This window comes from Arthrobacter sp. R1-13 (assembly GCF_054161475.1).
On record NZ_CP096420.1, the window covers coordinates 1,482,720 to 1,538,775 of the forward strand.

Annotated in this window: 55 protein-coding genes (2 of these 55 only partly in view); 35 read left to right on the top strand and 20 right to left on the bottom strand. The window is 62.7% G+C overall.

Annotated features, from left to right (window positions below; all coding sequences use genetic code 11):
- From pyrH to M1D88_RS06755, 4 genes are all read left to right on the top strand, one after another.
- Positions 1–153 carry the 3' portion of a UMP kinase gene (gene pyrH / locus M1D88_RS06740; protein WP_458113779.1) on the top strand. The gene continues 585 nt to the left of window position 1, outside the view, so the window shows 153 of its 738 coding nt (coding positions 586–738); its start codon lies beyond the left edge, outside the window; the stop codon is at positions 151–153.
- 115 nt (positions 154–268) lie between these two features.
- Positions 269–826, top strand: a complete 558-nt coding sequence (gene frr / locus M1D88_RS06745) for a ribosome recycling factor (protein ID WP_247044156.1) — start codon at positions 269–271, stop codon at positions 824–826.
- On the top strand, positions 826–1,746 hold the full coding sequence (locus tag M1D88_RS06750) for a phosphatidate cytidylyltransferase (protein ID WP_458113780.1): 921 nt from the start codon (positions 826–828) through the stop codon (positions 1,744–1,746). Before frr ends, M1D88_RS06750 begins: the two co-directional genes overlap by 1 nt.
- A gap of 91 nt (positions 1,747–1,837) precedes the next feature.
- The gene (locus M1D88_RS06755) at positions 1,838–2,410 is read left to right on the top strand and encodes a DivIVA domain-containing protein (protein ID WP_458114454.1); all 573 of its coding nucleotides are present in this window, start codon (positions 1,838–1,840) and stop codon (positions 2,408–2,410) included.
- Here the strand turns inward: M1D88_RS06755 and M1D88_RS06760 are convergent.
- The 4 genes from M1D88_RS06760 to M1D88_RS06775 form a co-directional block, all read right to left on the bottom strand.
- Positions 2,407–3,918 (bottom strand): sodium/solute symporter, encoded by a 1,512-nt coding sequence (locus M1D88_RS06760; RefSeq protein WP_458113781.1) that lies wholly within the window; start codon positions 3,916–3,918, stop codon positions 2,407–2,409. The two genes, M1D88_RS06755 and M1D88_RS06760, sit on opposite strands and share 4 nt — an antisense overlap.
- A 4-nt stretch (positions 3,919–3,922) precedes the next feature.
- Entirely contained in the window at positions 3,923–4,276 is a 354-nt protein-coding gene (locus M1D88_RS06765; protein ID WP_458113782.1) for a hypothetical protein, read from the bottom strand.
- A complete protein-coding gene (locus tag M1D88_RS06770; RefSeq protein WP_458113783.1) occupies positions 4,273–4,992 on the bottom strand; it encodes a LytR/AlgR family response regulator transcription factor in 720 nt (239 codons plus the stop codon). The genes M1D88_RS06765 and M1D88_RS06770 overlap by 4 nt, the downstream gene beginning before the upstream one ends.
- A gap of 91 nt (positions 4,993–5,083) precedes the next feature.
- Complete coding sequence (locus M1D88_RS06775; protein ID WP_458114455.1) at positions 5,084–6,334, bottom strand: sensor histidine kinase; 1,251 nt, start codon at positions 6,332–6,334, stop codon at positions 5,084–5,086.
- A gap of 165 nt (positions 6,335–6,499) precedes the next feature.
- On the opposite strand from M1D88_RS06775, the gene M1D88_RS06780 reads away from it, so the two are divergent.
- Together M1D88_RS06780 and M1D88_RS06785 are read left to right on the top strand one after the other, a co-directional pair.
- The gene (locus tag M1D88_RS06780; RefSeq protein ID WP_458114456.1) at positions 6,500–6,880 is read left to right on the top strand and encodes a DUF485 domain-containing protein; all 381 of its coding nucleotides are present in this window, start codon (positions 6,500–6,502) and stop codon (positions 6,878–6,880) included.
- Positions 6,877–8,493, top strand: a complete 1,617-nt coding sequence (locus M1D88_RS06785) for a solute symporter family protein (protein WP_458113784.1) — start codon at positions 6,877–6,879, stop codon at positions 8,491–8,493. The genes M1D88_RS06780 and M1D88_RS06785 overlap by 4 nt, the downstream gene beginning before the upstream one ends.
- Positions 8,494–8,599: 106 nt before the next feature.
- On the opposite strand, the gene M1D88_RS06790 is transcribed toward M1D88_RS06785, so the two are convergent.
- Together M1D88_RS06790 and M1D88_RS06795 are read right to left on the bottom strand one after the other, a co-directional pair.
- Positions 8,600–8,980, bottom strand: coding sequence for a hypothetical protein (locus M1D88_RS06790; protein WP_458113785.1), 381 nt, complete (start codon positions 8,978–8,980; stop codon positions 8,600–8,602).
- 497 nt (positions 8,981–9,477) lie between these two features.
- Positions 9,478–9,954, bottom strand: a complete 477-nt coding sequence (locus tag M1D88_RS06795; RefSeq protein ID WP_458113786.1) for an Lrp/AsnC family transcriptional regulator — start codon at positions 9,952–9,954, stop codon at positions 9,478–9,480.
- Between the two features lie 196 nt (positions 9,955–10,150).
- Here M1D88_RS06795 and pdhA point away from each other — a divergent pair, with 196 nt between their 5' ends.
- The 3 genes from pdhA to M1D88_RS06810 are packed head-to-tail and all read left to right on the top strand — an operon-like array spanning position 10,151 to position 13,799.
- Positions 10,151–11,329 carry a pyruvate dehydrogenase (acetyl-transferring) E1 component subunit alpha gene (gene pdhA / locus M1D88_RS06800; RefSeq protein WP_458114457.1) on the top strand — a complete coding sequence of 393 codons (1,179 nt, stop codon included), beginning with the start codon at positions 10,151–10,153 and terminating at the stop codon, positions 11,327–11,329.
- Entirely contained in the window at positions 11,329–12,339 is a 1,011-nt protein-coding gene (locus tag M1D88_RS06805; RefSeq protein ID WP_458113787.1) for an alpha-ketoacid dehydrogenase subunit beta, read from the top strand. Before pdhA ends, M1D88_RS06805 begins: the two co-directional genes overlap by 1 nt.
- Positions 12,340–12,347: 8 nt before the next feature.
- Positions 12,348–13,799, top strand: coding sequence for a dihydrolipoamide acetyltransferase family protein (locus M1D88_RS06810; protein ID WP_458113788.1), 1,452 nt, complete (start codon positions 12,348–12,350; stop codon positions 13,797–13,799).
- On the opposite strand, the gene M1D88_RS06815 is transcribed toward M1D88_RS06810, so the two are convergent.
- Entirely contained in the window at positions 13,789–14,493 is a 705-nt protein-coding gene (locus M1D88_RS06815) for an SACE_7040 family transcriptional regulator (protein WP_458114458.1), read from the bottom strand. The genes M1D88_RS06810 and M1D88_RS06815 overlap by 11 nt on opposite strands.
- A gap of 175 nt (positions 14,494–14,668) precedes the next feature.
- Between M1D88_RS06815 and M1D88_RS06820 the strand changes: the two genes are divergently transcribed.
- The 8 genes from M1D88_RS06820 to M1D88_RS06855 are packed head-to-tail and all read left to right on the top strand — an operon-like array spanning position 14,669 to position 23,325.
- The gene (locus M1D88_RS06820) at positions 14,669–16,276 is read left to right on the top strand and encodes a carboxyl transferase domain-containing protein (RefSeq protein ID WP_458113789.1); all 1,608 of its coding nucleotides are present in this window, start codon (positions 14,669–14,671) and stop codon (positions 16,274–16,276) included.
- Between the two features lie 3 nt (positions 16,277–16,279).
- A complete protein-coding gene (locus M1D88_RS06825) occupies positions 16,280–18,553 on the top strand; it encodes an ATP-binding protein (protein WP_458113790.1) in 2,274 nt (757 codons plus the stop codon).
- A 17-nt stretch (positions 18,554–18,570) separates the two neighbouring features.
- Positions 18,571–19,743, top strand: a complete 1,173-nt coding sequence (locus M1D88_RS06830; RefSeq protein WP_458113791.1) for an acyl-CoA dehydrogenase family protein — start codon at positions 18,571–18,573, stop codon at positions 19,741–19,743.
- An 11-nt stretch (positions 19,744–19,754) separates the two neighbouring features.
- Positions 19,755–20,540 (top strand): CoA transferase subunit A, encoded by a 786-nt coding sequence (locus M1D88_RS06835; RefSeq protein ID WP_458113792.1) that lies wholly within the window; start codon positions 19,755–19,757, stop codon positions 20,538–20,540.
- Positions 20,541–20,542: 2 nt separating this feature from the next.
- On the top strand, positions 20,543–21,277 hold the full coding sequence (locus M1D88_RS06840; protein WP_458113793.1) for a CoA transferase subunit B: 735 nt from the start codon (positions 20,543–20,545) through the stop codon (positions 21,275–21,277).
- Positions 21,274–21,822 (top strand): MaoC family dehydratase, encoded by a 549-nt coding sequence (locus M1D88_RS06845; RefSeq protein ID WP_458113794.1) that lies wholly within the window; start codon positions 21,274–21,276, stop codon positions 21,820–21,822. The genes M1D88_RS06840 and M1D88_RS06845 overlap by 4 nt, the downstream gene beginning before the upstream one ends.
- Before the next feature lie 4 nt (positions 21,823–21,826).
- The gene (locus tag M1D88_RS06850; protein ID WP_458113795.1) at positions 21,827–22,678 is read left to right on the top strand and encodes an HpcH/HpaI aldolase/citrate lyase family protein; all 852 of its coding nucleotides are present in this window, start codon (positions 21,827–21,829) and stop codon (positions 22,676–22,678) included.
- Positions 22,679–22,725: 47 nt separating this feature from the next.
- Positions 22,726–23,325, top strand: coding sequence for a serine hydrolase (locus M1D88_RS06855; RefSeq protein ID WP_458113796.1), 600 nt, complete (start codon positions 22,726–22,728; stop codon positions 23,323–23,325).
- Between the two features lie 2 nt (positions 23,326–23,327).
- Here M1D88_RS06855 and M1D88_RS06860 read toward each other — a convergent pair whose 3' ends face one another.
- The 5 genes from M1D88_RS06860 to M1D88_RS06880 form a co-directional block, all read right to left on the bottom strand.
- Positions 23,328–24,287, bottom strand: a complete 960-nt coding sequence (locus M1D88_RS06860) for a D-2-hydroxyacid dehydrogenase family protein (RefSeq protein ID WP_458113797.1) — start codon at positions 24,285–24,287, stop codon at positions 23,328–23,330.
- Positions 24,288–24,485: 198 nt separating this feature from the next.
- Positions 24,486–24,887, bottom strand: a complete 402-nt coding sequence (locus M1D88_RS06865) for a universal stress protein (RefSeq protein ID WP_458113798.1) — start codon at positions 24,885–24,887, stop codon at positions 24,486–24,488.
- Positions 24,888–24,952: 65 nt separating this feature from the next.
- The gene (locus M1D88_RS06870; RefSeq protein WP_458113799.1) at positions 24,953–26,578 is read right to left on the bottom strand and encodes a tripartite tricarboxylate transporter permease; all 1,626 of its coding nucleotides are present in this window, start codon (positions 26,576–26,578) and stop codon (positions 24,953–24,955) included.
- Positions 26,579–27,091, bottom strand: a complete 513-nt coding sequence (locus M1D88_RS06875) for a tripartite tricarboxylate transporter TctB family protein (protein ID WP_309107714.1) — start codon at positions 27,089–27,091, stop codon at positions 26,579–26,581. It lies immediately after the preceding gene.
- Positions 27,088–28,098, bottom strand: coding sequence for a Bug family tripartite tricarboxylate transporter substrate binding protein (locus tag M1D88_RS06880; RefSeq protein ID WP_309107713.1), 1,011 nt, complete (start codon positions 28,096–28,098; stop codon positions 27,088–27,090). The genes M1D88_RS06875 and M1D88_RS06880 overlap by 4 nt, the downstream gene beginning before the upstream one ends.
- A gap of 265 nt (positions 28,099–28,363) precedes the next feature.
- Between M1D88_RS06880 and M1D88_RS06885 the strand changes: the two genes are divergently transcribed.
- Together M1D88_RS06885 and M1D88_RS06890 are read left to right on the top strand one after the other, a co-directional pair.
- Positions 28,364–29,941 (top strand): sensor histidine kinase, encoded by a 1,578-nt coding sequence (locus M1D88_RS06885; RefSeq protein ID WP_458113800.1) that lies wholly within the window; start codon positions 28,364–28,366, stop codon positions 29,939–29,941.
- Complete coding sequence (locus tag M1D88_RS06890) at positions 29,938–30,609, top strand: response regulator (RefSeq protein WP_458113801.1); 672 nt, start codon at positions 29,938–29,940, stop codon at positions 30,607–30,609. The genes M1D88_RS06885 and M1D88_RS06890 overlap by 4 nt, the downstream gene beginning before the upstream one ends.
- 14 nt (positions 30,610–30,623) lie before the next feature.
- Here M1D88_RS06890 and M1D88_RS06895 read toward each other — a convergent pair whose 3' ends face one another.
- Complete coding sequence (locus tag M1D88_RS06895) at positions 30,624–32,126, bottom strand: lipase maturation factor family protein (protein WP_458113802.1); 1,503 nt, start codon at positions 32,124–32,126, stop codon at positions 30,624–30,626.
- Between the two features lie 72 nt (positions 32,127–32,198).
- Here M1D88_RS06895 and dxr point away from each other — a divergent pair, with 72 nt between their 5' ends.
- The 7 genes from dxr (at position 32,199) to M1D88_RS06930 (ending at position 38,510) form a co-directional block, all read left to right on the top strand.
- The gene (gene dxr, locus M1D88_RS06900; RefSeq protein WP_458113803.1) at positions 32,199–33,416 is read left to right on the top strand and encodes a 1-deoxy-D-xylulose-5-phosphate reductoisomerase; all 1,218 of its coding nucleotides are present in this window, start codon (positions 32,199–32,201) and stop codon (positions 33,414–33,416) included.
- A 16-nt stretch (positions 33,417–33,432) separates the two neighbouring features.
- The gene (locus M1D88_RS06905; protein WP_458113804.1) at positions 33,433–34,761 is read left to right on the top strand and encodes a M50 family metallopeptidase; all 1,329 of its coding nucleotides are present in this window, start codon (positions 33,433–33,435) and stop codon (positions 34,759–34,761) included.
- A gap of 96 nt (positions 34,762–34,857) precedes the next feature.
- Positions 34,858–35,574, top strand: coding sequence for a MarR family transcriptional regulator (locus M1D88_RS06910; RefSeq protein ID WP_458113805.1), 717 nt, complete (start codon positions 34,858–34,860; stop codon positions 35,572–35,574).
- Positions 35,556–36,107, top strand: a complete 552-nt coding sequence (locus M1D88_RS06915) for a hypothetical protein (protein ID WP_458113806.1) — start codon at positions 35,556–35,558, stop codon at positions 36,105–36,107. The genes M1D88_RS06910 and M1D88_RS06915 overlap by 19 nt, the downstream gene beginning before the upstream one ends.
- A 47-nt stretch (positions 36,108–36,154) precedes the next feature.
- Complete coding sequence (locus M1D88_RS06920; RefSeq protein ID WP_458113807.1) at positions 36,155–36,448, top strand: YciI family protein; 294 nt, start codon at positions 36,155–36,157, stop codon at positions 36,446–36,448.
- 45 nt (positions 36,449–36,493) lie between these two features.
- On the top strand, positions 36,494–37,660 hold the full coding sequence (gene ispG, locus M1D88_RS06925; RefSeq protein ID WP_458113808.1) for a flavodoxin-dependent (E)-4-hydroxy-3-methylbut-2-enyl-diphosphate synthase: 1,167 nt from the start codon (positions 36,494–36,496) through the stop codon (positions 37,658–37,660).
- Positions 37,623–38,510 carry a GNAT family N-acetyltransferase gene (locus M1D88_RS06930; protein ID WP_458114459.1) on the top strand — a complete coding sequence of 296 codons (888 nt, stop codon included), beginning with the start codon at positions 37,623–37,625 and terminating at the stop codon, positions 38,508–38,510. Before ispG ends, M1D88_RS06930 begins: the two co-directional genes overlap by 38 nt.
- 63 nt (positions 38,511–38,573) lie before the next feature.
- On the opposite strand, the gene M1D88_RS06935 is transcribed toward M1D88_RS06930, so the two are convergent.
- Genes M1D88_RS06935 through M1D88_RS06945 form a run of 3 tightly spaced genes read right to left on the bottom strand, consistent with a single transcriptional unit; the run spans position 38,574 to position 40,758 of the window.
- A complete protein-coding gene (locus M1D88_RS06935; RefSeq protein ID WP_458113809.1) occupies positions 38,574–39,248 on the bottom strand; it encodes a TetR/AcrR family transcriptional regulator in 675 nt (224 codons plus the stop codon).
- Complete coding sequence (locus tag M1D88_RS06940; protein ID WP_458114460.1) at positions 39,245–39,988, bottom strand: ABC transporter permease; 744 nt, start codon at positions 39,986–39,988, stop codon at positions 39,245–39,247. Before M1D88_RS06940 ends, M1D88_RS06935 begins: the two co-directional genes overlap by 4 nt.
- 11 nt (positions 39,989–39,999) lie before the next feature.
- Positions 40,000–40,758, bottom strand: coding sequence for an ABC transporter ATP-binding protein (locus M1D88_RS06945; protein ID WP_458113810.1), 759 nt, complete (start codon positions 40,756–40,758; stop codon positions 40,000–40,002).
- Positions 40,759–41,290: 532 nt separating this feature from the next.
- Between M1D88_RS06945 and M1D88_RS06950 the strand changes: the two genes are divergently transcribed.
- Genes M1D88_RS06950 through M1D88_RS06960 form a run of 3 tightly spaced genes read left to right on the top strand, consistent with a single transcriptional unit; the run spans position 41,291 to position 45,360 of the window.
- Positions 41,291–43,105 (top strand): proline--tRNA ligase, encoded by a 1,815-nt coding sequence (locus M1D88_RS06950; RefSeq protein WP_458113811.1) that lies wholly within the window; start codon positions 41,291–41,293, stop codon positions 43,103–43,105.
- Positions 43,106–43,118: 13 nt separating this feature from the next.
- Positions 43,119–43,913 (top strand): sulfite exporter TauE/SafE family protein, encoded by a 795-nt coding sequence (locus M1D88_RS06955; RefSeq protein WP_458114461.1) that lies wholly within the window; start codon positions 43,119–43,121, stop codon positions 43,911–43,913.
- Between the two features lie 58 nt (positions 43,914–43,971).
- The gene (locus M1D88_RS06960) at positions 43,972–45,360 is read left to right on the top strand and encodes a pyridoxal phosphate-dependent decarboxylase family protein (RefSeq protein ID WP_458113812.1); all 1,389 of its coding nucleotides are present in this window, start codon (positions 43,972–43,974) and stop codon (positions 45,358–45,360) included.
- Here the strand turns inward: M1D88_RS06960 and M1D88_RS06965 are convergent.
- From M1D88_RS06965 to M1D88_RS06975, 3 genes are read right to left on the bottom strand one after another with little or no spacing between them, the layout of a single operon-like run.
- On the bottom strand, positions 45,357–46,433 hold the full coding sequence (locus tag M1D88_RS06965) for an aminoglycoside phosphotransferase family protein (protein WP_458113813.1): 1,077 nt from the start codon (positions 46,431–46,433) through the stop codon (positions 45,357–45,359). The genes M1D88_RS06960 and M1D88_RS06965 overlap by 4 nt on opposite strands.
- A gap of 40 nt (positions 46,434–46,473) precedes the next feature.
- Positions 46,474–47,202 carry a VIT1/CCC1 transporter family protein gene (locus M1D88_RS06970; protein ID WP_458113814.1) on the bottom strand — a complete coding sequence of 243 codons (729 nt, stop codon included), beginning with the start codon at positions 47,200–47,202 and terminating at the stop codon, positions 46,474–46,476.
- 53 nt (positions 47,203–47,255) lie between these two features.
- Positions 47,256–48,539, bottom strand: a complete 1,284-nt coding sequence (locus M1D88_RS06975; protein ID WP_458113815.1) for a ferritin-like domain-containing protein — start codon at positions 48,537–48,539, stop codon at positions 47,256–47,258.
- 87 nt (positions 48,540–48,626) lie between these two features.
- On the opposite strand from M1D88_RS06975, the gene rimP reads away from it, so the two are divergent.
- The 5 genes from rimP to rbfA all read left to right on the top strand — a co-directional run bounded on the left by rimP (position 48,627) and on the right by rbfA (position 54,518).
- On the top strand, positions 48,627–49,244 hold the full coding sequence (gene rimP / locus M1D88_RS06980; protein ID WP_458113816.1) for a ribosome maturation factor RimP: 618 nt from the start codon (positions 48,627–48,629) through the stop codon (positions 49,242–49,244).
- Complete coding sequence (gene nusA, locus M1D88_RS06985; RefSeq protein ID WP_458113817.1) at positions 49,244–50,224, top strand: transcription termination factor NusA; 981 nt, start codon at positions 49,244–49,246, stop codon at positions 50,222–50,224. Before rimP ends, nusA begins: the two co-directional genes overlap by 1 nt.
- Positions 50,225–50,465: 241 nt before the next feature.
- Complete coding sequence (locus tag M1D88_RS06990) at positions 50,466–50,807, top strand: YlxR family protein (RefSeq protein ID WP_458113818.1); 342 nt, start codon at positions 50,466–50,468, stop codon at positions 50,805–50,807.
- A 152-nt stretch (positions 50,808–50,959) separates the two neighbouring features.
- Positions 50,960–53,905 (top strand): translation initiation factor IF-2, encoded by a 2,946-nt coding sequence (gene infB, locus M1D88_RS06995; RefSeq protein WP_458113819.1) that lies wholly within the window; start codon positions 50,960–50,962, stop codon positions 53,903–53,905.
- Positions 53,906–54,005: 100 nt separating this feature from the next.
- Positions 54,006–54,518 (top strand): 30S ribosome-binding factor RbfA, encoded by a 513-nt coding sequence (gene rbfA, locus M1D88_RS07000; RefSeq protein WP_247044072.1) that lies wholly within the window; start codon positions 54,006–54,008, stop codon positions 54,516–54,518.
- 109 nt (positions 54,519–54,627) lie between these two features.
- On the opposite strand, the gene M1D88_RS07005 is transcribed toward rbfA, so the two are convergent.
- Positions 54,628–55,743 carry a ScyD/ScyE family protein gene (locus M1D88_RS07005; RefSeq protein ID WP_458113820.1) on the bottom strand — a complete coding sequence of 372 codons (1,116 nt, stop codon included), beginning with the start codon at positions 55,741–55,743 and terminating at the stop codon, positions 54,628–54,630.
- A gap of 251 nt (positions 55,744–55,994) precedes the next feature.
- On the opposite strand from M1D88_RS07005, the gene M1D88_RS07010 reads away from it, so the two are divergent.
- Positions 55,995–56,056, top strand: the start of a protein-coding gene (locus tag M1D88_RS07010; protein WP_458113821.1) for a nucleoside deaminase. It continues 379 nt past the right edge of the window; only the first 62 of its 441 coding nucleotides appear in the window; it begins with the start codon at positions 55,995–55,997; its stop codon lies beyond the right edge, outside the window.

A 56,056-nucleotide genomic window follows, 5' to 3' on the forward strand; every position in this document is an offset into this window, starting at 1 on the left:
GCCCTCCGCCGGGATATACGCGTAATGGACCAGACAGCCATGACCATGTGCAAGGACAATGACCTGTCCATGGTGGTCTTCGGCATGGAGGGCGAGGGCAACGTGACCCGTGCCATCCGTGGCGAGGAACTGGGCACCCTGGTCACGCCCTAGCAACGGCTAGGATGTTTTTAGGCCGGGTCCCGCAGGCGGGACGAACAGGCAGACGGAACCACAACCGTGCAACTCGCAGTCAAGCCGGAGTGCACTAATTTTCTGAGGAGAGATCGTGATCGAAGAAACCTTGCTCGAAGCCGGGGACAAGATGGACAAGGCAGTCGAAGTAGCCAAGGAAGATTTCGCCTCGATCCGCACGGGCCGCGCCACTCCGGGCCTCTACAACAAAGTCATCGTTGAGTACTACGGCACGCCCACGCCGCTGCAGCAGCTTGCCTCCTTCGCCGTTCCGGACGCCCGGACCATTCTGGTCACGCCCTATGACAAAACTGCGCTGCGGGACATCGAGCGCGCCCTGAGCGATTCCGAAGTTGGCGCCAACCCCTCCAACGACGGCAACGTCATCCGCATCACCATTCCTGAACTGACACAGGAACGGCGCAAGGAATACGTCAAGATCGTCAAGGGCAAGGGTGAGGACGCCAAGGTGTCCATCCGCAACATCCGCCGTAAGGCCAAGGAGACTCTCGACAAGCTGGTCAAGGACGGCGAAGCTGGCGAAGACGAAGGAAGCCGCGGCGAGAAGGAACTCGATTCCATGACCAAGGCACACGTGGACAGCATCGACGAGCTGCTCAAGCGCAAGGAAGCCGAGCTGCTCGAGGTCTGATGAGTCAGGCACAGCAGGGCTCGGGGGCTCAGCCCCGGGTGCGTCGGATGCAGCGGCCCAACCCGACCCCCAAGGCGGGACGCAACCTTCCGGCCGCTATCGCCGTCGGGCTTGCCATGCTTTTTGCGGTACTCGGCGGGCTGCTGTTCCTGCCGCTTGGCTTTGTGGTGGTCACCACCACATTTGCCGCGATGGGAGCCTGGGAGATTTTCCGGGCCCTCGAAGTGTCGGGAACCAGGATCCCCATCGTCCCCGTGATGACCGGTACCGTGGCCATGCCCATCTCGGCCTATTTCGGCGGACTGGAAAGCCTGCTGTTCGCGATGCTGCTCAGCAGCGTGGCTGTTCTGCTCTGGCGATCCATTGAAAGTGCCGAAGGGTCCGCCCGAAGCATCTTCGGCGGTGTCTTCACGCTCGCCTGGGTACCCTTCCTGATCAGCTTTGCCGTACTTCCGCTGCATGCGACCGGCGGGGCCACTCCGGTGGGGCTGTATGACGACGGCGTGGTGCCGCAAGGTGCCTGGCAGATCGTTACGCTGCTGCTGCTGGTGGTCTCGAACGACACCTTCGGCTACCTTGTTGGTGCGTCCTTGGGGAAGCACCCGATGGCCCCGAAAATCAGCCCGAAGAAGTCCTGGGAAGGATTCGCGGGCTCTGTGGCGGGCGCCATGGTTATCGGGATCCTGGCCAGCATTTTCCTGCTGGGCAAACCCTGGTGGGTGGGTGTGGCCCTTGCCGTCGGTATGGTAGCGGCGGCTACGGCAGGGGACCTTGCCGAGTCGATGGTCAAACGCGAGCTGGGGATCAAGGACATGAGCAGCGTCCTGCCAGGACACGGCGGCATTATGGACAGGCTGGACTCGATCGTGTTCGCTTCCCCTGCCGCTTTCATCCTGTTCGCGGCCTTCGCGCAAACATGACGCGTCTTCGCACCCGTTGTATCCGGCACCCTAGAATGGTGCGGAGCAACCCAGGCTGGACCGCCTTGAAGGACAGAACGTGAGAGTGGACATGCAACGGCAGATACCCGCAACCTTCGACCGTGTAGAGCGGAATAAATACGGTTATAACGCCAAGCAGGTGGACGAGTTCCTGCAGCGCGCAAGGGTCTCGTTCGAAAACCCGCAGGCTGCAGCCTCCGTCATCAAAAGCTCCGACGTCCGTGCAGTTTCCTTTGACCCGGTCAAGGGAGGCTATGCCGCGGACGGCGTGGACGCTGCCCTGGACCGGCTGGAGGACGCTTTCGCACGCAGGGAACGTGATGAACTCATTGCCCAGAGGGGTGAGGAAGCCTGGCTCAGGGAAATCGGAAAGCTCTCCGGGCTCCTGAGGGGACGCCTGCACCGGCCAGATGGTGAGCGCTTCCGCCGGCCAACCAAGTCCCGGACGCGGAGCTACAACAGGATCGACGTCGACAATCTCTGCCATGACCTGATCGGTTACCTCGAGGAAGACCGGCCCCTCAGCGTTGACAATGTCCGCAAGGCCGTCTTTCGTCAGGCATCAGGTCCGGATGGCTACGAGGAATCCCAAGTGGATGCCTTCCTCGACCGCGTCGTGGAACTCATGGCGGCTATCGACTAACGCTCGGATGACTGGCCCTGCACAGCTTGGCGTTCGGCCGTTTGGCGTACCGTCTCGAGCGGGCGCTCCGGGGTGTGCAGGCGGGTCATAACGCGCGAGATGGTTGCTGGCACCCTGCTGCGGGTTGCCCGGGAGGCCAGGACCATGACGGCGAAAGCGGCCGGTACCGACCATGCTGCCGGCTGCGCCAGCCAGAAAGGTGTGGCCGCTGAGCCGAAGATAGCTCCGGCAACCATCGCACCGCCACACAGGACTGCTCCGGTCACCATGCCGGCTATGGCGCCTGCATCTGTCAGGCCACGCCACCAGATGCCCAGCAACAGAACCGGGCACAACGTGGAGGCCGTGAAGGCGAAGACCAGGCCAACACTGCCCGCCAGGGCCAGGGAATCCGTGGAGAACGCGAAAGCCAGAGGCACCGCCGCGGAGATCAGCGCCGCTACCCGGAACCCGCGGACGCTGCCGCCAAGGACATCCTGGCTGATGACACCAGCGAGCGACACCACCAGGCCGGATGTGGTGGACAAAAAGGCTGCGAACGCACCCGCCACCACCATAGCCGAGAGCAGATCACCTGCTGTGCCGCCTATTAACCTGCCGGGAAGCAGCAGCACCAGGGCATCCGCCTGGCCGCTTTGCGCCAGATCGGGAGCGAACATCCGTCCGGCCAGTCCATAGGCGGTGGGAAACAGGTAGAAGACGGACAGCAATCCAAGAACGATCAACGTTGTGCGGCGGGCTGACTGTCCGTCGGGGTTGGTGTAGAAGCGCACCAGCACGTGCGGCAACCCGAGGGTGCCGAAGAGCAGCGCCACCAGCAGGGACATGTTCTGATACAGCCCGGCTGACGGCAGCCCGGTGGGGTTGGTGACCGGCTCGGCGAGGGGAGTGGCGCCGGTTCCAGCCAGGACGAGAAGCATAAAAATTACCGGGACGGCCAAAGCCGTGAGCTTCAGCCAGTATTGGAAGGCCTGGACAAACGTGATGGACCGCATGCCCCCCGCCACCACCGTCAGACACACCACCACAACCACCGCCACCGAGCCCACCCAGGAGGGAAGCCCCGTGGTGATACGGATGGTCAGGGCGGCCCCATGGAGCTGCGGAACGATGTACAGCCAGCCGACCATGACAACAATGAGGCTCGTGACCCGCCGGACAGCCTTGGAGTCCAGCCGCGACTCGGTGAAATCAGGAATGGTGTACGCGCCCGAACGCCGAAGCGGTGCCGCCACAAAAAGGAGCAGCATGAGGTAGCCGGCGGTGTAGCCTACCGGAAACCACAGGGCATCTGTTCCCGACAGCAGAATGAGTCCGGCCACGCCCAGGAAGCTTGCCGCCGACAAGTACTCCCCACCGATCGCGGAAGCATTCCACCAGGGCGGCACCGTACGGGAGGCGACGTAGAAGTCGCCGGTGGTCCGGGAGATCCGCAGCCCGTAGAAGCCGATTGCCGCCGTCGCCAGCGTTACAGCAACGAAAGCCGCGATGCCCACCACCGGGTTCATCGACTCATCCCTTATCCTCCGTAAGGTCCCGGTACCGGGATTCGTTCCGCGCAGCGCTCCGGATGTAGAGCCAGGCGCTTATCCCCATCACCGGGTAGATCCCGGCCCCCAGCAAGAACCAGTCAAAGGGGATCCCGGCGATCCTCAGGGCGGCGAGCCCCGGGACCAGACCCAGGAGCACAGGGAAAGCAACGAGGATCAGCAGGAAGCCCGCGGCCACCACGATTCCCAACCGCAACTGCGATCGGATCAGTGACCTCACAAAAACCTGGCCCACCTCTGATTCCTGGGCCGCCTCGCGGCTGTCTGCGGCCGGCCTGGCCGGCGAGCGGGGTGCTGTAACGCGTACGCGGGTCATGTCTGTGGCCGGATCCTTGTGGTCTCCAGCTTTTCCCTGACAGAAGGCAGGTGCCGGCGGCTGATGGAAAGCTCGGCACCGACCACCGTGACGCTGGGCCGCGCAGCCGCCAGCTTCATATGCGTGACATGCTTCAGCGAAACCAAGTAGGAGCGGTGGGTGCGGATAAACCCGGCCTGGGCCCACTGTTGCTCCAGATCGGCAAGGGGGACCCTGATGAGGTAGCTCGCCTCGGCAGTGTGGAGCCGTGCATAATCACCCTGCGCCTGTACGTAGGTAACGTCGTCGCGCCGGATCATCTTTGTGGTGCCGCCCAGATCCACGGTGATCAGCTCCGGGGGCTCCGCGCCGTCCTTGAGCAGCTCACAGATGCGTCCCACGGAACGGGCCAGACGTTCGGCCCTGACGGGCTTGAGCAGATAGTCGACGGCGGCAAGTTCGAACGCTTCCAATGCACAGTCCTCATCGGCAGTGACAAACACGACGGCGGGGGGACGGGAGCTTCGGGAAATCACACGGGCGATGTCCAGGCCGGACACGGCAGGCATGTGGATGTCGAGGAAAACGGCGTCAACATTTTCCGCCTCGAGCGCCCGCAAAGCGGCGGCACCTGAGGAAGCACGATGGATCTGGCCGATTCGGTCGTCCTTGCCCAGTAAAAAGGCAAGCTCCTCCACGGCCGGCAGCTCGTCGTCGGCGACGAGAACGTTAATCATGGTTCTAGGGTAGTGGGCGCCGGTGGCCCCAGCGACAGTGCAACAGGAACGGTGGAAATGGGCAGGCTGGCGGCAGGTTCGGGAACGGAGTTCAGGCGTCGTGGTGGGGTTGTGATTTTGGAATCCGCATGGTGATCAGGGTTCCTTCTCCAGGAGCAGTCTCGATTACCAGGCCGTTGTCCTCACCGTAGACCTGGCGAAGCCGCGCATCGACGTTGCGCAGCCCCACATGGTCGCCGTCGGTGTGGCCCGAAAGCATTGACCGCAGCTCGTCCGGATCCATCCCGACGCCGTCGTCCTCAATTGTCACTTCGGCGAAAGCGCCGGAGTCATGGGCAGTCAGCGATATGTGGCCGGGCCCTTCCTTGGCTTCAAGACCGTGCCGGACGGCGTTCTCAACGAGCGGCTGCAGGCTCAGGAACGGAATCACCGTGCTCAGCACTTCCGGGGCGATCTGCAGGCTTACCTGGACCCGGTCGCCGAACCTGGCCCGTTCCAGGAGCAGATATCGGTCAATGCACCGCAGCTCTTCCGCGAGGGTGGTGAAATCCCCGTGGCGGCGGAAGGAATACCGGGTGAAGTCCGCAAACTCCACCACCAACTCCCTGGCCCGGACGGGGTCGGTGTTGATGAAGGAGGCGATGGCGTTGAGGGAGTTGTAGATGAAGTGGGGGCTGATCTGGGCACGAAGGGCCCGCACTTCGGCTTCCATGAGGAGGGTGCGGGAGGCATCCAGCTCTGCCAGTTCCACCTGCGTGGCCACCCATTCCGCCACCTCGCCGGTTGCCCGGACAAGACCTGACCCGGCGGAGGGAGCGAACGCAGCAACCGCTCCCACCACCCTGCCGCCGGCCTTGATGGGCGCTATGACGGCGGCAAGCTCTGTTGCATCGATGTCCTTGTTTTTGACCCCGCTCCGGCCGTTCCTGGTGGCTCCCGCCTGAACTGCCGCCTCCACAGTCAGGAGTTCTCCAGCCGGGACGACGGCGGTGCGCCCGCCGGACAGGACCTCAGCGGCCCGGGCCATCAGGTGGGGCTTCAGTTCCTCGGCTCCGCCATCCCAGGCCAGAACTCCTGACGTGTCGGTGATGGCCAGCGCCTCACAGCCCAGCAGGCTCCGCAGCTGACGGCTTGCCTTGGCCGCTCCGGATGGGGTGAGCCCGGTCCTCAGATGCTGTCCGGCGCGGGAGGCCGCGTGGAGTGTTTTGTAGGTTGCCCGTTCAGCATCGCTGCCCAACTCGCGGAAGGAGCGCAACACCTTCAGGCCAACGCCCACGACGACGGCGATGGCCAGGGCGATCACGGCAACTGCGGCGGCGGTATAGAGGGGAGAGTCCGGCATGGTGCCAGCGTAGCCGCCGTTTGTCGCAGCATCGCAACCGTTGGGCGACGGATGCGGTACTGGCTCTGGAAGGCCGGCATGGTCACGGGTCACAGTGATTGCAGTCACATTGGCCGGGGGACTCTGGAACCGGTGTGGATGAGCAAGTCTCAACGAGGAGGAATGATGGGTAACGACGCCCAAACCACGGATACAGCGGAGTCCGTGGACTTCAAGGAAGTCCAGTCGACGGAGCGGTTCCAGGAACTGCGCAAACGTCACCGCAGCTTTGTCTTCCCCATGGCCATTGCGTTTCTGCTGTGGTATTTCGCCTACGTTCTGCTGGCCGACTACGCAGTGGGCTTTATGTCCACGAAGGTCTGGGGCAACATCAACATCGGCCTTATCCTGGGCCTGCTGCAGTTCGTGTCCACCTTTGCCATAACGGGCTGGTACGTCAGTTACTCCAACCGGAAGCTGGATCCGATTGCCGCGGAAATCCGCCAGGGAATTGAAGGCCACGAATTCGATAAGGCAGGCAACCCTGTGAGCGGAGCAGTGAAATGATCGGAATTCCGTCTGCGGTGAATGTCGCCGCCCTCAAGGACACCACCCTGCTGAACATGGCGATCTTCGGCCTGTTCGTAGCGGTCACCATGGTCATTGTTTTCCGGGCCAGCCGCAACAACAAGACGGCCGCGGACTACTATGCTGCCGGGCGTTCGTTCAGCGGATCCCAGAACGGCACAGCCATTGCCGGCGACTACTTGTCCGCCGCTTCCTTCCTTGGCATTACCGGGGCCATCGCCATCAATGGCTACGACGGCTTCATGTACTCCATCGGCTTCCTCGTTGCCTGGCTCGTGGCGCTGCTGCTCGTGGCCGAACTGCTTCGCAACACCGGCAAGTTCACCATGGCCGACGTCCTGTCCTTCCGGCTCAAGCAACGTCCGGTCCGCATCGCAGCGGCCATTTCCACCCTCGCTGTTTGCTTCTTCTACCTGCTCGCGCAGATGGCAGGAGCCGGAAGTCTGATTTCCCTCCTGCTGGGCATCAGCGATTGGGGCGGCCAGGCTCTTGTGATCATCGTTGTCGGCGCCCTCATGATCATGTACGTCCTGATGGGCGGCATGAAGGGCACCACCTGGGTCCAGATCATCAAGGCGATCCTGCTGATCGCCGGGGCCGGCGTCATGACCTTGTGGGTTCTGTCCATTTACGGCTTCAACCTCTCCAACCTGCTTGGTGCTGCCGTGGAGACCGCCAACAACCCCAATGTGTTGAACCCGGGCCTTCAGTACGGCAAGTCGGAGACCTCCAAGCTCGACTTCATGTCCCTCGGACTTGCCCTTGTGCTGGGCACGGCTGCGCTTCCCCACGTCCTCATGCGCTTTTACACCGTCCCCACGGCCAAAGAGGCCCGCAAATCAGTGGTCTGGTCCATCTGGCTCATTGGCCTTTTCTACCTGTTCACCCTGGTCCTGGGCTATGGCGCGGCCGCCCTCGTCGGGGCAGAAACCATCAAGTCCGCACCTGGCGGCGTCAACTCCGCGGCTCCGTTGTTGGCCTTCCACCTTGGCGGTCCGCTGCTGCTGGGCTTCATCTCCGCAGTAGCGTTCGCCACCATCCTCGCGGTGGTTGCCGGCCTGACCATCACTGCGGCGGCTTCGTTCGCCCATGACATCTACGCGAGCGTCATCTCCAAGGGCAAAGCCGACGCCGACACCGAGGTGAAGGTTGCCAGGCGCACCGTAGTGGTCATCGGGGTGATGGCAATCGTGGGCGGCATCTTCGCCAACGGCCAGAACGTGGCGTTCCTTGTAGCGCTCGCCTTCGCAGTGGCCGCCTCCGCAAACCTGCCCACCATCATTTACTCCCTGTTCTGGCGCAAGTTCACCACTCAGGGTGCCGTGTGGAGCATGTATGGCGGGCTCGGCTCGGCAATCGTCCTGATCATTTTTTCGCCGGTGGTTTCCGGCGGAGCGACCTCGATGATCAAGGACGCGAACTTTGCGATCTTCCCCTTAAGTAACCCCGGCATTGTTTCCATCCCGCTGGCCTTCTTCCTGGGCTGGCTTGGAACAGTTCTCGACAAGCAGCGGGAAGACACCGCAAAGCAGGCCGAAATGGAGGTCCGCTCCCTGACGGGGGTCGGCGCAGAGAAGGCGACCAACCACTAGCCCCCAGCTGCTGACGACCCGAAGCGACAGGAGCTCCCGTGCACATTGGCGGGAGCTCCTGCCGTTTCTTTAGCCTCTTGACTCTGGTCTTAGCCGGTGGCTGGCCTCATTCCACGGGCCCTATCCAGACATCGGTCAATTTGAGCTCGTTCTTTCCCTCCAGAAAGTACTCAAACTCGAGGTCCTGATCATCGCAGGCCAGCACACCCCAGACTTCGGCATACTTTGTTCCGTCCACTTTGTACGAATCCACGAAGTCATACGAAGGCTCGCACGAAGCGCCCAGTTGAAGCTCCTGATGGCTGGCGATGAAGTCCTCCTTGGAGACTTCCTGCTGGAATGAGGAATCAAGGTAGTTGTCATAGGCGTTATCGGTCTCACCGGAAACCATCAGCCTCGTAAAATCGTCGGCCACGTTTTTGGCCTGGTCACTGGTTGCGCCCAGAACGTTGACCAGCAGCACCACCCCCGCTGCTACCAGAAGCACAACGCCTCCCACACTCCCCAGCACAATCCACAGCGCCTTTTTGCTGCTGGCCGGGGGTGGCGGCCACTGGGTTTGGGACTGCGGGTAATAGGGCTGCCCTGGGAATTGGGGTTGCGGCCAGTCCTGTTGGGAGTATGGAGGCTGCGGGGATGGTTGTTGCCAGCCGTGCTGGGCGTATGGGGTTTGTCCCGAGGATCCGGGGACGGGCGCTTGCTGCCAACCCTGACGCCCGCCCTGTTCCGGATGCGGTTCAGGGGGAGACTGTCCCGGATCCTGCTTCGGCGATTGGCGGGCATACGGGCCGGGCTGTTCAGAGTCCGGGGGATTGCTCAAGAGGGTGCCTTTCCGGCAGCCTTTTGCGCCACTGCCTGGTGTTCAAGGAGCCGGGGGCGGTCCATGGGTGCGATGAAAATCAGCCTATATCCCGGGCACCCGCACACGCGGCTGTTTCAAGCGGCAGTGCCCGCGTCTTTGTAACTTTCGACTCTGCGATACAGCTAAGCGGATTCCGCCGAATTCCGTTCGAGCAGGGGCTGGATCCGGAAAGGAATCAGCTCGCCCATTGCCAAGGCGGTGTCGGTCCGGTCCACCCCCTCGCAGGACAGGATCTTGCCGTTGATCCTGAACAGGTCCTCGGCGTCAACCGCTACAACCCGAAGGAACAGGTCGGCCGAACCCGTGAGCCCATACCCTTCAAGGATTTCTGGGATCGCGGACAAGTCAACCGCAAGCTGTTTCAGCTTCTGCTGCTGCACGTGGACGGAGATAAAGGCCATCAACGGATAACCAAGCGATACAGGATTGATGCGCCGTTCGAAGGAGAGGAAGACGTGCTTTTTCTCCAGTTGAGCCATGCGGGCCTGCACGGTGTTCCGGGAGAGGCCAAGTTTTTGCGCGAGCGCCACTACAGTCCGCCGTGGATCGCGTGCCAAGGCAGAAAGCAGGCGGGCATCAGTGCCATCCAAAGCTTGCATAATGCGCAACGTTAGCACGGTGCCAGCGCTCCAGACAGTGCACAATGCTCAGTTCAAATTGAAGTGGTTGTACCCCATGAACATTGTGAGTATGGTCACAATTATCCGGGGCAACGGGGCCCGGCGGGCTGGCGCGCACGGGGATCACGAGTTCCTGGACCGCCGGTCACACGACGTCAGAAGGTTGCGTGCAACTATGAACGCAGACGATTTGAGCCAGGGCGGCACCACCGCAGCTGGCCTGGACAACTGGGCAAACCATCACTATCGGACCGGTGGGAACCTGGTCCAGCTGATAACCCCCGGCGGTGAACGCGTCAGCCATCCTGAATACGATGTCTGGGTAAAGGACGTCACCGACGAACAGCTTGCCTCGCTCTACGAGGACATGGTTGTCATCCGCCGCATCGACACCGAGGCCACAGCATTGCAGAGGCAAGGTGAATTGGCCCTGTGGCCGCCGCTTGCCGGGCAGGAAGCCTCCCAGATCGGCTCGGCCAGGGCACTTCGCGACGACGATTTCGTCTTCTCCAGCTATCGGGAAAATGGAGTGGCATACTGCCGGGGAGTGGACCTGACCGATATCGTCCGAGTGTGGCGAGGCAACGCCTCCTCAGGCTGGGATCCCTACTCCATCAACATGGCCACACCCCAGATCATCATCGGTGCACAAACACTCCATGCCACGGGTTATGCCCTGGGGATCCAGCACGACGGCGCGGACAGCGTTGCAATCGCCTACTTCGGGGACGGTGCAACGAGTGAGGGCGACGTCAACGAAGCCATGGTCTTCGCTGCCAGCTTCACGGCACCTGTCATTTTCTTCTGCCAGAACAACCACTGGGCCATTTCCGAGCCGGTGGGCCTGCAGTCCCACATTCAACTCGCTGACCGTGCAACAGGGTTTGGAATTCCCTCCGTCCGAGTGGATGGAAATGATGTGCTCGCCGTGATGGCTGCAACCCGGGAAGCACTTGAAAGAGCACGGCACGGCGGAGGGCCCTCGTTCATTGAGGCAGTTACCTACCGAATGGGCCCCCACACCACAGCCGACGATCCCACCCGCTACCGTGACGCCAACGAACTTGAGGATTGGGCCGCGAAGGATCCGATGGCCCGCGTCAGGTCACTTCTGGAACGAAGGGAATCCTGGAGCGAAGAGCTGGAAGCCCGCGTCGCGGCCAAGGCTGATGCCGTGGCCCAGGAGATGCGCAGTGGCTGCGTCAATATGCCCGACCCCCAGCCACTCGACGTGTTCAAGCATGTTTACAGCACGCCGCATTCCTGGCTGGAACGCCAACAGGACCACTATTCCCGTTACCTGGCCTCGTTCGGAGACCCCGCACAGGCCGCTTCTGAAGAAGGTGCACGCTGATGACCCAGATGACCTTTGCCCGTGCCATCAACTCCGGCCTGCGCAAATCCCTGGAAAACGACCCCAAAGTAATTCTGATGGGGGAGGACATCGGTATGTTGGGCGGCGTGTTCCGCATTACCGACGGCCTTCAGAAGGACTTCGGCAAGCACCGCGTTGTTGACACGCCGCTGGCCGAGTCCGGGATCATGGGGACCGCCGTCGGGCTTGCCTACCGCGGGTACCGGCCTGTGGTGGAAATCCAGTTTGACGGCTTCGTGTATCCGGCGTTCGACCAGATCGTCTGCCAGGTGGCCAAACTGCACTACCGCACGCAGGGGGCGGTAAAGATGCCCATCACCATCCGCGTTCCTTTCGGCGGCGGCATCGGTTCCCCGGAGCACCATTCCGAATCGCCAGAAGCCTACTTCACCCATACCTCCGGACTGCGGGTAGTGAGTGTCTCCAACCCGCAGGATGCCTACATCATGATCCAGCAGGCCATCGCCTCCAATGATCCGGTGGTCTACTTTGAGCCGAAACGCCGGTATCACGACAAAGGCGAAGTGGATGAGTCCGTGGATCCGGCCTCCGCGCTTTCCATGGAGAAGGCGAGCGTTGTCGCCGAAGGCAAGGACGTCACCCTTGTGGCCTACGGACCCCTGGTGAAAACCGCCCGCGATGCCGCACTTGCAGCTGCCGACGACGGGATTTCCGTGGAAGTCATCGACCTGCGCTCGCTGTCGCCCGTGGACTTCTCCACTGTGGAAGCCTCTGTGCGGAAGACAGGCAGGCTGGTGGTGACCCACGAAGCCGGACAATTCGGCGGTATCGGCGGAGAAATTGCGGCCAGCATCACTGAGCGCTGCTTCTACCACCTCGAAGCCGCCCCTGTACGCGTCACCGGATTCGACATCCCCTACCCCTATTCCAAACTCGAAATGCATCATCTTCCAGACCTGGACCGAATCCTTGACGGCGTGGACCGTGCGCTGGGCCGTCCGAATTCACTCAGCGGGCTGGAAGGATGACGGCCGCCATGATCAAGGAATTCAGGCTGCCCGATCTCGGTGAAGGTTTGACGGAATCGGAAATCCTCAGCTGGAAAGTGAACGTGGGCGATACCGTAACGCTCAACCAGGTCATCGCCGAGGTGGAAACGGCCAAGGCCGTCGTCGAACTTCCCTCACCGTTCGCCGGCGTGGTTACCGCGCTGCATGAGCAGCCGGGGACCGTCGTGGAAGTCGGCAAGCCGATCGTTTCCTTTGAAATCGCGAACGACGTCGGCGGCACGCCGGCACCCGTTGATTCAGGCAGTTCAGCGTCTGGTGAATCCGGCCAACCAAGTGAGTCTGCCCAGCCGGCTCCGGCTAAACGGGAGCCGAACCTGGTGGGGTACGGCGCCGTCGTCGAAAGTTCCGGACGCCCTGTTCGGCGGGTGCGGGGCCATCTTGCCGCCGTAAAGGACGCGGCTCCTTTCGTGGACTCGCCGATGCCGCCTGCACAGCGACCGGCTGCCCACGAGCCAGCTCCAGCTGAACCCGCACCGCACATTCGACCCGCCGCGGCTGCTGAAAGCACAACAGAGCGGCCACGCTCCACTCCACCTGTACGGAAACTGGCGAAGGATCTGGGCGTGGAGCTGGAATCGGTCACCGGGACAGGCCCGGGAGGGCTGATCACCAGAGACGACGTCCGGAACTTCGTGGGCGGCGGAGACCTGCCCGCTGCTGCCCATGCTTTGTCCGCGGCGTCCTACGCCAGGGAAAGCGCCGCTGAGCAGGGCGGCGAACGGGAGCTACGCACCCCCATCAAGGGGGTCCGGAAATTCACTGCCGCCGCCATGGTTTCAAGTGCCTTCACCGCGCCGCATGCCACGGAATTCCTCACGGTGGACGTCACTCCCTCCATGGAGCTGCTCTCCAGGCTCAAGGAAAGCCGTGCCTTTGCCGGCTACAAGCTCACTCCACTGACCCTTGTGGCCAAGGCACTCCTGATCGCCCTGAAACGGAATCCGTCCCTGAACACCCACTGGGATGAGGATGGCCAGGAGATCGTTCAATTCAACTACGTCAACCTTGGCATAGCCGCTGCAACCCCCCGCGGCCTGACCGTGCCCAATATCAAGGACGCGCATTCACTGACCCTGGCCGAGCTGTCAGCAGCCCTGACGGAGCTGACGGATATGGCCCGGGAAGGAAAGACCAGCCCCTCGGACCTCTCCGGTGGAACCATCTCCATTACCAACATTGGAGTGTTCGGCATCGACGCCGGAACTCCGATCCTGAACCCGGGCGAAGCGGCCATTCTTGCCATGGGGGCAGTGCGAAGGATGCCTTGGGAATATCAGGGCGAGGTGGCACTTCGCCAGGTGATGACCTTAAGCCTGTCGTTTGATCACCGGCTCGTGGACGGGGAACAGGGCTCCAGGTTCCTGGCCGACGTCGGGTCCATCCTGTCGGACCCCGGCATAGTGCTCGCTATGGTCTAGGTGCCTCCTGCCCGGAGGATCCGGTTAGCTCAACTTCCGGATCCGGGGCAGGCGGCACCATCAAGGCGGCCATAGCCATGCTTTCCAGGAGAGGCCGGGCGGACGCGGCAGCCATCCGGCGGCCATGGTGGCGCACTGAGTGTGGTGTGGAGTTGATAAGCCCGAACGTGGCGTGGGCGCGCATCCGAAGGTCGCTGGCTTCGGCGCCTGCATGGAGCCGCAGGAGGACATCCACCCACAATTCGACATAGCTGCGCTGCAGGGTGCGTACATTTGCCTGGTCGGATTCCGCCAGGTTGCTGAAATCCCGGTCCTGGACCCGAATGACGTCCGGGTTGCTGAGGGCAAAATCCACCTGGAATGCCACCAGTCCCGCGAGGGCACCGTGGGGGTCGGGGGCATCCGCAACAACCCGCCGGCCGCCTTTCAGCAGGTCCTCGCTGACCGTCAGCAACAGCGCTCCCAAGACAGCCTGTTTGCCCGAGAAGTGACGGTAGACGGCAGGCCCGCTGACACCGGCAGCAGCCCCCAGGTCCTCAAGCGAAACACTATTGAAGCCGTCCCTGGCAAACAAGGCGGCGGCCGCTGACAAAAGAGCCTTACGGCGGCTCTCCTTGGCCTGGCTGCGCTGGGTCCCCGTACCGGCCTTGCCGGCTGACCGCTGTGCGGCCGCCAATGAGTTGGAGCCGGTCATGGGGCTGCGCTGGGCCATCGGGCTGAATACCTCCTGAATCATGCGATGTTCCCACCTCGCCAACCTTCAACGTGTTGGACATCACAGTTAATAGAGACTAACCTAAATTTGAGTTACGCGGTACTAACCGAAATAGCCAGGATGCCCTTAGGCCATCCGGGAACGGAAGCAGTCGATGGAGACACTCGCCAGCCAGGTGGACGCAGCAAGCGCCGCCTTCTCGGCCAATCGGGAGGCTCAGCTTGCCTTGGCCCGTGAACTCAGGAAACGGTTGGCCGTTGCAGCGCTTGGTGGCCCGGAGAAATCCCGCCAACGCCATGTTTCACGGGGAAAGCTGTTGCCGCGGGAGCGCATCGATCAACTGCTGGATAACGGCAGCCCATTTCTTGAAATCGCCCCGTTGGCAGCCAACGGAATGTATCAGGACGATTCCCCCGGGGCCGGCGTCATTGCCGGCATCGGGCTGGTCCACGGCCGGCACGTCCTGGTGATTTCCAATGACGCCACGGTCAAGGGCGGAACCTACTATCCGATGACAGTGAAAAAGCACCTCCGCGCCCAGGAGATTGCCTTGGAAAACCGGTTGCCCTGCATCTACCTCGTGGACTCGGGCGGAGCCTTCCTCCCCAAGCAGGATGAGGTGTTCCCGGACAAGGAACACTTTGGCCGGATCTTCTTCAATCAGGCCAGGATGTCTGCAGCCGGTATCCCGCAAATCGCTTCGGTGATGGGTTCCTGCACGGCAGGCGGCGCCTATGTTCCTGCCATGAGCGATGAAACGGTGATCGTCCGCAACCAGGGCACCATCTTCCTGGGCGGTCCGCCGCTGGTGAAGGCTGCCATCGGTGAAATCGTCACGGCAGAGGAACTGGGCGGGGGAGACATCCACTCGAAAATCTCGGGGGTCACCGACCACCTGGCTGAGAATGACGAGCACGCGCTGCAGATTGTCCGCGACATCGTTGCCACCCTGCCGCCTCCTGCCGATCCCGCGTGGGAGGTGCTGGCCGCCGTCGAACCCGTGGAGGATTCGGAAGAGATCTACGGTGCTGTGCCCACAGATGTGAACGCCCAGTACGACGTACGCGAGGTAATTGCCCGGCTGGTGGACGGCAGCCGTTTCCACGAGTTCAAGAAAAACTACGGCGCCACCCTGGTGACCGGGTTCGCCCGCCTTCACGGGCATCCGGTGGGAATCGTGGCCAACAACGGTGTGCTGTTCAGCGAATCCTCGCTCAAGGGGGCGCATTTCATCGAACTGTGTGATCAGCGGGGCATTCCACTGATCTTCCTGCAGAACATCTCCGGCTTTATGGTCGGCAAGGATTCCGAACAGGGCGGCATCGCAAAGAACGGCGCAAAGATGGTCACCGCCGTCGCCACCGCCCGGGTACCTAAACTGACAGTCGTCATTGGCGGTTCCTTCGGAGCCGGCAATTACTCAATGTGCGGCCGTGCGTATTCGCCCCGGTTCCTGTGGATGTGGCCGGCCAGCCGCATCTCTGTCATGGGCGGCAACCAGGCCTCCAGCGTCCTGGCCACCGTCAAGCGTGAGCAGTACGAGGGGCTGGGCGAGGAATGGTCCGCCGAGGACGAGGAAGCCTTCAAGGCTCCTATCCGGCAGCAGTATGAGGACCAGGGGAGCCCCTACTATTCCACCGCCCGGCTGTGGGACGACGGCGTCATTGACCCCGCCGATACCCGTACCGTTCTGGGGCTGGCGCTCGACGTCGTCTCCCGCACCCCGCTGCCGGAGACCTCCTTCGGCCTCTTCCGGATGTGAGCCATGACCACCATTGATGACCGAACGCGAGCCAACGACCACAGCGAAGGCCTGTTCGGTAAGGATGCCCTGTTCCCGACAGTCCTCGTGGCAAACCGCGGCGAGATCGCCTGCAGGGTAATCCGCACGCTCCGCAGCATGGGCATCCGCTCCGTTGCCGTGTACAGCGATGCCGACGCCGGCGCCCGGCACGTGCGCGAAGCCGACACCGCCGTCCGGATCGGCCCCGCCGCTGCCTCGGAGAGTTACTTGAAGATCGATGCCATTGTCCGGGCCTGCCGGGAAACAGGCGCCCGGGCAGTGCATCCCGGCTACGGGTTCCTGAGTGAGAACGCCGACTTTGCCCGCGCCCTGGAGGCCGAGGGCATCACGTTCATCGGTCCCGGCATCGAGTCACTGAACATCATGGGCGACAAGATCCGCTCGAAGAACCATGTGGCCGGCTACGGTGTCCCGGTGGTCCCCGGTATTGCCCAACCCGGACTCACCAACCAGGACCTGATCGAAGCCGCTGCAGGTGTGGGCTTCCCGCTGCTGATCAAGCCCTCGGCAGGGGGCGGCGGCAAGGGGATGCACACAGTGGAGCGCCCGGACGAACTCGCCGCTACCCTGGCTACGGCCCGGCGGGTGGCTGCCAGCGCTTTCGGCGACGACACCCTCTTCCTGGAGCGGCTGGTGCTGAACCCGCGGCACATCGAAGTCCAGGTGCTCGCTGACAACCATGGCAACGTGATCCACCTTGGTGAACGCGAATGCTCGCTCCAGCGCCGGCACCAGAAAGTCATCGAGGAAGCGCCGTCGCCGCTGTTGGAATCACTCGGCGCCGGCGCCATGGTTCGGGCCCGGATCGGGGAGGCGGCGTGCCAGGCTGCCCGCAGCGTCAACTACAGCGGGGCAGGCACGGTTGAATTCCTGGTTTCCGATGACGCTCCTGACGAGTTCTTCTTTATGGAAATGAACACGAGGCTCCAGGTGGAACATCCTGTCACCGAGATGGTCACGGGTATCGACCTGGTGGAATGGCAGTTGCGGATCGCCGCCGGTGAGGTGCTAACCGTGGCGCAGGACGACGTCGTCCTCAACGGGCACGCCGTCGAAGCGCGCGTCTACGCGGAGGACCCGCAACGGAACTTTCTGCCGTCCACCGGGACGGTGCTCCTGCTGGATGAGCTTCCGTCGGCGGCACCAATTCAGGGGAGCGGCCAGAAGCTTCGGGTGGATTCCGCGCTGATCGAGGGGCTGGAGATTGGCTCAAATTACGACCCCATGATCTCCAAGGTCATCGCGTGGGGGACCGACCGGAAAGCAGCGCTGGACGCCTTGGATGCGGCCTTGTCCGGGTATACCGCCCTGGGTGTGGCGACCAACGTTGAGTATCTGCGACTGCTGATCAATGACCACGACGTCCGGGCCGGACGCCTCGACACCACCCTGATCGAACGGAAAATGCCGGACCTCACCTTCCGCCAGATCGGGGACACCGAACTCATCGCCGCAGCACTCTACGTGCAGGCTCTGGAGCGGGGGAGCCGGGGCAGCTCAATTTCGGAGGGCGGAGTCCCAGACCTGATTTCGGACGGCACGGCCCGGGAACGAACCGCTTCTGCAAGGAAGGCGGGCAGCCCCTGGAACACCCGCAGCGGCTGGCGGCTGGGCGGGCATGCTCCGTGGGTTGTCAGCCTGGGACGGGGAGCAGGGGAGGTAGTCACTTTCCGCCTCGGTTCTACAAGCGGAGGTTCCGTGACGGTCCGGGCAGGGAACGGCTCCGAACACGAGGCATCCCTGGACGGCGTCGCTGATGGGAAGCTCGCGATAACCCTCGACGGCGAGAGCAGGCAGTACTCCGTGGCCAAGTCGCCGAGCGGGGACCTGTTCCTGGGACACGACGGTTGGTCTTGCCGGCTCGAAATCCTTACGAGGGAATCCCGGCTGGCCAGGGTCCTGGCTGCGATCCAGCGGGTGGACGGCGTTGCCGATCCCGAAATCCGCTCGCCGATGCCCGGGACAGTGGTCTCGGTCTCTGTCCAGGACGGGGAAGCCGTAGCCGCCGGACAGGTCCTGCTGGCTGTTGAGGCCATGAAAATGGAACACCAGCTGACCGCCAGCACCGCGGGGACAGTGCATATCGGCGTCAGCCCTGGCGATCTCGTGAAAGCGGAGCAGGTCCTGGCCACCATCCATCCTCCGGTCGCTGAAGTCGCCGGAGAGGTATCGGACACCGAATCAACCACACAAGCTGCCATCGCCATGGGCGCCGCAGATACAGAGCAGAGTTAGGACAAGGAAGTCACATCATGGCTGATTTTGAACTCAGTGAGGAATACCAGGACCTCAGCGACACTGTCCGGGAATTTGCGGACGAAGTGGTTGCCCCGGTCTCGGCCAAACACGATGAAGAGCACAGCTTCCCGTACGAAGTGGTGTCCCAAATGGCCGACATGGGACTCTTCGGCCTGCCGTTCCCGGAGGAATACGGTGGCATGGGCGGAGACTATTTTGCCCTTGCCATCGCCCTCGAACAGCTGGGCCGGGTAGATCAGTCCGTGGCCATCACCCTCGAAGCAGGAGTTTCACTCGGCGCAATGCCTGTCTACAGGTTCGGCACCGATGCCCAGAAGAAGGAATGGCTCCCTGCGCTGGCTTCCGGTACGGCGCTCGCAGGATTCGGCCTCACGGAGCCTGAAGCAGGCTCGGATGCCGGCGGAACCAAGACCACCGCCAGGCTGGAGGGCGGCGAATGGATCATCAACGGGAACAAGGAATTCATCACCAACTCCGGCACGGACATCACCCGGCTGGTCACCGTCACCGCCGTCACGGGTAGGCACGAGCGCAAGGACGGGAGCATCAAGAAGGAAATCTCCACCATCCTGGTGCCCACCAGTACGCCCGGATTCAAGGCCGAGAAAGCGTACAACAAGGTGGGCTGGAACGCCTCCGACACTCACCCTTTAACGCTTAAGGACGTCCACGTTCCGGAAGAAAACCTCCTCGGAGAACAGGGCCGGGGCTACGCGAACTTCCTGTCCATTCTCGACGAAGGCCGGATCGCCATCGCCGCCCTCGCCACCGGAGCGGCCCAAGGCTGTGTGGACCTCTCCGTCAAATACGCGAAGGAACGCAGTGCCTTTGGACACCACATTGGCAAGTACCAGGCCATCGCCTTCAAGATCGCCCGCATGCAGGCACGGGCGCACACTGCCCGGTTGGCCTACTACGATGCTGCGGCGAGGATGCTGGCGGGGAAGCCGTTCAAGACCGAAGCCGCCATCGCTAAGATGGTCGCAGGCGAGGCAGCCATGGACAACGCGCGGGATGCCACCCAGGTGTTCGGCGGCTATGGCTTCATCAACGAATTCACCGTGGCACGCCACTACCGCGACTCCAAGATCCTGGAAGTCGGGGAGGGCACCACGGAGGTTCAGCTGATGCTCATCGCCCGCGAACTGGGATTGAAGCCGGCCTGAGAGGATCAACGATGATTGACAAGGTTGTTGCCAGTGCAGAGGAGGCCGTAGCCGATATCCCCGACGGCGCCTCCCTCGCCGTCGGAGGTTTCGGCTTGTGCGGTATCCCGGTGGCGTTGATCGATGCCCTCCACCAACGCGGCACCCGGGACCTGGAAACGGTCAGCAACAACTGCGGGGTTGACGACTGGGGCCTCGGCATTCTCCTGAAGGACGGCAGGATCCGGCGGACCGTCAGCTCCTACGTCGGCGAGAACAAGGAATTTGCCCGCCAGTACCTCTCAGGCGAACTGGAGGTGGTCCTCACCCCGCAGGGCACCCTGGCGGAAAAGCTCCGTGCGGGCGGTGCTGGGATTCCCGCCTTCTTCACGAGCGCGGGCGTCGGTACTCAGGTGTCCGAAGGCGGGCTGCCGCAGAAGTACGATGCCGATGGAAGCATAGCCATCGCGTCTCAACCGAAGGAAGTGCGCACCTTCAATGGTGCCGACTATGTCCTGGAGGAGTCCCTCACTCCCGACTTTGGGCTGGTGCACGCCTGGAAGGGGGACCGGCATGGAAATCTCATGTACCACGCAACGGCGATGAACTTCAATCCGCTGTGTGCCATGGCCGGGAGGATCACCATCGCCGAGGTTGAGGAACTCGTGGAACCGGGCGAATTGAATCCCGAAAACATCCACACCCCGGGCATCTTCGTCCAGCGGGTGGTGCTGGCTCCCGCCGTCGAGAAGCGGATCGAAAAGAAGACCGTCTCAGCAGCGTCGGCGTCTTCCACTTCAAACCAGGCAGGAGCATAGCCATGGATCCGAACAGCTCCCAGGCGCCACGTCCGGAAGGTGTCCGGCCCGAATACCGCCGGGCTGCTGCCTCCAGCCCCGACGGCAAGGGCTGGACGCGCTACGAAATGGCCGCAAGGGTGGCAAAGGAACTCCGCAACGGGCAGTACGTGAACCTCGGCATCGGAATGCCCACCCTGATTCCCAACTACATTCCTGCCGGAATGGAGGTTGTCCTCCATTCGGAAAACGGAATCCTCGGCGTGGGGCCCTATCCGGCCGAGGACGAGGTGGACCCGGACCTCATCAACGCCGGCAAGGAAACAGTCACCGTAAATCCGGGCGCCGCATTCTTTGATTCGGCCACCTCGTTCGGAATGATCCGGGGAGGGCACGTGGACGTTGCCGTGCTCGGCGCGATGGAGGTGGCCGCCAACGGCGACCTGGCGAACTGGATGATCCCCGGCAAGATGGTCAAAGGCATGGGCGGGGCAATGGACCTGGTGTTTGGCGCCAAAAGACTGATCGTGATGATGGAGCATGTGGACCGCAACGGGCGGCCGAAAATTGTCCAGCAATGCACGCTGCCGCTGACAGGCAAGGGGTGCGTGGACAGGATCATCACCGACCTCGCCGTCATTGACGTTACCTCCGACGGCCTGGTCCTGCGCGAGCTGGCACCCAACGTGTCAGTTGAGGACGTTGCCGCTGCCACCGGCGTCGAACTCCTTGAAGAGGACCGGGAACTGACGGTATGACGGAGGACCTTAGGGAATCCGAACTGCCCGGGCAGCGGATCATCGAACAGCGCGGGCTGTACTACGACGAACTGGAGACCGGAGTGCTCTATGCACACCGCCCGGGACGCACGGTGACCGAAACTGACAATGTCCTCTTCACCACCATGACGATGAACACGCAAGCGCTTCACCTTGACGCGGCCTGGAGCGCGGGGCAGCCCTTCGGGCAGCGGCTGATGAATTCGATGTTCACCCTCGCCACGGTGGTGGGGCAATCGGTACCGCAGCTGACCCAGGGCACCATCATTGCCCAGCTGGGCCTGACGGATGTCTCCTTTCCGCACCCCCTGTATCACGGCGACACCCTGTACACGGAGACTCTAATCACCGGAAAGCGGCTTTCGGATTCCCGGCCCGGCCAGGGGATCGTGACAATGAAGCACACCGGCAGGAACCAGGACGGGACGGTGGTTGCCCTGGCCACGCGCAGTTGCCTGATGTGGACACGGGACGCCCATCTCAAGGCCCAGGAAGGCCTGCGAACCGAAGTGGAGGGACAATAAATTCATGACGTTTGTGATGGGTCCTGCCCTGCTGTTCTGCCCTGCCGACCGGCCGGAACGCTACCTGAAAGCGGCCGAACGCGCCGACGCCGTCATCCTTGACCTGGAGGATGCTGTGGCGCCGGCAGACAAACAACGTGCCCGGGGCGCCATCCTCGCCCAGCTGGGCGCCAAGGGAGATGTGCCGGAACTCGAGCCCACCCGGACCATTGTCCGCCTCAACCCGGCGGGCACGGACGAGTTTGAGAAGGACCTGCACTGCCTCGCCCACACGCCCTACCGGACAGTCATGCTGGCCAAAACCGAGAATGCGGCCCAGGTCCGGGCACTTGAAGGGTTCAGTGTCATTGCGCTTTGCGAAACCGCAGCCGGAATCATCAGCGCTCCCGCCATAGCTGCCGAACCCAACGTGGTGGGCCTCATGTGGGGTGCCGAGGACCTGCTCGCCTCCCTGGGCGGAACCTCAAGCAGGAACGACGACGGCGGCTACCGGGCCGTGGCCCTGCACTCCCGTTCGGCTGTGCTGCTGGCGGCCCGGGCCTACGGCAAGGAAGCCATTGATTCCGTGTACGTGAACATCCCCGACCTCGACGGCCTGGCTGCCGAAAGCCGCGATGCTGTGGCGTCCGGCTTCAGTTCTAAAGCGTGCATCCATCCCAACCAGGTGGCTGTTGTCCGGGATGCGTACGCGCCTTCCGAGTCCGAGGTCGCCGAGGCCAACGAGCTGCTGGAAGCAGCCTCCAGCGCAGGGTCGGGAGTTTTTCAGTTCAAGGGCAAGATGATCGACGGTCCCATTCTCAAGCATGCCGAAGCCATGGTGCGCCGGTCCGGTACCAGGCCCGTCTCAGGCCGCTAAGGAGCGGACGACGGGAAGCCAACACTCACGCCCGCTTACGAGCGTCAGTGAAGGTCGAGCACATTCCAGACAAGCTCGCCTGGTTCGGCGACCAACCGGTGTCCTGGCCAGACCTGGCCCAGGAGATGCTCAGAAGACCAACTTCCGGCCCTGGTTCAAAATTCCAGTACACCGACGCGAGCACGTATGTAGCAATGCGCATGCTCGGTGCCGTCGCCGGCGATGTACGGGACTGGCTCATGCCCCGCCTGTTCGACCCGCTGGACATCCACAACCCGCAATGGCACCGGTGCCCCCTGGGTTGGATCGTCGGAGGGAGCGGACTGGAACTGCGCACAGAAGAGCTCTCAAGGATCGGCCGCCTGCTTCGCGACCGCGGCCGCTGGGAAGGCAAGCAGCTCGTCGACCCAGGATGGGTGGACCGGATGCACAGCTCGTGGGTCGAAACCGGCGGTAGCCCGCCTTCCGAAGGCTACGGCCTCGCTGCATGGAACGGGCCGGGCAACTGTTGGCGGCTCGACGGTAAATATGGGCAGTATGTGGTCATCGATGACGCCCAAAACGCAGTCATCACCATCACGGCGCACGAAGAGTCACGCGACTGGCGCCTAACAGAACTCGCCCACTTGGCACTTAGTGGACGCTGATCCTAAGCCAGTCTCCGGAGCGGGGAGCCGTCGAGCCAGGCCCTGACATCCTCGAACGCCCCACCGAGGAAAGCCCTGTAGCTCTCATGGGTAACGTAGCCCAGATGAGGAGTCAGAACTGTCCTCGGGGCATCGAGGAGCGGGTGCCCAAGCGGAAGCGGCTCCTGATCATAGACGTCGAGCGCGGCTCCGCGGATGTGCCCAGCGTGAAGGGCATCGAGGAGGGCCTGCTGGTCCACCAGCGGGCCTCGCGAAGTGTTCACGAGAACGCCGTCGGGTCCGAGGAGACGCAGTTCCCGTTCGCCCACGATGCCCTCGCTCCGTTCGGAGAGGCGCAGGTGGAGGCTCACGACGTCGGACTTCCGGAAAAGCTCGTCCTTGCTGACTTTCCGTACACCGGCGGCCGCTGCGGTCTCTTCGGTCAGGTTCTGGCTCCATGCCAGCACCTCCATGCCGAAGGCCTTCCCGTAGGCGGCGATCCTGTGTCCGATCTTGCCAAGACCCACGATGCCCAGCGTCTTCCCTGACAGCTCGAAACCCACGGTTCTCTGCCACCGGCCATTCCGCAGGGAGGTTTCTTCTGCGGTGAGATTGCGGGTGAAGGCCAGCAGCAGGGCCCAGGTCAGTTCCGGGGCGGCAGTGGGGGAGCCGCCCGTGCCGCAGACAACCACCCCGTTCTCTTTAGCGGCCTCCAGATCGATGGCAGCGTTGGCGGCACCTGTAGTGACAAGCAATTTCAAATTCGGCAGTTTTTCGAGGACCTGGCGGGGGAAAGGGGTCCGTTCGCGCATGGCTACGATGACCTCGAAGTCTGACAGTGCAGCGGCGACTGCACTGTCGGAGCCAAGGGGGGTGTTGAATATTGTCACCTCCACCCCGTCGGCGGCCAGGGAACTCCACGGGGCGAAGTCCTCAGCCACGTTTTGGTAGTCGTCAAGAATGGCCAGGCGGAACCTTGTCATGGAGTCCTTCCCAGCGCCCCGGTGGGAGCAGCTGAAGGGGTAGCCGTTGCACGGTTAGTAGATGAATCGATTATGAGGGCAGTCTGCATCTGACAGCAGCAGGCGGCGGGTGGAAAGTGATTCCTTTCCACCCGCCGCCTGCACTCGGCGTTCGCTACGCCGTCGATGTTCCTATTGCCTCCAATGCCGGAGGTGCCCCTAGTGAGCCGGAGCGGCCTTGACGGCAAGAATCGGGCAGTCTGCCTCGAGCAGTATCTGTTGTGAGGTGCTTCCCATAATCAGTTTCCCGACTGGGGTGCGCCTCCGAAGGCCGATGACGACGAGGTCGGCACGGTGCTGTTCCGCGGCCTGAAGCACCTCTGTGGCGGCATCGTTCCCGCGCACAGGCTGCTGGATGATGTGCTCGATTCCTTCCTTCTTCAGGCGCTGCTCGATGCTGGCGATGTCCTCCACCTGGGCGTAGCGCTTGTCCACGAGGGCGTCCCCGCGGGAGGAGTTGATGATGACGAGGAGCGCTTTGTTTTTTCGCGCCTCGGCGATTGCCGCTTCCAGTGCTGCTGCCCCTTCGGGCGTGGGAACGTAGCCAACGATGATGCTCACTGTTTCTCCTGTGGTCTGTGGTTTGTGCCTTGTGGTCTTCTGGCGTGGAGGGGAGTGGGTACTGCCTACCCGTCGCCGTCGCCCGCATCGCCGCCGTCGGCGCCATCTTTTCCGTCGGAGCGGTGGCCGGCATGGGTGACATTGCCGCGGGTGACGTCTGTCGGTTCGGATCCACGCGTGTCGTTCGCGGACAAGAGGCTGGGGACCGGATGGTTGCGGCGCCAGAGCTTCATCAGCAACGGGAAGATGAGGATGACCGCAATGATGATGTACACAACGACGGCAACTGGTTCACTAAGAAGCCCGGCCGGATCTCCGTTAAACAGCTTGATAGTCCTCCGAAGTTGTTCTTCGATACGCGGCCCGAGGATCACACCGAGGATGAGAGGCAGCACGGGGAGCCCGAAGCGGCGCATCATGAATCCCAATGCACCGAGCACCAGCAGTAGCACCAGGTCGAACGCCTGCAGGTTTACCGAATAGGCGCCCAGCGTGGCGAAGAACAGGATGCCCGCATACAGGTACGGCCGCGGGAGCTGCAGGATTTTTGCCCACATCGGAGCCAGGGGAAGGTTGATGAGCAGGAGGAGGAAGTTGCCGATGAAGAGGCTCGCGATCAGGGCCCACACCAGCGGTCCCTCGCTCTCGAACAGCTGCGGTCCCGGCTGGATGCCGAACTGGATGAACGCTGCGAGCATGACGGCCGCGGTAGCATTCGTGGGCAGGCCCAAGGCCAACAGGGGCGTCATGGTGCCGGCGGCAGCGGCGTTGTTGGCTGCTTCCGGCCCCGCAACACCTTCGATAGCACCCTTGCCGAATTCCTCAGGATGCTTGCTGAGGCGCTTCTCGGTCACATAGGAGAGGAACGTGGGGATCTCTGCTCCACCGGCGGGAAGGGCACCGAAGGGGAAGCCGAACGCCGTTCCGCGGAGCCAGGGCTTCCAGGACCGTTTCCAGTCCTTTTTACCCATCCAGGGACGGCCAACAGGGATAACCTGCAACGGAGTGCGTCGCATGTGGGCGGCCACCCATAGTGCCTCGCCCAGGGCGAAGATGGCCACGGCCACCACCACGATGTCCAGGCCGTCAACCAGCAAGGGCTGCCCGAAGGTGAGTCTTTGCTGGCCTGTGACTTTGTCCATGCCCACCAGACTGATCGCCAGACCGAGCCCCAGGGAAGCGAAGCCCCTCAATCTCGACGAGCCGAGGACTGCCGTCACAGCAAGGAGGGCAAGAATCATGATGGCAAAATAGCTCGGGGAGCCCAGACTGACGGCGAACTCCACGACGACCGGCGCGAAGACTGCCAGCAGTGCGGTGCCTATGGTGCCGGCGATGAAAGAGCCAATCGCCGCTGTTGCAAGGGCTTGCGCGGCTCTGCCGGCCTTCGCCATCTTGTTGCCTTCGATGGCTGTGACCACCGACGACGATTCGCCCGGTGTATTCAGCAAAATCGAGGTGGTGGAGCCGCCGTACATACCGCCGTAATAAATGCCGGCGAACATAATGAACGCGCTGGTGGGTTCAAGGACGGTCGTGACCGGGAGCAGCAAGGCGATGGTCATTGCGGGGCCAAGGCCCGGCAGCACGCCTACGGCGGAACCCAGGATGACGCCAATGCAGGCGTAGAGGAGGTTCATTGGCGTCAGGGCGGTGGCAAAGCCGTCCATGAGGGAGGAGAGAACATCCATTTAGAGAACCCCCTTCAGGAGACCGGCCGGCAGCGGGATGCCCAGGCCGAGGTAGAAGCCGTAAAACGTCAGGACGGACAGGGCCACCGAGATGAGGCCGTCACGGATATAGTGCCGGCTTCCGAGGGCCCATGCGCTGCCCCAGAACAGGACTGTTCCCGAGATCACCCAACCGGCCCAGTCAATGAGCAGGATGTTGGCGACGAACGCTCCGACCAGCGGCAGGACGGTTTTCCAGTCGGCGGGATGGGAGAGATCCACGTCCTCGCCGCCTTCGGCTTCACCCTGCCCGCCGCGCAGCACGTTCAGTGCCAGCAGGACGGAGCAGACGATCAGCAGGCCGGCCACGATGTACGGCAGGGTCTTCGGTCCCACCGGATCTGACTGGGAATACGGGGTTACCAGGCGAAGGGCGTCCACCAGGACGACGACGCCCGCCGCCCCGAGCAGGAGGGCTACCCCAAGCTCGGAGCGGCCTTTGAGCCTGGAAGTCAAAGATGGTGAGGAGCTCACGCCAAGCCAAGCTTCGTGAGAACGTCAGCCACCCGCTTGTCCTGCTCGCTCAGGAAGGATTCGAACTCGTCACCGGTGATAAAGGCGTCGGTCCAGCTGTTCTTCTTAAGGGCTTCTTTCCAGCCCTCGGTGCCGTGCATCTTTTCGAGGGCGGCAATCAGCTTGGCCTTGTCGTCGTCGGTGATTCCCGGAGGAGCCACAATCCCGCGCCAGTTGGTGAACTCCAGGTCGATGCCGGATTCCTTCAGCGTGGGTGCGTCAACACCCTCCAGGCGCTCGGCGCCGCTCGTTGCCAGAACGCGGACCCCACCTGATTTGATCTGCTCAAGGTACTCGCCAGCGCCGGAAGCAGCGAAGCCGATTTTGTTGCCCAGGATGGCAGGGAGAAGGTCTCCACCACCGTCGTAGGCCACATAGTTCACCTTGGTGGCGTCAATTCCAACTGCTCCTGCCAGCTGCATGGGCAGCAGGTGGTCAGGGCCTCCCGGGGAGGAGCCGCCACCGACGCTGATGGAACCGGGGTCTGCCTTCCACGCGGCCACCAAGTCATCGATGGTCTTGTAGGGCGAATCCTTGCTGACCATGATGGCGCCGGGCTCTTCGATGAGCTTGGCCAGCGGGGTGGTGTCCGTCAGCTTGGACTCTGACTTGTTGGTGTAGCTCGCGCCCACCACACCAAGGCCCATGAGCATGGTGAGATCGCCATTGCCCTTTTCGTTGACAATGCGGGCCAGGCCCACAGTTCCGCCGGCGCCGGCAAGGTTGAAGACCTCAGTGTTGGTTGCAACCTTCTCGTCGTCGAGAACCTTGGCTGCCACGCGGGCAGTGGTGTCGTAACCGCCGCCCGGGGTGTTGGGGACCATGATCTGGAGCCCTGTCACCGGCCCGGCAGCAGCGCCGGGGGTAGATGTATTGGTGGAGCTGCCCCCGGTGGCACCGCAACCGGTGGCCATCAGGGCGATGCCGGCGGCGACGGCGGCAATTCGCAATGCGCGGTTCTGGCGCATGGTGTTCCTCTTCTCGCTAAAATGATCAGCAAAACTGACTGGTGATCCGATGCTAGGCCCAAGGGTGATGTGCATCACGCTTTTGTAAGCAGAAAAAGTTAAGTTCATTGCGTTCACGTTTCCGGCGTCCCCCTCCCGAAACGCTGCGGTAGAGTTCCGGTAGCCAGCGCGGACACGCACCGGATTACCCAATCGCCGCTACTGCAGAACCAGCAGACCTGCTGAACCACCAGAGGAAACAACCACAGTGACTCGACGTAGAGGAATGTCCCTCGCTGGTCAGTACCTTGTTCTCCAGTTGCTGATAGTCCTTGCCGTCCTGGTGGCCGTGGTGGCCATTTCGCTAGCGCAGAGCGCCGCCGCCTTTGAACGGATCGAAGGACGCCAGGCTTTGTCCGCCGCCGAGGCCCTGGGCAGTAATCCAACAGTTCGCACGCTGCTGCCATCCGCCGAGCCGCGGGAAGGTGCGGCCCTTCCCGCCGTGGCAGAGTCCGTCCGGTCAGTTTCCGGAGCAACCCAGGTTGCGTTGGCCAGGCTTGACCGGACTGTGGTGGCCTCGTCTGATCCAAGCCTGCTGGGCCAGCCCCTGGAACTTGGCGAGAGCCGGGTGTTGCAAGGCAGGTCATGGACAGGGGTTGTGGATGAAGCCGGCAGCGTCTTCCTGTCCGCCCATGTCCCTGTTCTCGACGACAAGGGAGACATGATCGGCATTGCGTCAGTGAGCCGTCACTACCCGTCCATGCTGGAGCGGCTGAGCGATGCCGCCCCGAATCTCCTGACCTACCTCGGTGTGGCCAGTGTGCTGGGTGTTGCCGGATCCCTGCTGCTGGCCCGGAGGGTCAAACGGCAGACCCTGGGCATGGAGCCCAGTGAAATCACCGGGCTGGTTGAAAACCGTGAGGCAATGCTGCACGGGCTGAAGGAGGGCGTGGTGGCACTCGATCCCAATGAACGGATCACCGTGGCCAACGACAGCGCCCGTGAACTGCTGGGCCTGCCGGCCGACTGCGTGGGCAAGAACCTGGCAACGCTCCCGGTGGACGCGGCCTTAAAGGACGTCCTCACCCGCGAGCAGTCAAGCCCGGACCAACTGGTCCTGGTGGGTGAGCGGCTGTTGGTGCTGAACCGGGTGTCCATCCGCTCGCGGGGACGCGACATCGGGTCCGTCACCACGCTCCGCGACCGCACCGAGCTGTCCTCCCTGGAGCGTGAGTTGGGCGCCACCCGGACGGCGACCGATACCCTGCGGGCCCAGGCGCACGAATTTGCCAACCAGTTGCACGTCATATCAGGTCTTATCCAGATCGGTGAGTACGATTCGGTGGTGCAGTTTGTCAATGGCGCCACCCTGGACCGGACCAGGCTTAACGATGAGGTCACCAGTCGGATAGAGGATCCGGCGTTGGCTGCCCTGCTGATAGCCAAAACCAGCCTTGCAACCGAGCGCGGAGTCACTCTGCAGCTGGACCCGGATTCCTTGCTGGGACGCGTGGATGACGCCCTGTCACGGGACCTGGTAACGGTCGTCGGAAACCTCGTGGATAACGCTCTCGACGCCGTTACGGGCAGGACGAAGGCAATAGTTAAGGTGTCCGTGGAAGAGGGCGACGACGACGTGACAGTCACCGTCCGCGACTCCGGCCCGGGCGTCTCCCCGGACGCCGCGGAAAAGATCTTCCGGCAGGGGTTTACCACCAAACAGCACAGCAGCGAGGAGGGCCGCGGCTTCGGCCTCGCGCTCTCGCGTGTGGTCTGCCGAAGGCGCGGCGGCGAGCTGTCTGTTGCCAATGATGGAGGAGCAGTGTTCAAAGCGGAACTGAAACAGCGGAGGCTGGAGCTGTGATCAAAGTCCTGATAGTCGACGACGACTTTATGGTGGCGAAGGTGCACGCCGGTTTCATCCAGCGGACCCCTGGATTCGCCGTCGTTGGCGCTGCCCATACTGGTGCTGACGCCATCCTGAAGACCAGGGAGCTGCAGCCCGACCTGGTTCTTTTGGACATCCACCTGCCGGATGTGAACGGGCTTGACCTCATGCTGCAGCTTCGCGAGGTTGCTCCCAGGCTCGACGTGCTTGTTATCAGTGCAGCGCGGGAGGTGGAAACGGTGCGTCGTGCCCTACGGGGTGGCATCGTCCACTACCTCATCAAGCCCTTCTCCCAAACGGATCTGCAGGAACGGCTGGAGCACTACCGGATCGCCTACCAGGGCCTGGATTCGTCCAAAAACGTCGCAGAGCAATCCGACGTCAACCGCTTGTTCGGGGTAGAGGGCGGTCAGCGGCCTCTGCCGAAGGGCTGCAGCCCGGAAACTTTGGAGCGTGTGGAGCAGGTGCTTGGCTCCTCTGATACTGATCTGTCTGCCGCCGAGGTGGCTGATCTGCTGGGTACATCCCGCGTGAGTGCCCGCCGCTACCTGGAGTATCTCAATGACGAAGGCAGGGTGGACGTGCGGCTCAAATACGGCGCGGGGCGGCCGGAGCGCCGGTACGCCCTTAAGCCGGCTGCCTGACGTTCTGCTTCCGTTTATTGATCCGGTGGCAAAGACAGCGGTGGTATCACTTCGTAGAGAGGTGTCCTGATCCAGCGCTGCCTTGTCTCCCGGTACTCCGCCCGGGTGGAGAAGCGGTAGAGGCAGCTGCGGACGCGCACCCAGCGGGGGCGGGCGCCGTCGAACGGGTCATAACGCAGCAGCTTCAGAACCTTGCGGTCAGCTTCAAGGAGTTTGCCGAGGAAAGCGTAAAACCACTCCTCATGCACAGTGCGCAGGGGCAGGAACCACATAAGCCAGTCCAGCCTCAGGTGGTACGGAGCCCACTGCCTCGGCAGCCTGTACACATCTCCGGGCTTTCCCTTGAAGCCGTACTCGCGCCAGTCGCCATCGTCCGGATCCTCAGTGAGGGTCCCCTCCACCACCATCTCGATGCGCTGCTTTGTCACTGTGCCGAAAGCGCCGTAAGTGTTGACGAGTTGCCAGCGGTTGAAGCTGGCGTTCATAAGCTGGCGATGGGCGAAGAGATTGCGGATGGGCCAGTAGCTCAGCACCACGAGCAGGAGGGAGGCAGCCAAGACAATGACCAGCCACCACAGGGGAGTATCGCTGGCCGCTCCCGCTCCCGCTGCCGAATGCTGTTCCGCGGGGTGCAGGTCCAGCGGAATGGCCGGCACCAGGGAGTGGAGCACCGAATCACTAATCGCGGAAAAGGCGAGCACGATGGGGATCCAGTTGAGCCAGGCGAAGTTCCCTGTGGCCACAAGCCACAGCTGGGTGAAGATGATGATGCCGGCCGCGATGCTCGCCAACGGCTGGGGGGCGAACAGGAAGAAGGGGACCACCAGCTGGGCGAAATGATTCCCGAGGACTTCCATCTTGTGCAACGGTTTTGGCAGGAGGTGCGCCTGCCTGCTCAGCGGGCCCGGCATAGGCTGGGTTTCGTGGTGGTAGTACAGCGCCGTCAGATCCCGCCACTCGCTTCCGCCCCTGATCTTGATCATGCCGGCGCCGAATTCGAGACGGAACAGCAGCCAGGCGAGCAGGATGAGGATCGTCTTAGGCGGCGCAGTCTGGTTGGAGCCAAGGAAGGCCACGATAAAGCCCGCTTCCAGCAGCAGGATTTCCCATCCGAAACTGTAGAACGTCTGGCCCACGTTCACGATGGACATGTATAGCAGCCACAAGGCAAGGAACGCGATCATGGGAAGCCACGGCGGCCCGAGCTGCGGAAGGCCGGCCACCAGCGTCACGGCGATTGCCATCCCCGTCAGGCAGACAGCCCTCAACAGGCGGTCCGAGTAGCGCCAGCGGAAGAGCGTTGGCATGGCCATGCGTCCATAACGTCCCAGGAACCGGGGAGTGGGGAGCAAGCCGTGTTCGCCCAGCAGCGCCGGAAACTGATTCATGCCGGACAGGAACGCGATGAAGTAAACCGCGGCGATGCCCCGCTGCAGTACTTCCCGGGCAATCCCGTAGTCCGGCGCGTCGAACCAACCCACCCAGTCCACATCATTTAAGCTACGCCGGCTGCGCATACCGTCAATCCTTCGGACTTGAAAGCAGGACAGCCGGGACGGAGCCCCTTCGCAGTGCGGGATACTTGAATCATGCAGATTTCGGGCGCCAGCCATTCCACTTCAGGGCAGCCACGCAGAATTGTCCTCCTCGGGTCCACGGGTTCCATCGGTACCCAGGCGATCGAAGTGGTCGACGGCGCTCCCCACCTTTTCCGGGTTGTAGCCCTCAGTGCCGGGGGCGGAAACCTGGAACTTCTTGCCCGGCAGGCGGTCCATACGGGTGCCCAGGCTGTAGGTATCGCGGATGGCGACGGTGCTGAACTTCAGCGCCTGATCAAGGTTGCCGCCGGCGCAGCGGGCATCGTTGGCTACCAGCCCGAAATCATCACCGGGGCAGATGCCTCCACGCGGATCGCTGAGGTGGAGGCCGACGTCGTCCTCAACGGCATCACAGGTTCCATTGGCCTTGCGCCCACCCTTGCAGCACTGAAGTCAGGCGCCATCCTTGCCCTGGCCAACAAGGAATCCCTGATTGTGGGCGGTTCCCTCGTGAAGGCCGCTGCACGCGAAGGCCAGATTGTTCCGGTGGATTCCGAGCACTCCGCGATCGCCCAGTGCCTGCGGTCCGGGTCGGCGTCAGAGGTTGACCGGCTCATCCTTACGGCCTCCGGTGGCCCGTTCCGCGGAAAGTCCAGGGAGCAGCTTCACGATGTCTCGCCGAGCGACGCCCTGGCCCATCCGACCTGGGATATGGGGCTTATGGTCACCACCAACTCGGCCAGCCTGGTCAACAAGGGGCTGGAAGTCATCGAGGCGCACCTGTTGTTCGATATCCCGCTGGACCGGATCGACGTCGTGGTCCATCCGCAATCCGTAGTCCATTCCATGGTGCAGTTCGTCGACGGTTCCATCATTGCGCAGGCTTCCCCACCTGACATGCGGCTGCCGATCGCGCTCGGAATGGGATGGCCGGACCGGGTGCCGGGCGCGGCCCGCCCGTGTGACTGGACCAAGGCCACCAGCTGGACCTTTGAACCGCTGGACGTCACCGCTTTTCCCGCCGTGGACCTGGCCAAGGATGCAGCCAAGCAAGGGAGCACCTTCCCGGCAGTCTTCAACGCCTCCAACGAGGAAGCGGTGGTGGCCTTCCATGCGGGGAAAATCCGGTTCACGGACATTGTGGATACGATCGAAGCCGTCCTCAGTGAACATTCAGGGTCTTCCCTGCTGTCTGTTGAGTCCGTGCTGGATGCTGAAAAGTGGGCACGTGCGCGGACCCATGAACGTTTAGCTATGAGCAGTCTCTAGGAAGCAGCAGCCAAGCATGAACCCCGTCCTCCTTTTTATCCTCGGTGTCGTTTTCGTGGCCATCGGCATCGCAGTGTCTATTGCGCTTCATGAACTGGGGCACCTGCTGCCGGCGAAGCTGTTCAAGGTTCGCGTCACCAAATACATGATCGGCTTTGGCCCCACGCTCTGGTCCACGCGCAGGGGTGAGACTGAGTACGGTTTCAAAGCCATCCCCCTGGGCGGCTATGTGTCGATGATCGGCATGTATCCGCCCAACAAAGAGGACGGGGCGGTACGTCCCTCCAGCACGGGAATGTTCCAGACCCTTGCCAGCGAAGCGCGATCCGTGGCTCACCAGGAAGTCGGGCCAGGCGATGAGGGGCGTCTCTTCTATCAGCTGCCTGTATGGAAGAAGATCATCATCATGCTGGGCGGGCCAGCTGCCAACCTGCTGATAGGCCTCGTGCTCACAGCCGTGCTGCTCATGGGTTTCGGCATTGCAACTGCCACCACCACAGTTGCCGACGTCTCCAGGTGCCAGGTCAAGGCTGGCGAGACGGTCGATCCGGATTCCCCGGATTGCACGCTCACCCCTGCCGCTGCGGCCGGGCTTAAGCCCCTGGACGCCATTACGTCCTTCGACGGCAAACCTGTCACCAGTTGGGAGCAGCTGACCGGCTGGATTCGTGAATCGGCAGGCAGGGAGGTCACCATTACGGTGGAACGCGACGGCGCTCCCGTCACCACTACCGTCACTCCGGTTCTCTCCGCCCGCCCGATCATCGGTGAGGACGGAAGGCCGGCGCTGGACGCTGAAGGACAGTCGCGCTATCAGGAGGTGGGATTCCTTGGCATCGGAGCCCAGACGGCACTTGTTCAGCAGCCGGCGTCCTCCGTGCTGCCCATGGCAGGGGAGAATATACGGCAGGTAGCCGGCGTCGTCCTTAACCTCCCGGCAAGGGTGGCGGGCGTTGCGCAGGCGGCCTTCAGCGAGGAACCACGTGACCCGAACGGTCCTATCAGCGTCGTGGGCGTGGGCAGGGTGGCCGGTGAGGTGGCGGCCATGGAGCAGGTACCTGTTCAATCGAGGCTGGCCGTTTTGGTCGGGCTTCTGGCCGGCTTGAACTTCGCGCTCGCTGTGTTCAACCTGATTCCGCTGCTTCCCCTGGATGGCGGGCACGTGGCAGGCGCCTTGTACGAGGGTGCACGACGGAGGGTGGCCAAGCTCTTCGGCAAGCCGGATCCTGGTGCCTTTGACATCGCCAGACTCCTGCCCGTGACGTATGTGGTGGCGGTCCTGCTCATGGGAATGGGGGCGTTGTTGATTTATGCCGACATCGTTAAGCCCATCAGCATTTTCTGATACCCCTTTAGCCCATTCCTCAGCCGCAAACGGCTGTTTACAAGATATCAGCCAAAAATGATTGATATTTGATTATCAGCCATTTACGGTTGAGGTATGTTCGTTTTGACTATCGACCAGCGCGGCAGCACGGCGGATGTTGATCGCGTCCCATCGCTGCTCCAGGACGTAGCCCCCTTGAGCACGTCGGGAACGTTTGAGCGCTCGGTGGGTGATGAAATTCAGGGGGTTGTACAGGATCCTGGCGAAGCTGTGGCAATCGCGCTTCATGCTTTGAGGCGGGGGCACTGGTATGTGGGCATTGGCATGGGTCCAGTGGACATGCCGTTGCCTCAAAGCCCGCGGGAAGGGTCAGGCCCGGCTTTCGTAGCGGCCCGCCATGCCGTGGAGAGGGCTAAGGCCGCCGCCGGCCATGTCCCATTGGCAGTTCTGCCGGGCATGCCGATCCGCATGGAAACTGACGGCGTCTCCACTGCGGACACACGCGCGTCGCACGCCGCTGCTGCCTGCGCCAACGCAGAGGCGGTATTGCGCCTCATCGGGCGGCTGATCCAGGAACGCAGTGAGGCGCAATGGAAAGTCGTCGACACCCTCGCAGCCGTCCAGCAGGGCCGCGAGGCCAAGCATGGCAGCCAGAAAATCGCTGCCCGCCAACTGGGAATCACGGAGCAGTCGGTGAGCCGCGCAGTGCTGCGGTCCGGATGGCAGGAAGAATGGGCGGCAAGGCCTGCCGCTGAAATGCTGCTGGCCCTGGCACACCAGATCATCACGACTGAAGGGACGGGAGCAGACGCGTGGACGCTCTTTGGGTAACGCTGGCCATGGTCTTGGCGGGATTCGCCGGCTGGCCGGTTACCGCGCTGGTTTTCCGCCTCGCCAGGACGATTGATGACAAGGCGGATGCTGGCACCCGTACGGCCCGGAACACTGCCAAGGCAGACGACGGCGACGACCCCTCAGCCGACGTTACCGTTGACGGCGAAATCACGGTGCCGGCCGGACCGTCGAAAGCCGAGGACGCAGTTCCTGCAAGGGATCAACCTGGTACTGGCCAACCTGAAGAGCCCGCACCGGGCAAGGTTGACAATGGAGCCCCTGCAGCCTCCACGCGGATCCTTCGGGGCGGGGCGATCATCGGTATCCTTGAGCGGCTTGCTGTCTGCCTGGCCATTCTGGGAGGACAACCCGTCGCCATCGCGTACGTCGTTGCCATCAAGGGGCTCGGACGTTTTGCCGAGCTGAAAGAGACGCCAGTTGCCGCCGAACGCTTCATCATTGGAACCCTTACGTCCATGTTCTGGGCTGCCGGTATTGCCGCCTTGGCCAAGGTCTTGTTTCTGAGCTGACTTCGGCCGGATGGGTACTCTGGCGGGCGGCGAGATAGGGTAGCCCTATGACTGTTTTTGCTGTTGAGTACGTATACGACGCCGACTCCGGGCAGGTCCGTGATGCCCACCGGCCCGCCCACCGAGAATGGCTGACCGCTCTTGCCGGGGAAGGCGTGCTACTCACCAGCGGACCCTACTCCGACGGTGCGGGAGCCCTGTTGATTTTCAATGCCTCAGACGACGCCGCCTTGAGTGACCTCCTGCAACAGGATCCGTTCGCTTCGGCACAGGTAATTTCGGCCATCCGCATCACCGAATGGAACCCGGTTATCGGCCTGCTTTCAGAGCACGCAGCCTAGTCCAGTCCGGACCACAACCCACACATCTTGAAACAAGGAGTCCACGTGACCTCGGTCAGCCTGGGAATGCCGTCAGCACCACCGCCTGTTCTTGCCCCGCGCAGGAAGACCCGCCAGATCAAGGTAGGCTCGGTCGGCGTCGGCTCCGATTCGCCCATCAGTGTGCAGTCCATGACCACCACGCCTACAACGGACATCAACGCAACGCTCCAGCAGATCGCGGAGCTGACAGCGTCTGGTTGCGACATCGTACGGGTTGCCTGCCCGTCCGCGGACGATGCGGAAGCCCTCCCCATCATCGCCAGAAAGTCCCAGATTCCCGTCATCGCTGACATCCACTTCCAGCCCAAGTATGTCTTCGCGGCCATCGAAGCCGGTTGTGCTGCGGTACGCGTGAACCCGGGAAATATCCGGAAGTTCGATGACCAGGTCAAGGAAATCGCCAGGGCAGCCAAGGATCACGGGACATCCATCCGAATCGGCGTGAATGCCGGGTCACTGGAGCCGGGCATCCTCAAAAAGTACGGCAAGGCCACTCCTGAGGCCCTCGTGGAATCGGCAGTCTGGGAAGCGTCACTGTTCGAGGAGCATGGCTTCCATGACTTCAAGATCTCTGTGAAGCACAATGACCCCGTCATCATGGTGGCCGCCTACGAGATGCTGGCCGAGAAGGGCGACTGGCCTCTGCACCTTGGTGTGACCGAGGCCGGCCCGGCCTTCCAGGGCACCATCAAGTCCGCGGTGGCCTTTGGTGCGCTCCTCTCCAAGGGGATCGGCGACACCATCCGCGTCTCCCTCTCCGCTCCGCCGGTGGAAGAAATCAAGGTGGGCAATCAGATCCTGCAGTCCCTGAACCTCCGCCCACGCAAACTCGAGATCGTTTCCTGCCCGTCCTGCGGCCGTGCCCAGGTTGATGTCTATACACTGGCTGAACAGGTTACGGCAGGACTTGAGGGCATGGAGATTCCGCTCCGGGTTGCTGTTATGGGCTGTGTGGTCAATGGACCGGGCGAAGCGCGCGAAGCGGACCTCGGCGTAGCCTCCGGCAACGGCAAGGGCCAGATTTTCGTCAAGGGGGAAGTCATAAAGACTGTTCCTGAGAGCGAAATTGTTGAGACACTGATCGAAGAGGCCATGCGTATCGCTGAAGAGATGGGGGAGGCCGATGGCGAAGATGCTGTCAAGGGTAGCCCCGTGGTTAGCGTCTCGTAAGGACGGATACCCAGCCGGCACTTCCGTGCGGGTACTGGGCGGGGCCGACACCGCCAAGCTCCAGGAACTCGCCCGGCAGGACGTTGTGGCAAATGTGTTTATCCTCGCGCACCTGGATAGCACGGGAACGGCGGCACCCACCTCCGGTGGAGCGAACGTTTTGGGAGTGTTCGACGGCGAGGACCTGGTGGGTGCGTGCTGGGCAGGCGCTAACCTGGTGCCCATCCAACTTGATCCGGATCTTGCAGGCGCCGTCGCTGCCGCAGCCTATGGATCAGGCCGCCGGTACGCCTCCATTTTTGGTCCTGCCGAGACTGTGCTCGCCATGTACGAACGGCTCGAGGACCTGGGTCAGTTGGCCCATGATGTCAGGGCCATCCAGCCCCTGCTGACACTGACAGGCCCGCCCACAGTGCAACCCGACGTCCACTTGGGCTTCAGCCGGTTCGATGACTTCGACCGCATCCTGCCGGCCTGTGCTGCGATGTTCGAAGAAGAAGTGGGGTACTCACCGTTCCTGGGTGGACGGGAGTTCTACAGCCGGAGAGTTGAAGGACTGATCCGGCAAGGACACTCGCTGGTCCACCTCAACAATGACGGTGAAGTGGTGTTCAAAGCCGAGCTGGGGGCGGTGACCCCGGAAGTAACCCAGGTGCAGGGCGTTTGGATGAATCCGTCGTACCGCGGCAAAGGGCTGAGCGCAGCCTATATGGCCGCCGTCGTAACCCACGCACAGCAGCTCGCACCGGTCACGAGCCTTTACGTTAACGACTACAACAGCCGCGCCAGGGCCACCTACGAACGCGTGGGTTTCCATCAGGTGGGTACGTTCGCTACAGTGCTCTTTTAGCTCAGTCACGGAGTGCTTATCACCGTCACGTCTTCGGGCGGATCCGGCCAGGAAGAGGCCGTTTCACGGACGGGAGCCATGATGAACCAGGCTGCTGCCCTCCTGAAGTGACGCTTTGTTTGCCCGCCCGGCGTCCAGCTCACCCGTCAGGTAGTGCTGGACGTTGGGCGCAACGAGCCGGATGACCTCTTCTTCAGTTGCCGACGCCACGGGCTCCAGCCGGATCACGTAGCGCGTCAGCATCAGGCCCACCATTTGTGAGGCCACCAGGTTGCCGCGTAACCTCACTTCCTCAGCTGTGCCGGGGACCCCTGCCATGATCCTGGACAGAACGGTCCTCGTGACCAGCTCCCTCATCATGGCCGTCTTGGCCTTGGATCCGATGGTTCCGCGAAGAAAGGCAACCAGGCTGTGTTGGGCAGGACTCTCCCAGAGCCGAAGCACGGCCCCGACAATGGCCTCCGCCCGATGCTCAGGATCGAGGCCGTCCACTCCGGCCAGAACCTGGGCCGGGTCGGCCGGAAGTTCCACGCTCAGCGCAAAAAGTTCATCCTTGCCGTTGAAGAAATGGTGAACCATGGCCGGGTCCACTTCAGCCTCGCGGGCGATCTGCCGCAGGCTGGTGCCATCAAAACCACGTTCGGCAAAAAGCTTTCGTGCAGCTCCCAGAATCTGGTCTTTTGACGCGATGCCGCCCTTGCGCCGGCCCCTCCTGACCAAGGGAAGACCCCCGCTCATGGTGTCTGCCGGCGCAATGTCAGCGAGGCGAGGACCAGCACTCCGAGCACAATCGTGCCCATCACGCTGACGTCCTGCCACATCAGTTCCGTTGCCTCCGCGTTCTCCGCCACTTCCCGCAGCGCATCGACGGAGAATGTCAGCGGCAGGACGTTGGAGATTGCCTCGAGGACCTCGTTCATTCTGTCCCGAGCCACAAAGAGCCCGCACAACAGGATCTGCGGTACCACCACCACCGGCATGAACTGGACGGCCTGGAACTCCGTCCGGGCAAAGGCTGAGCAGAACAATCCAAGCGCGACTCCCAGGACCGCGTTGATGACGGCGATCATCACCACCCAGAGGGGACTGCCCTGGATATCGAGATTGAAAATCCAGTAAGCCACGGCAGTAGCAACCAGGGACTGGAGCGCGGCCATGATCGAGAAAGCCAGGCCGTAACCGAACAGAAGGTCCGCTTTGTGGATCGGTGTGGTGAGGAGGCGCTCGAGAGTCCCGGAGGTCCGCTCTCTGAGCATGGTGATGGACGTAACCAGGAACATCACCACGAATGGGAAGATGGCAAGCATCATGAGCCCTACCCGGTCGAACGTCCTTGGTAAGCCTGGCGGGAGGGTCTCGTTTTCATAGAGGAAGTACACAGCGGTCAGCAGCAGTGCAGGGACTACCAGGATGAGTGCGATGCTGCGGCGATCGTGTCGCAACTGGTCAAGAACCCGGCCTGTCGTCGCCAGCATCATGTGTGGATTCATCACGCCACCGTCGCTTCCGACTGCTGAATTACGTGAAGGAAGGCCTGTTCAAGGTCAGCACTTCTGCCTTGACGGCTTAGTTCCTCGGGAGTGAGCCAGGCCAGGAGCCCGCCGCCGCGCAACAGGAGCAGGGACGAGCAGTGGCTGGCTTCCTCCATGACATGGCTGGAGATCAGGAGGGTGGTGCCGGCCTCAGCCATGCCGCGGAACCGTTGCCAGAGATCTGCCCGCAACACTGGATCCAGTCCCACCGTAGGTTCATCCAGTACCAGGAGCTTGGGCTCCGACACCAAAGCGCATGCCAGGGATGCCCTGCTGAGCTCTCCGCCGGAAAGGTCAGCCGCCTTCTGGTGCGCCAAGGCACCGAGGTCGACTGCGTCAATCGCCCGCCGGGCATCCTCGCGTTTCCTGCTGTGCATGGCTCCGAAGTACCGCACGTTCGCTTCCACGCTGAGATCCATGTAGATGCTGGGTGCCTGCGTGACGTATCCGACGTCGTGCCTGAGGCTTGGATGTCCCGCCGGCCTGCCCAGAACCCGCACCGAGCCTGAGGTGATTTTCTGTACTCCGACGATAGCCCGCATGAGCGTTGTCTTGCCGCTTCCAGAGGGCCCCAGAAGGCCTGTGATTTGGCCGGCTGGAATTGAAAAGCTGATGTTCCGGAGGATGTCCTTCCCGTTTCGGGTGACATTTAGCTTCTCGACTTCCACGCCGCGTTCACGGCCATCTGACGGCGGCTCGGCTGCTGCCTGGGACATTTTTCCTCCCGGAAGTACTTCCGTCTGGTGATTAATTCATCACCTGATGAATAAAAGCTAGACCTGACGGGCGTCGTCGTCAACGGTCATTTGCGTTAAGAACTCTTGAAATGGTGGCGGGGATCACATAAGTTTCTACGTAGCCGCGCTGATGGGGCGCGTCGGTCTCTCAGGAAGGAATTCCCAAACATGGCACTTTGCGTTGACCTTGCCACGGCAGTGGATAGGAAGTTAGGGGACACGTCCTAAGGCAACAGCCAGCATTCGGACTGGCTGCCAGGCTGGAGAACGGATGCCATTAAAAGCAGTACCAAGCAGGAACACGCACAGAATTAGTTGGCCTTTCAGGCCGCAGAGCCACGCCACAACAGGATGACCAGCCAAGCTGGCCAGGGGCTTCCTTCAGTTAGGGCGTGGCTCTTCTGTGTCCGGGCAGGTCAAGAGCACAGCCTGCGCATAGCTTAGGCGCCTCCAACCGGTAGATTGGTATCCAGACATTTTTGCCAGTTCCCCCAGAAACGGATACCGACCAGTGGTCCTTCGCCTCTCCAAACTTTTCCTGCGCACGTTGCGTGAAGATCCCGTCGACGCAGAGGTGGCCAGCCACCGGCTACTGGTTCGGGCCGGGTACATCCGCCGCGCCGCTCCGGGTATCTACACCTGGCTGCCGCTGGGCCTGAACGTACTGCGCAGGGTTGAGCAGGTTATTCGTGAGGAAATGGCCGCCATTGGTGCCCAGGAAGTGCACTTCCCGGCGCTCCTGCCCAAGGAGCCCTACGAGGTCACCAATCGCTGGACCGAATACGGCGATGGGATTTTCCGGCTCAAGGACCGCAAGGGCGCGGACTATCTGCTTGCCCCTACTCACGAGGAAATGTTTACTCTGCTGGTCAAGGACCTTTATTCGTCCTACAAAGATCTGCCGCTGAGCATCTACCAGATCCAGAACAAGTACCGGGACGAAGCCCGTCCCCGCGCGGGCCTGCTGCGCGGCCGCGAATTCATCATGAAGGACTCGTACTCCTTCGACGTAGACGACGCCGGACTGGACGCCAGCTACGCCGCGCATCGGGGTGCCTATCTCCGGATTTTCGAGCGGCTGGGCCTGGAGGTTATTCCCGTCGCCGCCACCGCGGGTGCGATGGGCGGTTCCAAGAGTGAAGAGTTCCTGCACCCCACGGAGATCGGCGAGGACACGTTCGTGCGGTCAGCGGGGGGATACGCCGCGAACGTAGAGGCCGTCACCACGGTGGTTCCGGATGACATCGACTTCAGCGCTGCTCCCGCGGCGGAGGTCCTGGACACCCCGGGCACTCCCACCATCGATACGCTGGTGGAAGCATCCAACCAGCTGGTACCCCGCAGCGAGGCCGACGGCGGCGCCTGGACCGGTGCGGATACCCTCAAGAATGTTGTGTTGGCAGTCACCCTGCCAACAGGGGAGCGCCAGATCGTTGTCATCGGGCTGCCGGGCGACCGGGGAGTGGACCTGAAGCGCGTCGAAGCGAACATCGGCCGGTTCCTGCCGGTTGCCGGCGAGATTGGCCTTGAAGCGGCCAACGAGGACGACCTGAAGAAGAACCCGCTGATCGTGAAGGGCTACCTTGGCCCTGGCCTGTCCTTGGACGAACCTTTCCTGGGGTTGGAGGGCGCTGCCAAGCTGCTCTACCTCGTCGATCCCCGTGTGGTCAGCGGTACCACCTGGGTCACCGGCGCAAATGAAGCAGGCAAGCACGTTTACGGACTCGTGGCCGGCCGCGACTTTGGCTGGGACGGCGTCATCGAATGCACCGAGGTACGCGCGGGTGACGAGGCTCCCGACGGCTCCGGCCCGCTGGAGACGGCCCGTGGCATCGAGATGGGCCACATCTTCCAGCTCGGGCGGAAGTACGCAGAAGCCCTTGAGCTGAAGGTTCTGGACCAGAATGGCAAGCAAGTGGTGGTCACCATGGGCTCCTACGGTGTGGGCGTGACCCGCGCGGTGGCCGCCCTGGCCGAGTCCAACCATGATGACAAGGGACTCGTCTGGCCGCGGGCCGTTGCCCCGGCCGATGTCCACGTTGTTGCAGTAGGCCGCGGTGAGGAAATTTTCGACACTGCTGAAAAGATAGCGCTCGAACTTGAGGCCGCCGGATTGGAAGTCATTTACGACGACCGCCCGAAGGTTTCTCCCGGCGTAAAGTTCGGCGATGCCGAGCTCGTGGGCGTCCCCACCATCCTCGCCGTCGGCCGCGGTCTGGTGGACGGCGTCGTCGAGATCAAGGACCGCAGAACCGGGGAGGCCGAGAACGTGACGGTGGACAAGGCCGTTGACTACGTGGTCAACGCCGTCCGCAACAGCCGCTAGCACCTTGGACGGCGTGGTCTCGGGCTTCGAGTCGATTCAGCTTGCAACAATCATCCTGCTGGTCGTGGCGGGATTTGCCGCGGGCTGGGTGGACGCCGTTGTCGGAGGCGGGGGACTCCTCCAGTTGCCGGCGCTCTTGCTGGTGCCTGGGATCACTCCTGTCCAGGCGTTGGCGACCAACAAAATGGGCTCTATCTTCGGGACCACCACCAGCTCCGTTACGTTCTACCGCCGCGTCCGGCCGGATTTATGGACGGCCATCCCCATGGCCGTCATCGCTTTGGCCGGCAGCTTCGGGGGAGCCGTGCTGGCCGCCACGCTCCCGGCCAGCGTCTTTAAGCCAATCATTGTGGCGGCACTGATCGCCGTCGCACTTTTTACGGCCTTCAAGCCCGACGTCGGCAACCTCACCCTGCTGCGCCATGACGGTCGCACGCACTACGTTGTGGCCTGCCTGATCGGGGCTGTCATCGGCTTCTATGACGGGCTGATTGGCCCGGGGACCGGTTCCTTCCTGGTCATTGCCCTGGTATCCGCTATGGGCTATGCCTTCCTCGAAGCCAGCGCGAAGGCGAAGATCGTCAATATGGCTACCAACGCCGGGGCGCTCATCTTCTTCCTGCCGCACGGCTCACTGCTGTGGGGCATAGGACTGCTGCTGGGTGTGGCAAACATGGCCGGCGGATATCTGGGAGCCCGAACAGCCGTCAAGCAAGGGAGCCGCTTCATCCGGATCGTTTTCCTGACCGTGGTGGGCGCGCTTATCATCAAGCTCGGCTACGACGTCTGGCACGACACCTTCGCTTAGGGAGGATCCTTCCCCAATCGCCCTCCCGAACGCAAAAGGGCAGGCGTAGCATGCTCCTATGTCAGCAGGTTCAGAACCATACAGGGATGCGTTGGAGGCGGCCTCAAGGCATGCCACGGAGTGGCTGGCCAGCCTGCCGGGGCGCCATGTCGGGCCAAAGAAAACCGCGGGGGAGCTGCTGGAAGTCTTTGGCGGACCGCTCCAGCACGAAGGCATGGCGGCCGCTGACGTTGTGGAGTATCTCGCCACTCATGCCGAACCCGGACTGATGGCCATGCCGTCCGGACGCTTCTTCGGCTGGGTCATTGGCGGAACGCTCCCCGCTGCCCTGGCCGCTGACTGGATGGTCAGTGCATGGGACCAGAACACATGTATGAGCTATGCGACCCCTGCGGCGGCGGCCATCGAGGAAGCGGCCGGGAACTGGCTTCTTGACCTCTTGGGCCTTCCGCCGGAGTCCGACGTCGGATTCGTCACAGGAGCTACTATGGCGAACTTCACTTCGCTGGCGGCCGCCCGCTGGCGGCTTTTGACGAACGCCGGCTGGGACGTGGAGGCCGATGGCCTCGCCGGTGGGCCCCGGATCCGCTGTGTAGTGGGCCAAGAGCGGCATGCCAGCGTGGACCTGGCCTTGCGGTTTGTGGGTTTGGGGACGCCGGTAGTTGTTCCCTCTGACCGGCAGGGCCGGATTATTCCGGCGGAACTTGACCGGGCTCTCGCTGAGGGAACCGGCCCTTTGCTCGTGTGCCTGCAGGCTGGAAATCTGCATTCCGGAGCTTTTGATCCGTTCAGTGAAGCGATCAGTGTTGCGAGGAAACACGACGCCTGGGTCCATGTGGACGGCGCCTTCGGTCTCTGGGCCGCTGCGGTGCCGGAACTCGCTGCGCTGACTGAAGGCCTGGCCCTGGCCGATTCCTGGGCAACAGATGCGCACAAGAGCCTGAATGTCCCCTACGACTGCGGGATTGCCGTGGTGAAAGACGCAATGGCACTGCGTACGGCCATGGGAGTCAGCACCAGCTACCTGATCCAGGACGTGGATGGTTCCGCCGATCCTTTCGACAAGGTACCCGAGCTCTCGCGCCGGGCCAGGGGTGTTCCAGTGTGGGCGGCCCTGAAGTCCTTGGGAAAGGAGGGCGTGGTTGCCCAGGTCAGGGGCCTGACCGATCGCGCAGCCCAGCTTGCGGAAAGGCTGTCCGCCGTGGGCGGTATAGAGGTGCTGAACGATGTTGACTACACGCAGGTGTCGCTGGCGTTCGGGGACGATGCCACCACGCGTGCTGTCACTGCCCGGATTATTGCCGACGGCCACGTGTGGATGTCCGGATCCCGCTGGCAGGGTAAGGACATCCTCCGGATCTCGGTCAGTAACTGGAGCACCAGCGACGAGGACGTCAACGTAGCAGTTGAGGCAATCGAAAGCGCAGTAGCGGCAGTCCGCTCCTAGCTGTCCTGCCCCAGCATTCCAGCGGTCCACCCGGATGGCCCGGCTGACCAGTCGTGGGCTGCACCGGGCTCCGGCAGCTCATGGGCGTTGGGGAGCCCGGAAAGCGTGCGGCCCGCCATTGTGCTGGCGACCCACAGCGAGCGGGCCAGGTCTCCCTCATGACGCAGCCGGGCAGCATAGTGCAAGGCATTGTCCACTTCCCGGGCCACGGCCCACAGGGCAGCGGCGTCCGCGTCCAGCCCAGCTGCCTCACTGAAATCCCTGCACCTCTCCACGAGGCCCCGCTCCGGGTCGCGGGTGGAAAGGTCACCCAGCCGGTTCCAGAGCAATGGCGCCACCGCGAACTCGGCTTCACCGATCATGGGCTGGGGGTCTATTGCCGCGTAGTCGCCTGGTCCCGCCAGTGCCGGGGCGTCCGGGCGGGCCAGGATGTTCAGGAAATGGAAGTCGGTATTGACCAGCACGTCCCTGCCCGAGCGTCGGCCCACAGCGCCCCGTGTTTGGCATACTTCCAAGGCAGCTTCCAGCAGCCATCGTGGAAAGGGCCGGCCCAATTGTTCCCATTCCGCGGCAAGGTCGTCGCTCCAGCGCTCGGCCAGTGCAGCCACATGTTCGAATTCGGCCCATTCTGCGTTGCCGCTGGGGACCAGGCTGAGCTGGCGGACGAGGCCACCCCACACCTCCACGGCAGTATCCATGGGCGCTCCCTGCAACGAGCGGACGGGGTCGAGTCGCTCCAGCAGCATAGAGCACGTTCCGGCGTCGGAATCCAGCAACCGGACTGCACCCCGGCCGTTCCACAAGGCCAGGGCGTGCCGCTCGACGCGGGCTGCGTCGTGCGGATAGGCCACCTTGAGGACCGCTGGAACGCCGGAATTCATCACCGGGATAACAATGGCTCCATGCCCGTTCCACGGCACTGCGCCCTCCGGGAGGTCAAGCTCGAGGTTCCAGTGGTCCAGCCGGCCGTGGATCAGCCCGGGAAGCGACGCAAGCCAAGCGCGCCCGGAGCTGGTGGTGCTGTACCTCCGGGTGAGGTCTACGGGTACGGGTACTTCTGCTGACCGGATCATCAGCACCAGCGTAGTCCAGGACCCGGGCCGCGGCCGGGATTCAGACCACGCCGCTGGCTCCCAGCAGGTTGCCGATCGTGAAGGTGGCGGCCAGGGCGAGGGCACCTCCGATGACCACCCGGATGGCGGCACGGCCCTTGGAGCCGCCCCCAATCCATGCCCCCAGAGCTCCCGTGGCCGCCAGTGCAACCAGCACAGCAACAAAGGTAACGGGCACACGGATGTCCTGGGGTGGCAACAGAATGGCAAGCAACGGAAGGATGGCTCCGATGACGAACGCGGATGCCGAAGCGAACGCAGCGTGCCAGGGGCTTACGATGTCGTCCTCGTCAATGTGTAGCTCCGCTGAGAGGTGGGCGGACAGCGCGTCATGCCTTGTCAGTTCCTCGGCAACAGTCCGGGCAGTCTCAACGCTGAGGCCTTTCTGCTGGTAGATGGCCGTGAGTTCGGCAAGCTCCTCCACAGGCTGCTCCTCGAGCTCCCGGCGTTCCTTCTCGATGAGGGACTTCTGGCTGTCGCTTTGGCTGCTGACGGAGACGTACTCGCCCAGGGCCATGGAAATGGCACCCCCGACCAGCCCGGCCGCACCAGCTGCCAGAATGGGCCCCGATGCGGCCGTTGCGCCGGCGACGCCCACCACAATGGCGGCTACCGAAACGATTCCATCGTTGGCGCCCAGGACTCCTGCGCGTAGCCAGTTCAGGCGCTGCGAGAGGTCATTGCCGTGGGGCTCGTTGTCGTGGAGGCTGCCGGGCAGCGGATCATCCATGTGAACAGCAAACCACCGGGACGGGAAGCTTTCCAGTAACCAGGGTCGGATGGTCAGGACTGCTCCGCTGCTGTCTCATCATCGGCTGCTGCCCCGTCATTGCGCAGTCCATCATCGGCTGCTGCCTCATCGGGTAACGGCGGCAGTTGATCAACGTTAAATAGCACGCCAGGCACGGCGCCCGGATCCGCGCCCCACTGCACCGACCTTCGTGCAGCTTCCCAGAGGCCGGCTATCGCCCAGCGGCGTGCCGGTCCTTCGCCCAGGGCCACAAGGTCGGCATAGACGGGCAGGGTTTCCGCTTCGAGGCTCCCCAGCCCGGCGGCGGGAGCCTGCAGAAATTCCGGCTTCAGGGAATAGCCGGGTTCCTGATGGGGGGTGTCTACGCAGTGCAGACGGCTCAGCTCCTGGGCCTCCTGCAACAGTTGTTCGTGCCGCTCCATCAGCGACGACGCCGATTGCGTATTGGATTTCTCCAGACGGGTCAGCGCCACCTGATAGCCATAAATCGTCTCAGCTTCGGTTTTGACAGTTATGGACAGGGCGGCTGCGAGGAGAGAGCCGCCCTGCTGTCCGAGTCCAGTCTGTCCCGGCTCCCCGGACTGGGCAGAGGGAGAATCTGCTGTTTGGGGTGCCGGAGGTCCTGTCGAGGGAGCTGCTGATGGCCCTGCAACTGATGAGGAGGCCAGGCAGTTAGGCGTTCCGCCCTTCAGCTGATTCGCGTCTTCCGGCGTCAAGCCTGCAACTGTGACTTCGGGCGCCGGGACGCCCACTGCGCCCGCGAATGCCGACGCTTCAAGCAGTTGGGCAGTACCCACCGCTGCCAGCAGCCTGGCCATCCCGCCGTCGGCCGCTCCTGCGTCACTGGTCCTTTGAAGGCCGCTGGCGGACAAACCGGCCACCAGTTCCCCCGCAGAGGGGGTTGCAACGGTGGCCGACGCCGACGGCGACGGCGACGTGGCTGAGGGTGCCGTTTCTGAGGGCGGGACGTTGGCCGAGGCAGAAGGATCCGGAGTTGCCGTCGCCGGAGGGAGCAGGGCCTTCGCCTGCGTTGTCAGCAATCTCACAACCCGGGTAAACGCAGCCTGCTGAGCCTCCGGCGCTGCCTCAGCGAGGAGTTGGGCGGAGCTTCGCAGACTGAGCGAAGTTTCCAGGGCCGAGGCGCGGGCCTGCTCTGAAAAGGCCGGTTCAGGCGGTTCTGGAGCGGGCCGCGGCGTCATGGCAACGCCGAGGCTTATAACCAGTCCGGCAACACAGGCAAGGAGAAGGTAACGGAAATACATGAGCGGCCGTCGCTTTTCCCGGGTGTCGTCTTTCACAACAGACCATGTTGTCATGCCGGTTGACAACCGCGTGCACCAAGGCCGCTGGAAAATCGTTACGCTAGTAGTCACAACATCATCTAGCGGAAGGCGGCCGGCATCGTGAGTAATGCAGAAGCCACGACTTCATCAGACCGTACCGGGACAGGAACGGCCGGGCCCGCCGCTGCGCATCAACGCGAAGCTCAGCGGCTCCGCGCGCTCCTGGAACCCACAGTTCAGGCGCACAGGCTTTATCTGGAGGATGTTGACATCAACATCGCGGGCTCCAACAGGGTGGTCCACGTAGTGGTGGATTTGCCGCAGGAAGAAACCGGCGGGGTCAGCCTTGACGTCATTGCCGAGATTTCCAAGGAACTTTCCAATGTGCTGGACGAGGACCCCCAGGAGGACAACCGTCCTTACGACCTTGAGGTTTCCTCTCCAGGTGTAGGGCGTCCTCTGACGGAGGCGCGCCATTGGTACCGTGCGCGCGGTCGGCTGGTCAAGGTCAAGGTCATCCAGGGCGATGACGTCACGGGACGGATTGTGTCCGTAGACGACGACGGTGTGACGCTGGTACCGGAACTCGCCGTCAAAAAGGGGATGAAGCCCAAGCAGGGCGAACCCGTCAAGATTCCTTTCGACAGGATCCGTCAAGGAAAAGTCGAGATAGAGTTCAGCCACCTCGAAGAGGCTGGTCTGGAAAATGAGTACAACGGACCTTCTGAGGAGGCCTAATGGATATTGACATGAGCGCACTGAGACTCCTGGAGCGTGAGCGTGAAATCCCGCTGGATCTCCTGATTCCCACCATCGAGCAAGCGCTGCTGGTGGCCTATCACAAGTCGCCCGGCGCCTTCGAGAAGGCCCGGGCCGAACTGGACCGCAAGAGCGGTCACGTCACCATCTGGGCGACTGAGATCGACGACGACGGTGCTCCCATCGGCGAGTTCGAGGACACTCCGGCGGGCTTTGGCCGGATCGCGGCCAGCACTGCACGGCAGATCATCCTGCAGCGCCTGCGCGACGTTGAAGACGACAACGTGCTGGGTGAATTCAAGGGACGCGAAGGCGAACTTGTTGCCGGCCTCATCCAGCAGGGAAACAACCCGCACATGATCCAGGTCAACCTCGGCACGGTGGAAGCGTTGCTTCCGCCGCCCGAGCAGGTCCCCGGGGAAAAGTACATCCACGGCAACAGGCTCCGTGCCTTTGTCATCGACGTGCACCGTGGAACCAAAGGCCCGTCTATCACCCTGTCGCGATCCCACCCCGGGCTCGTTCGGAAGCTGTTCGAGCTGGAGGTCCCCGAGATCGCTGACCGGTCAGTCGAGATCGTGGCCTTGGCACGCGAAGCCGGACACCGCACCAAGATTGCGGTGAAGGCCAACATTCCCGGGATCAACGCCAAGGGTGCCTGCATCGGTGAAATGGGCTCGCGGGTTCGAGCGGTCATGACCGAGCTCAATGACGAGAAAATCGACATTGTGGACTACAGCGAGGACCCCGCAACTTTCATCGCAAGTGCATTGTCGCCGTCGCGCGTGAACTCCGTCACCATTACCGATGAAGCCACGCGCTCTGCCCGCGTGGTGGTTCCGGACTACCAGCTGTCCCTGGCGATCGGCAAGGAAGGCCAGAACGCACGTCTCGCGGCCAAGCTCACCGGATGGCGGATAGACATCGTCTCCGACGCCGCCGTCGACCGGAACAAGTAAACAACTGGAACAATTACTTCCAGTGAGGGGCCGGGGGCAGTACTTGCCGCCGGCCCTGTTCCGTATTTCCCGTCCACTTCCCGGCCGCGGTTTCAAGACAATGGGCCGAGTGGGGCTAGAATAGACAAGACCGCGCCTATCGGCCGGTGTTCGTGTGCCTGCAGTAAGTCGCCGGCTGCCCAATGGGTGGCGACGGATGATCGGAGGCAGCAGTTATGTACTGGCAGGAAGATACTCGAGAGTGGCAGAAACGCAACGCTTGAAGGATCAGCCCCAGCGAACCTGCATCGGATGCCGAAAGAAGGGATTGCGGTCAGAGTTACTCCGGCTCGTCGCCGAAGGCAGTGGATCTTCCGCTGTCATCGTGGATGAACGACGCCGGATGGCTGGCCGGGGTGCATGGCTGCATCCCAGCGAAAAGTGTCTGGCCCTGGCGATCAAGCGGCGGGCTTTCGGACGTGCTCTTAACGGGGCAACCGGAACCGCCGAAGTCGAACGCCGGATAACGGCAGGCACGAAAGCCGTGGACACCCCGGTGGCCGCAGCAACAACCGTCCAACCTGAAAGCGGGTCAGAAAACTGATGGAAACCCGATGAGTTCCCAGCGATGAGTGCGCAACGATGACAACTTTGTTGCGCTCTGCAATGGGCCTTCCAGCTGTATGTGCGGCGGAGGCCCGCAGTAAGAAGTAGACGGTTCGTGCCTGGCTCGGTGCGGACCGAGACAGGAGAAATGTGGCCAAGGTCCGCGTACATGAGCTTGCTAAAGAGCTCGGTATTACTTCCAAAGATGCAGTAACCAAACTGCAGGAACTGGGCGAATTCGTTCGCTCCGCCTCTTCCACCATTGAGGCACCCGTTGTGAGGAAACTCCGCAACGCTTTCCCCGGCGCCGCCGCTTCCTCAACCGAAGCCGCCGCCCCATCCAAGGCTGATGCCAGCCCGGCAACTGCACGCCAGGCGCCTGCGCCTGGTCCTGCTGCCCCCAAGGCACCGGCACCTGCTGCTCCGGCACCGGCCGCCAAGGCAGAAGCACCCGCTCCTGCTGCAGCCGCGCCTGCTGCTCCGGCTCCGGCGTCGTCAGCTCCGGCGGCCCCAGCAGCCTCTGCAGCTCCGGCTGCACCCGCTGCACCGTCCACGGGCGCCAAGCCCGGTGCGCGTCCGGCTCCCAAGGCTGAAGCTCCGGCAGCGCCGGCGGCTCCCTCCCGCCAGGGTGGTTCAGCCCCTCGTCCGGGCGGTCCCCGACCGGGCAACAACCCGTTTGCGACGTCCCAGGGTATGCCCCGGGGCCGCGGCGGCGACAATGAACGTCCCCCGCGTCCGGGCAACAACCCGTTCGCAACCTCACAGGGCATGCCGCGTCCCGGTGGCAGCCGCACTGAAGGCGACCGTCCCGGCCACGCCGGCCAGCGTCCTGCCGCAGGTGCAGGCGGTCCCCGTCCGGGTGCTCCCCGTACAGGTGGCGCCGGCGGAGCCGGTGCGCGTCCCGGCGCTCCCCGCACGGGTGGCGCTCCGGGCACTGGTGGTCCTCGTCCCGCAGGCGCCGGTGGAAACCGGCCCACGCCGGGCATGATGCCTAACCGCACCGAGCGTCCCGCACCTGCTGGTGCCGGTGGACGTCCCGGCGGCGGCGCCCGTGGTCCGGGCCGTCCAGGCGGCGCACCGGGTACCGGCGGTGCTCCGGGTGCCGGTGGCGGAGCTCCCGCTGGCGGAGGCTTCGGTAAGGGTGGCCGCGGTCGCGGTGGCACCCAGGGTGCCTTCGGTAAGGGCGGAGCAGGCCGCGGCAAGCAGCGCAAGTCGAAGCGTGCCAAGCGTCAGGAACTGGAGCAGATGAGTGCTCCGTCGCTGGGTGGCGTGAGCGTACCCCGCGGCGACGGCAACACAGTCGTAAGGCTGCGCCGTGGATCCTCCATCACGGACTTTGCCGACAAGATCGAGGCGAACCCCGCCGCGTTGGTTACCGTGCTCTTCCACCTCGGCGAGATGGCAACTGCAACACAGTCGCTTGACGAGGAAACCTTCGCCCTCCTGGGTGAAGAGCTGGGCTACAAGCTGCAGGTTGTTTCGCCGGAGGACGAGGAGCGCGAGCTGCTCAGCACCTTTGACATCGACTTCGATGCAGAGCTTGAAGCAGAAGGCGACGAAGACCTTGAGGCACGTCCTCCTGTTGTCACCGTCATGGGCCACGTCGACCACGGTAAAACCCGCCTGCTCGATGCCATCCGCAAGTCCGACGTCATGGCGGGCGAGCACGGCGGCATCACGCAGCACATTGGTGCTTACCAGGTCACGCACACCCATGAGGGTGAAGACCGCAAGATCACCTTCATCGATACTCCGGGCCACGAGGCGTTCACCGCCATGCGTGCCCGTGGTGCGAAGGTCACCGACATCGCCATCCTGGTGGTAGCAGCGGACGACGGCGTTATGCCCCAGACCGTTGAAGCCCTCAACCACGCACAGGCGGCCAACGTGCCGATCGTTGTGGCTGTGAACAAGATCGACAAGGAAGGCGCCAACCCGGAGAAGGTCCGCGGCCAGCTGACCGAGTACGGACTGGTTCCCGAAGAATACGGTGGCGACACCATGTTCGTTGAGGTTTCTGCCCGTCAGAACCTGAACATCGACGAGCTGCTCGAGGCCGTGCTGCTGACCGCGGACGCTGCCTTGGACATGCGCGCCAACCCGAATAAGGACGCCCGCGGTATCGCGATCGAAGCCAACCTCGACAAGGGCCGCGGTTCAGTGGCAACTGTCCTGGTCCAGTCCGGTAGCCTGCGCGTCGGCGACACGATTGTTGCCGGTACGGCCCATGGCCGTGTCCGTGCAATGTTCGACGACGACGGTTCTGCACTGACTGAGGCTGGCCCGTCCCGTCCGGTCCAGGTGCTGGGTCTGTCCAACGTGCCGCGAGCCGGTGACACCTTCTTCGTGACAGCTGACGAGCGTACCGCCCGCCAGATCGCAGAGAAGCGTGAAGCTGCCGACCGCAACGCCGCCCTGGCCAAGCGCCGCAAGCGCATCAGCCTGGAAGACTTCGACCAGGCCGTCGCCGAAGGCAAGATCGACACCCTCAACCTCATCCTCAAGGGTGACGTTTCCGGTGCCGTGGAAGCCCTTGAAGACGCGCTGCTCAAGATCGACGTCGGCGAGGGTGTCCAGCTCCGCGTTATCCACCGCGGTGTTGGCGCGATCACGCAGAACGACGTCAACCTGGCGACGGTGGACAGCGCCGTCATCATCGGCTTCAACGTCAAGCCTGCCGAGCGTGTTGCCGAACTGGCAGACCGCGAAGGCGTGGACATGCGTTTCTACTCCGTCATCTACGCAGCAATTGATGACATCGAGATGGCCCTCAAGGGCATGCTCAAGCCGGAGTACGAAGAGGTCCAGCTTGGCACTGCCGAGGTCCGCGAAGTGTTCCGTTCCTCCAAGTTCGGCAACATTGCCGGTTCCATCGTTCGCTCGGGTGTTATCCGACGCAACACGAAGGCCCGCATCAGCCGCGACGGCAAGGTCATCGGCGACAACCTCACGGTTGAGACGCTCAAGCGATTCAAGGATGACGCCACCGAGGTCCGCACGGACTTCGAGTGTGGTATCGGCCTTGGTTCGTTCAACGACATCAACGAGGGCGACATCATCGAGACCTTCGAGATGCGCGAGAAGCCGCGCGTCTAAGGTTCTTTGCTGAGAAATCAGCGCAGTAACCCGGGTCGGGGCCGTTGGATTATTCCGGCGGCCCCTCCCTTTCTAATTTTTCTATTTCCAGGAGGAAGTCATGGCTGATCCGGCACGCGCTGCCAAGTTGGCGCAGCGGATTAAGGTGGTTGTTGCCGAGGCGTTGGGCCGGAAGGTCAAGGATCCCCGGCTTGAGGGCATCACTGTCACTGACGCCCGCGTCACCAACGATCTGCAGCACGCCACCATCTACTACACCGTCCTCGGTGACCAGGTGGTACAGGCGGACGCTGCAAAGGGTCTCGACAAAGCCAAGGGCGTCCTGCGGCAGGAGGTCGGCCGCAACATCACTGTCCGGCTGACGCCCACCCTCGAGTTCGTGGCAGATCAGATCCCTGTCGTGGCATCCAACCTTGAGGAGCTGCTCCGGGCAGCCAAGAAGCGCGATGCCGAGGTTGCTGCGCTGGCTCAGAACGCCAAGCATGCCGGCGATGCCGATCCTTACAAAACAGATGCTCCGCAGGATGATGTGGACATCGATGAGGACGACTTCGACGACGAGGACATCGAGTTCAGCGGCGACAACGAGATCGACGAAGACAACAGCAAGTAGAAGTCTTCTTCAAGACTGTGGCCGGATCCAGACGGATCCGGCCACAGTCAGTTAAACGTGCTGCTCAACTGGATTTGTTGCTCAACCAGTGTGCTGCTCAAGGCACGGTTCAATGGTCTCCTTGCCAAAGGGTGACTATCTGACCTGCCGGTGGTGCGGTGGGTTCCCCGGGCAACGCGTTCACCGTGGCGTAGATGGTGTCGCCCCGAATATCCACATCGGCCGTGAGCATGGCGGTCAGCACCACCCGCTCTTTGCCGGAATGCGCGGAGAACTTCAAAACGCCCTCCCCGAAGAGGGATGCCACGTAGATGTTTCCGTTGTCATCCATGTCGATTCCGGTCGGAGACATGATCTCGTCGGCAAATACCTTCACGTGCCCCTTGTCCGGATTGACCTTGAACACCGCTCCCCGGGAGCCGAGCGCCGGGTCTTCCGGTCCTCCTGGCAGGGAGGTTACATACAGCCAGCCGTCCGGACCGAGCTCCACATCCGTGGGCACCGCTTCGAACCAGTACGTGTGGCCAACAGCGCATGCCGGGAGGCCCGAAGCGGCTGCTGCTTCCTCAGTCACAAGGAAAGGCCGAGGCGGAAGGACGGCAACGGTTTTCGTCTCTCCGGTATGAACATCTACTGAGACAACGCTGTTGGCTCCTGCATCAGCGACATAAATGGTGCTGCCGTAGATGTCGATGCCGTAAGGATGGGAGTCGATTTCGCCTGTGTACGATGCCCGCGCATGCTCCGGCAACAAGGCTGCACAATCCGCCGGCAGGTTTTCGAATCCGTAGGTGATCCCGCCGTCGGCGTTCTCCGTCGTCTCCAGGGCTGCCAGATCCCCGAAGGTCCGCTGCGTACCGTCAGGGTTCAGAGCACGGATGTGTCCCGCAAGGGGAAGACCATCAAAGCCTCCCGCGCCCTGGCTTTCTGCAACATAGATGGTGTCCCCGCCGAGGTCGCTGCCGGCAACGCTCCAGCCCGGGTTGTCGTGGAGCACTGTGCGTTGGCCATTCTTGTCAATTTGAATCAGCTGTCCCAAGAACTGCTCCGTCACAAGGACGGAGCCCCCTGGACCGTCGCCGATGTGCAAAGGACTGAACAGGCCGTCGGCCCAGACTGTCGGTGCGGCAGGCGCTTCATCTTCGGAGGCGTGGGTGGCTGGTGCAGCGATAAGGAGTGCAGCCGCGGTGGTGAGAACCGCAGCGAAGGGTAGTTGTTTTCTCATTTTGTCTCCAATGTCGGGGTGCGAGCATCCAGTACATTGAGACCCTTGTTTTGACCCGTCGACAACGGCGTCTCCCCCAAACGCGAGTAGTTTAGTACCGCACTTCGGGAGATGTCGATGCCTGCGGAAAAGGGTGGTGTGGGGCCTCGGTAAATGCATGGCACGGAAGCCCGGGAAAATCGCCGCCGTCTGGCTATGATCAGAAGATGAGCGGCTCAGGGAATGGTTCAGGTTCCACAGATTATCTGGACATGGCGATTCGCCTTGCGATCCAGAACGTTGCTGAAGGCGGCGGACCATTCGGTGCCTTGGT

Excerpts from the sequence above, each read along its gene's own strand:
- M1D88_RS06930 (WP_458114459.1), top strand. The coding sequence starts at position 37,623 with ATGCTGTCAAGGGTAGCCCCGTGGTTAGCGTCTCGTAAGGACGGATAC.
- M1D88_RS06825 (WP_458113790.1), top strand. The coding sequence starts at position 16,280 with ATGACCACCATTGATGACCGAACGCGAGCCAACGACCACAGCGAAGGC.
- M1D88_RS06795 (WP_458113786.1), bottom strand. The coding sequence starts at position 9,954 with ATGCAAGCTTTGGATGGCACTGATGCCCGCCTGCTTTCTGCCTTGGCA.
- nusA (WP_458113817.1), top strand. The coding sequence starts at position 49,244 with ATGGATATTGACATGAGCGCACTGAGACTCCTGGAGCGTGAGCGTGAA.
- M1D88_RS06845 (WP_458113794.1), top strand. The coding sequence starts at position 21,274 with ATGACGGAGGACCTTAGGGAATCCGAACTGCCCGGGCAGCGGATCATC.
- M1D88_RS06780 (WP_458114456.1), top strand. The coding sequence starts at position 6,500 with ATGGGTAACGACGCCCAAACCACGGATACAGCGGAGTCCGTGGACTTC.
- M1D88_RS06760 (WP_458113781.1), bottom strand. The coding sequence starts at position 3,918 with ATGAACCCGGTGGTGGGCATCGCGGCTTTCGTTGCTGTAACGCTGGCG.
- M1D88_RS06860 (WP_458113797.1), bottom strand. The coding sequence starts at position 24,287 with ATGACAAGGTTCCGCCTGGCCATTCTTGACGACTACCAAAACGTGGCT.
- M1D88_RS06920 (WP_458113807.1), top strand. The coding sequence starts at position 36,155 with ATGACTGTTTTTGCTGTTGAGTACGTATACGACGCCGACTCCGGGCAG.
- M1D88_RS06785 (WP_458113784.1), top strand. The coding sequence starts at position 6,877 with ATGATCGGAATTCCGTCTGCGGTGAATGTCGCCGCCCTCAAGGACACC.
- M1D88_RS06935 (WP_458113809.1), bottom strand. The coding sequence starts at position 39,248 with ATGAGCGGGGGTCTTCCCTTGGTCAGGAGGGGCCGGCGCAAGGGCGGC.
- M1D88_RS06775 (WP_458114455.1), bottom strand. The coding sequence starts at position 6,334 with ATGCCGGACTCTCCCCTCTATACCGCCGCCGCAGTTGCCGTGATCGCC.
- M1D88_RS06820 (WP_458113789.1), top strand. The coding sequence starts at position 14,669 with ATGGAGACACTCGCCAGCCAGGTGGACGCAGCAAGCGCCGCCTTCTCG.
- M1D88_RS06850 (WP_458113795.1), top strand. The coding sequence starts at position 21,827 with ATGACGTTTGTGATGGGTCCTGCCCTGCTGTTCTGCCCTGCCGACCGG.
- M1D88_RS07005 (WP_458113820.1), bottom strand. The coding sequence starts at position 55,743 with ATGAGAAAACAACTACCCTTCGCTGCGGTTCTCACCACCGCGGCTGCA.
- M1D88_RS06940 (WP_458114460.1), bottom strand. The coding sequence starts at position 39,988 with ATGATGCTGGCGACGACAGGCCGGGTTCTTGACCAGTTGCGACACGAT.
- M1D88_RS06905 (WP_458113804.1), top strand. The coding sequence starts at position 33,433 with ATGAACCCCGTCCTCCTTTTTATCCTCGGTGTCGTTTTCGTGGCCATC.
- M1D88_RS06945 (WP_458113810.1), bottom strand. The coding sequence starts at position 40,758 with ATGTCCCAGGCAGCAGCCGAGCCGCCGTCAGATGGCCGTGAACGCGGC.
- M1D88_RS06970 (WP_458113814.1), bottom strand. The coding sequence starts at position 47,202 with ATGGATGATCCGCTGCCCGGCAGCCTCCACGACAACGAGCCCCACGGC.
- M1D88_RS06770 (WP_458113783.1), bottom strand. The coding sequence starts at position 4,992 with ATGATTAACGTTCTCGTCGCCGACGACGAGCTGCCGGCCGTGGAGGAG.
- dxr (WP_458113803.1), top strand. The coding sequence starts at position 32,199 with ATGCAGATTTCGGGCGCCAGCCATTCCACTTCAGGGCAGCCACGCAGA.
- M1D88_RS06835 (WP_458113792.1), top strand. The coding sequence starts at position 19,755 with ATGATTGACAAGGTTGTTGCCAGTGCAGAGGAGGCCGTAGCCGATATC.
- pdhA (WP_458114457.1), top strand. The coding sequence starts at position 10,151 with ATGAACGCAGACGATTTGAGCCAGGGCGGCACCACCGCAGCTGGCCTG.
- M1D88_RS06870 (WP_458113799.1), bottom strand. The coding sequence starts at position 26,578 with ATGGATGTTCTCTCCTCCCTCATGGACGGCTTTGCCACCGCCCTGACG.
- M1D88_RS06755 (WP_458114454.1), top strand. The coding sequence starts at position 1,838 with ATGCAACGGCAGATACCCGCAACCTTCGACCGTGTAGAGCGGAATAAA.
- M1D88_RS06805 (WP_458113787.1), top strand. The coding sequence starts at position 11,329 with ATGACCCAGATGACCTTTGCCCGTGCCATCAACTCCGGCCTGCGCAAA.
- M1D88_RS06965 (WP_458113813.1), bottom strand. The coding sequence starts at position 46,433 with ATGATCCGGTCAGCAGAAGTACCCGTACCCGTAGACCTCACCCGGAGG.
- M1D88_RS06765 (WP_458113782.1), bottom strand. The coding sequence starts at position 4,276 with ATGACCCGCGTACGCGTTACAGCACCCCGCTCGCCGGCCAGGCCGGCC.
- M1D88_RS06750 (WP_458113780.1), top strand. The coding sequence starts at position 826 with ATGAGTCAGGCACAGCAGGGCTCGGGGGCTCAGCCCCGGGTGCGTCGG.
- M1D88_RS06895 (WP_458113802.1), bottom strand. The coding sequence starts at position 32,126 with ATGCGCAGCCGGCGTAGCTTAAATGATGTGGACTGGGTGGGTTGGTTC.
- M1D88_RS06815 (WP_458114458.1), bottom strand. The coding sequence starts at position 14,493 with ATGACCGGCTCCAACTCATTGGCGGCCGCACAGCGGTCAGCCGGCAAG.
- M1D88_RS06880 (WP_309107713.1), bottom strand. The coding sequence starts at position 28,098 with ATGCGCCAGAACCGCGCATTGCGAATTGCCGCCGTCGCCGCCGGCATC.
- M1D88_RS06960 (WP_458113812.1), top strand. The coding sequence starts at position 43,972 with ATGTCAGCAGGTTCAGAACCATACAGGGATGCGTTGGAGGCGGCCTCA.
- rbfA (WP_247044072.1), top strand. The coding sequence starts at position 54,006 with ATGGCTGATCCGGCACGCGCTGCCAAGTTGGCGCAGCGGATTAAGGTG.
- M1D88_RS06975 (WP_458113815.1), bottom strand. The coding sequence starts at position 48,539 with ATGACAACATGGTCTGTTGTGAAAGACGACACCCGGGAAAAGCGACGG.
- M1D88_RS06830 (WP_458113791.1), top strand. The coding sequence starts at position 18,571 with ATGGCTGATTTTGAACTCAGTGAGGAATACCAGGACCTCAGCGACACT.
- M1D88_RS06885 (WP_458113800.1), top strand. The coding sequence starts at position 28,364 with ATGTCCCTCGCTGGTCAGTACCTTGTTCTCCAGTTGCTGATAGTCCTT.
- M1D88_RS06910 (WP_458113805.1), top strand. The coding sequence starts at position 34,858 with ATGTTCGTTTTGACTATCGACCAGCGCGGCAGCACGGCGGATGTTGAT.
- M1D88_RS06810 (WP_458113788.1), top strand. The coding sequence starts at position 12,348 with ATGATCAAGGAATTCAGGCTGCCCGATCTCGGTGAAGGTTTGACGGAA.
- M1D88_RS06840 (WP_458113793.1), top strand. The coding sequence starts at position 20,543 with ATGGATCCGAACAGCTCCCAGGCGCCACGTCCGGAAGGTGTCCGGCCC.